This window comes from Brevibacterium sp. 2SA, from assembly GCF_005502845.1.
Classification (GTDB): Bacteria; Actinomycetota; Actinomycetes; order Actinomycetales; family Brevibacteriaceae; genus Brevibacterium.
Genome location: NZ_SCMW01000024.1, coordinates 1 through 49,147 on the forward strand (window position 1 = coordinate 1; position 49,147 = coordinate 49,147).

The following is a 49,147-nucleotide window of genomic DNA, read 5'->3' on the forward strand; positions in this document are numbered from 1 at the left end:
GCGGTGGATGGCGTCACCGGCGGCGCGCATGACCGGCATGACCTCGACGACGCGGTCCGTCCCCTTCTCCCAGTTCGCGAAGACCGCGTAGGCGACCCGGTGCCGAGGTGTCATGACGATGCCGGCGTCCGCGCGGATCGAACTGTCCGTCCCGGTCTTGTTCCACACCCAGACGTCACGCTGATAGTGGTAGTGGGCGAGCGGATCGAGGTCGAACGCCGACGCGACCATCGAAGTGTCCGCGCCGGCACCCAGCCAGCGACGGAAGATCTCATTCGTCGACTCGTCCCAGAACTCGTCCATGGCGTGGCGGGCCATGAAGTCGCTGAGCTCGGCGGCGGTGCCGGTCGACAGGGTGCGCGGAGCCTGCGCGGGCCGCGGCCAGCGGAGGAAGTCGTGGAGACCCGAGTTCCGGTAGCCGAGTGCGGCGACCTGCCGGGCGACGTTGTCGAGTCCGACGCGGCGGATGAGGACGTTCGTCGCGAAGTTGTCGCTGAACGCCCCGATGAGGACCGCGACGTCGTAGATGCTCAGGTCGTTCTGCTCCATGAGGTACCAGATGCCCGACTCGTCGACGCGCTCCGATGGTCTGCGGCTCAGCCGCTCCGCGAGATCGAGCGTCCCGTCGACGGACATCTGCAGGGCTGTGTGGAGGAGGAACACCTTGCCCATGCTCGCCGTGTCGAGCTCGTCGTCGGGATGGTGCGCGAAGACCCGCTCCCCGCTGTCGATGTCGTAGGCGAGCGCGCTGAAGCGCACCCCGGGCAGGCTGTCGAAGCCGATGTCGCTCGTCGTCTCGGTCATCCCGTTCCCTTCCCGCGTCTCTGCTCGTTCATCCGGCTCTGCTCGCTCATCGTTCGACCCACATCCGCGGCCGCTGCCCCTGAGACGCCTCGAGTCGCACGTCGACGCCGAGCGGGGTGCTCGGCGCATCGGGGTCGTGGCCGAACCCCATCTCCGAGACGATCGGGATCCCCGTCTCGCCGAGGAAGTCGAGGACGAGGGCCTCGATCTCGTCGATCGGCGCGCAGTCGATCCACGACCCGAGAACGAGGGCATCCGCCGAGGCGAACCAGCCCCCGCGGACGAGCTGGACGAGGAGGTTGTCGAGGCGGTAGAGCTCTTCGTCGACGTCCTCGAGCATCGCGATCGCCGGTCCTCGCGTCGCACGCCTGGTGCGGACGTCGGCGAGTTCCGGACTGCCCAGTCCCGCCGCGACGAGGCTGAGGTTGCCGCCGACGAGCCGCCCGACCGCCGTGCCCGGCACGAGCGTCCGCGCGCGGCTGACAGGTGTGGTGTCCCCAGACGTGCCGTCGCGCTGCGGCTGCGAAAGCGAGTCCCGCACTCCCCAGGACGAAATGGTCCGAGAATGGGCCGAATTCTCCGACCGTTTCGTCCTCGAGTCGTCGCCGGCAGCGCCGACTCGCGCGGTGGAGGCGTCCGGTGGCGATCCTCCGGCCGCAGAGTGTCGATTTGCGCGCCCCGCATCGACACTCTGCGTCCGCAATTCGGGCGAGGCGGGGGTGCCGGGGGCACTGGGGTGCGCGTGAGTGGCTTCCCCGGAGGTGTGGGGACGCGGGGGCTGCGCGTGCGGCGACCCGGTCGCGTCGGGCGGGAAGCCGAGTTCGCGTCCGCCCCAGGGGGTGAAGAGCCACGAGGCCACCTCGGCGGGGACGACGGCAGATTCCCTGAACGGGTCGTTGCCGGGCATCGGGCAGAAGAGCGTCGCGACGCCGAGGTGGTGGTCCCAGGCCTGGTGAAGCGCGGTGATGTCCGAGGACCCGGTGAGCAGCTTGGGGCGCCCGTCGGGGCGCAGTCCGTGGCGGGCCAGGTGGCCGAAGTCGAGGCCGTCGAGCAGTCGCATCGCCCCGTAGCCCCCGCGCAGTGCGATGACCGCCGCGGCGGTGGGGTCGCACCACGCCTCGACGAGGTCGGCGCGGCGCTGCTCATCGGTGCCGGCGAGGTAGTTGACGCGCGGATGCCGGGCGCGCAGATGAGCTCCCGGAACGACGTTGAGACCCCACGCCTCGAGCTGGGACATCGCCCGCTGCAGCGAGTCCCCGTCGGCGGGCCCTGAGGGCGCGATGAGACGGACGGTGTCCCCGGGGACGAGGGGCGCGGAATCGAGGTAGGGGCTGGTCATGTGTCGTCGGTTCCCGCACGATCCGCGGTCCGCTGTGCCGCGACGCCTCGCGCGGCGGTGCCCGGTGCGGGGGCGTCTGCCGCGGTGCCGTCGGGTGGCACGACGTCCGCTGAGGCGCCGTCCTGCGCCGCACCATCCTGCGCAGCGACGCCCGGTACCGTCGCGCCCGACCGGACGAGACTCTGGCTGCCGAGGCGGGGCACGGCGGCGAGGAGTTCGCGCGTGTAGGCATGCTGGGGGTCGGCGAGGACCGTGTCGACCGGTCCGTATTCGACGATCTCTCCCTGCTTCATCACCGCCACCGTATCAGCGATGTTCCAGGCCAGGCCCAGGTCATGGGTGATGATGAGCGCACTCATCCCGAGGTTCTTCTTCAGCGCGAGGAAGAGGGAGAGGATCTCTCCGCGCACCGAGGCGTCGAGGGAGGCGACGGGTTCGTCGGCGAGGAGGACCTGCGGGTCGAGGGCGAGGGCACCGGCGATGACGACGCGCTGCCGCTGACCGCCGGAGAGCTCCTGCGGAATCGACTCGAGGTAGTCCGCCGCCGGGGTCAGCTCCGCGGCCTCGAGCGCCCCGATGACCTTCGCGTACTCGTCCTCGGTCAGCCCCTGGACCTGGAGTCCTTCGGCGACGGCTTCGTAGACGCTGCGCTTCGGGTTGAGCGACCCCGACGGGTCCTGCAGGACCATCTGCACCTGGCGCCGGAACGCCCGCAGATCCTTGGCCTTCCTCGGCAGCGGCCGGCCGGCGAAGGCGATCTGCGATCCCGGGTCGGTCTCCTGCAGGCCGAGGAGTGAGCGCGCCAGCGTCGTCTTCCCCGATCCCGACTGCCCGACGACGGCGAGGATCTCCGCCCTGCGCAGGGCGAGGTCGACGCCGTGGACGGCTCTCTCCCGGCCCTGCCGGGTGTCGAAGGTGACGCTGAGGTTCTGCGCTTCGAGCACCACCTCGTCGGTCATCGTGAACGGGTCGGTCAGCCGCACCTCGGCGGGTTTGGCGGTGCGCGGACGCAGACGCGACTCCGCGTCGCCGATCTGCGGGAACGCCCCGGCCAGCTGCTGGGTGTATTCCTCCCGGGGGCGCAGGCACACGTCGTCGCTGGGGCCGTATTCGACGATCCGACCGTCCTTCATGATCGCGAGGTTCTCGCACACCGCGGAGAGGACGGCGAGGTCGTGGCTGATCATCAGCAGCGAGATCCCGCGGTCGGCGACGAGGTCGGCGAGCCCGGTGAGGATCTGCTTCTGCACGATGACGTCGAGGGCGGTGGTCGGTTCGTCGGCGATGATGATGTCGGGTTCGCACGCGAGCGCCATCGCGATCATGATCCGCTGCTTCTGCCCGCCCGAGAGCTCGTGCGGGTATGCCTCGGCCTTCGCCGGGTCGAGGTCGACTTCGCGGAGGAGCTCGAGCATCCGCGCCCGACGCCTCTCCGGCGTCGTCCACGTGCCCTTGGCATGGTGCTCGAGGGCCTCGACGATCTGCCGCCCGACCCGGCGGACGGGGTTGAGGGAGTGGAGCGCGCCCTGGAAGACGATCGACGCCTGCGCCCAGCGCACCGCACGGATCTGCCCGAAGCTCAGTTCGGAGATGTCCTGCCCGCCGAGGCGGACGTGCCCGGTCACCGTCGCCGACTTCGGCAGCAGCCGCAGCGCCGACATCACGAGCGTCGACTTCCCCGAGCCGGACTCACCGGCGATGCCGAGGGTCGACCCGCTCGGCAGGTCGAGGCTGACGTCGATGACGGCGGGCACGTCGCCGCGCGAGGACGAGGAGCGGTAGGTGATCGAGACGTCGTCGAAGCTGAGATCGGTCATCGGCTGCTCCTCAGGGTCGGGTTGATGATCGCTTCGAGCGCCCGGCCGACCATCGTGAAGGCGAGGACGACGAGGAGGATCGCGATGCCCGGCGGCAGCACGTACCACCAGTATCCCGAGGTCGCCGCCGAGGCGTCCATCGAGTTCTTGAGGATCGTCCCCCACGATTCCGAGCCCGGATCGCCGAGCCCGAGGAACGCGAGCGTCGATTCGGCGATGATCGCGCTGCCGACCATGAGCGTCGTGTTCGCGAGGACGAGCGGCATGACCGCGGGCAGGAGGTGCTTGATGAGGATGTGCCGATGTCCGGCGCCGAGGATGCGCGCCCGTTCGATGTAGAGCCGGGATTCGACGCTCAAGGTCTGCGAGCGCACGATGCGGGCCGTCGACGCCCACGAGGCGATGCCGATCGCGACGACGATCGTGAAGACCCCGCGGTCGAGGACGGTGGAGAGGACGATGGCGAGCAGCAGGGAGGGCAGGACGAGGAAGAAGTCGATGAGGCGCATGACGACGGCCCCGACGATGCCGGTGAAGTGTCCGCCGGCCAAGCCCATGAGCGTGCCGATGACCATCGACATCAGGGTCGCGGCGACGCCGACGAGGAGGGAGACGCGCGAGCCCCAGACGATGCGGGCCCAGATCTCGCGGCCGAGATCGTCGGTGCCGAGCGGGTGGGCGAGGCTCGGCGGGGCGTAGCGCGGCACGTCGAGCTGCTTCGTCACGTCGAGCATCGAGGCCGGAGCGATGACGGGGGCGAAGATCGCCATGAGGACGAAGAGGAGGAGGACGATCGCCCCGATCATCGCCGGGGTGTCGGTGCGGAAGGCGCGCCAGTTGCGTCGGAGACTGCGCAGGCGGCGTTCGCGGATGAGCTTCGCGCTGTCGAAGCCGGCGGCACCGTTGCGGGTGGCAGCAGACCGTCCGGGCTTGGTGCCCTCAGACGATGCGGGCTGGGTGCCCGGGGGCGATGCCGGCTGGGTGCCCGGGGTCGATGCGGACTCGGGGGCCGCCTCGGCGCGGTGATCGTTGTCCATCACGCTCTCCTCACTCTCGGATCGAGCCAGCGGTAGACGAGGTCGGCGGCGAGATTCATGACGATGATGATCGCGGAGAACACGACGAACGTGCCCTGGAGGAGGGGCAGGTCAGGGCCGCTGATCGCGTCGAAGGTGAGTTTGCCGAGGCCCGGCCAGGAGAAGATCGCCTCGACGGTGACGGCGCCGGCGATGAGTCCGCCGAGGTGGAGGAAGACGACCGTGACCGTGGGCAGGAGCGCGTTGGGCACGGCATGCCGACGGCGGACTTCGTCCTCGGTGAGGCCCTTCGCGCGGGCGGTCGTGAGGTAGTCCTCGGACATCTCCTCGATGAGGGAGGCGCGCATGACCATGAGGAACTGCGCGTAGACGACGGCGACGAGGGTGATGACCGGGAGGATGAGGTGCCGGATGACGTCGATGATCGCCTCCGGTGACCACGGGTCGAGCCCGGGCGTGATCATGCCGCCGGTCGGCAGCCATTGGAGGGTGCCGCCGAAGACCATGAGGAGGATGAGGCCGAGCCAGAACGTCGGGACCGACCAGAAGACGAGGGCTGTGGAGGAGGCGAGCTTGTCGAAGAGCGAGTTGCGGCGCCAGGCCGAGAGCTGTCCGAGCCAGAGGCCGAGGACGATCGCGATGACTGCGGCGGTGGCGGTGAGGAGGAGGGTCGGACCGAGGTACTCGCCGATGAGCGCGGAGACGGGTTTGCGGTAGACGTAGCTTTCGCCGAGGTTGCCCGTGACGATGCCGACGAGGTAGTCCCAGAACTGGACGATGAGCGGTTTGTCGAGGCCGTACTGGCTGCGCAGCTCGGCGATCTGGGCCGGGCTCATCGGTCGTTCCTTGGCGATCTTGAGCACGGGGTCGCCCGGCAGCAGCCGGAAGGCGAAGAAGCCGAGGACGATGACGAGGATCATCGAGATCGCCGAGCCGCCGAGTTTGCGGAGGAAGTACGCGGCGAACGAGGCGCCCTTCGGCGGTTCGTCGGTGTCGATGGGAGTGCCGAGACCGTCGACGGCAGGGCTGGAGGTGTCAGGGCCTGGGGTTCCGGGGCCTGAGGTCGCGGTGCCTGGGTCGCCGGGGTTCGGGGTCGCGGGGTCGCCGGGACCGGAGGGATTGTTCGTCGATGCTGTCACTGGTGCGCTCCTGATGGAGAGGGGGCCGCTCCGGCCACCGCCGAGGTGGTGCTCGAGCAGTGCGATCCGGTGCGGGTTCTGCCGGTCGGCTGCCTGCTGGCGGGGTTCCCGTCGAGGCGGGATCCCCGCCGGCGTGGGCGGAACCGTCGGCGGTGACCGGAGCGGCCGAGGTGGGACGGGTCGACTACTCGCGGTCGTCGGCGCTCCTGCGCCGGCGGGTGGCGAACCAGAGGACTCCGCCGCCGCCGACGATGACGGCGATCGCGATGCCGACCCAGGCGCCCGCGCTCAGCCCGCCTCCCTCGGAGGCACTGGCGGCTTCGCTCGCGGGTTCGACCGAGGTGTAGCCCCAGTAGCCGACCTGGTTGGCGATCGCACCGCCGTCGCTCGGCTGCTTCGTGAAGCCGGTGAACCTGTCCGCACGGTAGGCCTCGAGCTGGTTGGGGTACCAGAGCACGATCGAGGGAGTGTCCTCGTAGTTGATCTCGAGGGCCTGCCGGACGAGGTCGGCGCGCTTGCCCTGGTCGAGTTCGACGTGCTGCGCCTGGTAGAGCTTGTCGAATTCGGGATTGCAGTAGCCGTCCTGGGTGGTGCCGCCGTTGCCTTCGGCGTCGGGGCGGTTGCCGCACGTGTTGATGCTCAGCTGGTAGTCCGGATCGGGGTTGATCGACCAGCCGGAGAAGTACATGTCGTAGTCCCCCTTGGTCGTCAGCTCGGAGACGGTGTCGGAGTCGCTCGATTCGTTCTTCAGCTGGATGCCGATGTCCTTCATCCACGGTTCGAGGAACTTCGCGGTGTTCTGCTCGATCGGCTCGGCGGCGTCGGTGAGGAACCGGAGTTCGAGCTTCTTCCCGTCCTTCTCCCGGATCCCGTCGGCACCGGGCGTCCACCCGGCTTCGTCGAGCAGGGATTTCGCCTTCTCGACGTCGAATCCTGTGATCACGGGGTCATCGGCGGGCAGAGCCCAGGTCGAGTACACCGAGGGGATGAAGCTCGTCGCGGGCTGGGCGTAGTCCTGCATGACCTGCTTGCGCAGCGTCTCGGTGTCGATGCCGGCGCGGATCGCCTGTCGGACCTTGACGTCCTTGAGTGCCTCGTTGCCGGTGCCGAACTCCTTGCCCTCAGCGTCGGCGAGGCCGGAGTTGATGGAGATGCTGTTGAAGCGACGGCCGCGGCCGTCGTTGAGTTCGACACCGTCGGCGCCTTCGAGGGCAGTGAACTGCTCCGGGGAGAGCAGCGTGATCATGTCGACCTCACCCGACCGGACGGCCTGCACCTGGGCGTCGGAGTTCGTGTAGTACCGGTACTGGATGCCGTCGAGTTCGGGCTTGCCGCGCCAGAAGTTCGGGTTGGCCTTGAGCGTGACGGACTTGTTCGCCTCGTAGCTCTCGAGCTGGAAGGGTCCCGATCCGACGGTGTTCGCATCGTTCTTGAACTCGCCCGGGTTGTCGATCTTCGACCAGATGTGCTCGGGGACGACGGGGATCTCCTGGCCGGGGTTGTTCGCCTGCGGATTCTTCAGCGTGATGACGACGGTGCCGTCGTCGGGCGCTTCGACCTTCTCGAAGTTCTCGACGAGGCTGCCGTTGGCGACCGCGAGATCCTCGTTCTCCATCATCTGGGTGTAGGTCCACGCGACGTCGTTGGCCGTCAGCGGTTCACCGTCCGACCATTTCATGTCCGGGCGGATGCTGTACGTCCACACCTTGCCTGCATCGTCGGTCGACCATTCGGTGGCCAGTCCCTCGGTGATCGAGCCGTCCTTCGCGTCATTGGCAACGAGGTTCTCGTACATGTAGCGGAACGTGTTCGTCGGCAGGAGGTAGAAGGAGGTGAATGGGTTGAACGAGTCGATGAAGCCGTCGGTGGCGATGCGCAGCGTCGTCGCATCCGCGGAGCCGCCGTCGGTCGGTTGGGGTTCTGTCGTCTGGGCCTGGACGGGCGCAGTGGCCAGCCCGGCGGCGAGCGCGATCGCGGCGAGTCCCGCGACCGTTCTGCCGAGCCCCCTGCGCAGCGTGCTGTGGGTGAACATCATCGTCCTTCCGGTCGTCATCGAACCATCGGCGCAGGTGAGACCCTGCTCACATTTCATCCTAGGACGCGATGCGGGCTGTGGGGCGCAATTGCGCGCCGTGCCGCGCCCCTTTCCTACTGCACCGTAGGGCTGGACGACCGGCGTCGAGCGACCGGATCAGAGCGGCGAGATCGCCGGCTCACCCGCCTCGGCGAGGATCTCCGCGATCGTCTGCCCGCGCCGGATGAGGGCGAACTCGACCCCGGCGCCGAGGCGGTTCTCCGACTCCGCGGAACCGGAGACTCCGCCTGCCGCCACCATGCGATAGCCGTACACGGGCACCCGCGGCAGGAGGTTGTAGGAGAACGGGTTCGAGAAGTAGTACGCGCCGGTGTCGGGCACGGCGACGAGATCGCCGACGTCGAGGCGCGGAAGGTCGCGGTTCTCGGCCAGCAGGTCACCGGCGAAGCAGGCCGGTCCGGCGACGTCGGTGGGGACCGCCTCGGCGCGCTTGGGGGCACCGTCGGCGTCGAACGGGAGGACCCGCAGCGGCCAGTCCGCAGGAGCGTAGGCGGTGCGGGTGGCGACCTGCACGCCCGCGTGGGTCATAGCGATGCGCCGCCCACCCGTCGTCTTCGCGGTTTCGACGCGTGTGAGGATCGTGCCGGCCTTCGCGAGCAGGGAGCGGCCGAACTCGGTGACGAGGTCGAACTCGGCGAGGCCGGGGACGACGGTGTCGAGGACCTCACGGTAGGCGGCGAAGGTCGGGGTCACCTCGTCGCTCGTGAAGTTGACCGGCAGCCCGCCGCCGATGTCGATGCGGGTGACCTGGCGAGCACCCGCCCTCGTGTTGACGTCGCGGGCGATGTCGACGGCCGCGGCGATCCCCGCTGCCGCCTGGTCGAGGGTGATGCCCTGCGACCCCGAATGGACGTGGACCTGGGTCAGCCACGGGCGTGCGAGGTAGGCCTCGACGAGGGCGTCGCGGGCGCCCGGGTCGGCGATCCCGATGCCGAACTTCGACGTCTGCGTCGCCGTGCTCATCGCGCCGATCGCACCGACCCCGGACTGCGGGTTGATCCTCACCCCGATCACCGAGGTGGTGCGATCGTCGACGAGCTCGTCGAGTCGGGCGAGCTCCTCCCAGCTGTCGGCGTTGACGGAGATGCCGAGCGCGAGCGCACGGCGCAGCTCGCTCATCGTCTTCGCGGGTGAGTCGAAGACGATCGTCTCGGGCGGGAACCCGGCGGACAGGGCGAGTTCGAGTTCGCCGGGGCTCGCGACTTCGCAGCCGGCTCCCGCCTCGGCGAAGAACCGGAGCAGCGGCAGCAGGGGCACGGCTTTGCAGGCGACGGCGTGGAGGACCGTGGTGCCGGACGTCGCGGCGGGTACCGTCGTCGCGGCGGGCTCGAACGCCGCGGTCAGCTGCGCGAACGCGGCGGCCACCTCGTCGAGGTCAATGAGGCCGAGCACGGGACTGTCGTCGGTGAGCGCCGGGACGTCGGGGACGGCAGGCGGCTCGGTCGACGAGTTCGCTGCGATCGCCGCGATGGCACGGGTGCGGCGCTCGGTCAGCGTGGCGGTTTCGCGATGTGGGCTGTCCATGGGGTCCTTCACGGTCACGTCGTCGTCCGGAACCGGCACCGAGGACGGTGCCGGGCTTCCGAGACCATCATGGCATCCGCTCCGGACACGACGGCACGCGCCCCAGCCTCAGGCGTGGACTCAGACGTTGCCTCGGTCAGACGTTGCCTCAAGCGTTGTCTCAGACATTGCGCAGCTGCACGGGCACGGACTCCCACCACCAGCCTGACTCGCGATCCCAGTGCCCGGTCTCATCGAGGACGTCCTCGATCCGCTCGCGCGTCGTCGTGTCGCCATACTGGACTTCGATGATCGCGCCGCCGCACCGATCGACCACGAGGACGTCGGCATCGTCGATGGCCGGGAACTCCGCAGCCGCCCGTTCGGCGACCTGGCGGCTCGGCACCTCGTCGCAGTGGACCTTCGAGGGCACGTTGTCGAAGACGACGTCCTGAACCGTGAAGGAGGAGATCACCCGCCCGCAGACGAAGGCTGCGACGATGAGTGCGGCGAGACCGCTGCCGACCGCGATGGCGATGCCGCGGACGAGTCGCCTACGCGCGATGACCGCCTCCGGTGAGAGGCCGGTCATCAGGCTCAGGAACCGTGTCGCTCACCGTCCCTGCATCGTGCGGCAGCTGCCGACCGAGGCGGCGATCGAGTCGGATGAGCACCCGCAGGCCGACGATCATGAGCGCGATGATGAGAACCGCGGACACCACCGCGACGAGGATCAAGAGGATTCCCAGCAGGTCCGCCGGCAACGACAATTCCACAGATTGCTCCTTCCACCGCACGAGCAGCGGCTGCGCTGACCGCACTTCTGAGCGGCCTCACCCACTGTGCCTGGCTCGGGCAAGCCTGTCATCGCCTAAAAGGATGAAATCGCAGGGTGACCTTGAGTGCCCCGCCTCAGTCCGGTGCCCCGCCTCACTCGGGCGAGGAGAACGCCTCACTCCGGCGAGTAGAACTTGAACTGGATCGCGCGGACGACGACCTGGGCGAGGTTCTTCGCGCCGAGCTTGATCCGCAGATTCCGCGCATGCGACTTCACGGTGTGGAGTGAGACGAACTGCGCCTCGGCGATCTCGTTGTAGTCCATCCCCTCGCACAGCTGCCGGAGGAGGATGAGCTCCTTGTCGGTGAGGACGGGTGCCGCTTCAGGGGCTTCGGGCAGCGGATCGCCGCTGAGCACGATGTCCGCGGCGAGCGAGCGCAGCAGCGCCGGCGAATCCCCGCCGAGCGCGGCCTTGACGACGCCGACGAGCTCCGCGTCCGAAGCCGTCTTATTCACCGCGGCCAGGGCACCGGCCTCGAGGGCGCGCGCGATCCCCGGTCCCGGGGAGACCGTTGTGAGGAGGACGATCCGCGCGCCCGGGTCTGCCTCGATGATCTGCGCGGTTGCGTCGACCCCGCTCATCCCCGGCGGCATGTTGACGTCCATGAGCACGAGGTCGGGACGGAACCGGATGAACGCCTCGACCGCGTCCTCCCCCGAATGCCGGGGCTCGAGCACCGTGAGCGTCCCGTCGTCGGTGAGCGCCGCCGCGATCGCCCGCGTCGTCCACCGGTCGTCATCGACGATGAGCACCGAGGCGGGGCCGGGGTCTGCGGGGACGCGCGGTGCCGTCTCCCCCGCCTCCGGGCCGGTCCCGCTCATGCGCGACGGTCCAGTCCGCTCATGCGCGACGACTCCCGCTGTGCTGCCGCTGCTCATGCGAGGGCTCGGAGCGCAGGCGCAGCTCGTCGCTGCCGGCGGCGCCCGATATCGAGAGCGCGCCGGCCACCGAGTGTCCTGACGAACGGATGCCGGACTCATTTCGGCTGGGGAGTGCACGGCCGTCGGCTGAGGCGCCACCGTCCACCAGCCCGCTGCGACCGGCAGAATCGCCGCCTGCGGAACCGGCGCGCTGCCCGGAACCACCGCGCTGACCAGCACCATCGGCGCGCGAGACCTCAGCGAAATCGTCCCTCACGCATTCGGCGGCACCACGCTCTCCGGCACCACGCTCACCGGCGACCGCCTCGGCGTCGTCACCGCTCAGCTGCAGCGGATGGGCCACCTCGACGACGACCCGACCATCCGGAGCCGTCGCCACCGTGCAGTCCCCGCCGAGGGCCTGCGCACGCACCTGCAGCGAGCGCGGCACGACGGTCAGCTCCGCCTCGGCGCGGTTGACGGTGCGGTAGTGGAGGTCGACGCGGTCGGTCGCACTGCGCAGCGCGGCGACGTCGAGGCGGGACTCCGTGCCGGGCGTCGAATAGCGGATGACGTTCGTCGCGAGTTCGAGGATGAAGGCCGTGAAATGCTCGCCGACCTCGCGGGAGGCGTGGGCGGGCAGGTCGCCGACGGTCGTCGCGAGCCGCACCCCGCCGGCGGCGCTGCCGTCCCTGATCGCCGAGGTGAGGAGGTAGGCCTCGGCCTGCAGTTCGATCTGCGAGGTGTCGGGGGCATCGGTCTGCAGCCGCCCGATGAGCTGGCGCAGGCGCTTCGAGGCTTCCGCGTTGACCATCGCGAGCTCGGCGATCATCCGATCGGTGCCCGGAGCCTGCGGAGCCCGGCCGAGGGATTTGATGATCGCCGCCTCGGTGGACAGGGAATGGGAGATCGTGTCGTGGGTGTCGGAGGTGAAGCGCGTGCGCAGCGCCTCGACGGTGCGTGCGTGCTCGCGCGCCGCCCTCTCGCGGCGGGTGATCTCGCGGCGGAAGCGCAGTTCGATGACCCCGGCGGCAAGGCCGAGCACCGAGGTCATCAGCCATCCGTATCCGAGGTCGATGAGTCCCGGCAGCCCCTCGTCGTAGGCGCCGAGCTGCGTCGCGACCCCGATGTAGGCCAGCAGGCCGACCGTCGCCGCCGCGAACGACCACCAGCGGAAATAGCTGAGCAGCACGCCTGCGGAGAGGATGAGCGCCTCGGGGAACATGTTCTCGAGGTCGGGGTAGAGCCACAGGTAGCCGATGCCGGCAGCCGTCGCGATGAGCGCCACGGTCCGCGGCACGAACGGGGCGATGATGAGCAGCGCGTACGCGACGATGAGCAGGCCCGCGTAGAGCGGTTCGTCGGTCTCGAACGATCCGGGCACGAGGATCGTCAGGCCCATGATGAGGGCGAGGGCGCGAATCGGCAGATCGACGAAGCGCGGACCGCGCAGGAATCCCCACACGCGCCCCCAGCGCCCCTCCGGCCGCTCGTCTGTCGTCGCACCCATGACTATAAGTGTCCTACATTTGCGGCGAATTCGCAGGAAGAGCGCACACGACCCTGCTCACACCGGTGTGGTCTCCCCATGGCGGGCCGGTGAGGCCTCCACGGGGAGTCCGGGTGAGCAGGGTCGTGACAGGGGCAGTCATTCAGCTGCGGACAGCGCTGCGTCGGACAGCGGCCGAAACGACGTTCACCGCCGCCGCCCCGAGCAGCGCCGTGCCGGACAGCGGCGACGCGACGTACACCGCCGCCGCCGTCACCGCCGCAGCCGCCGAACGGGTGTCAGCCGAGGATCTCGGCGAGGCCGGCCTCGAGGACGTCGAACGCATCGTTCAGCAGCTCGTCGGAGATCGTCAGCGGCGGCAGGAACCGCAGGACGTTGCCGAACGTGCCCGTCGTGAGGACGAGGACGCCGTTCTTCGCCGCATAGGCCGCGAGGTCCTTGACGAGTTCCGGGTTCGGGTCGATCGAGTCGCGACCCACGAATTCGGCGGCCACCATCGCCCCGCGGCCGCGGATGTCGCCGATCTCCGGGTACTTGTCCTGGAGCTTGACGAGGCGGTCGGTGATGAGCTCGCCGATCTCGGTCGCCCGCTCGAGGAGACCGTCGTTCTCATACGCCTCGATCGCGCCGAGGGCAGCCGCACACGCGGTGGGGTTGCCACCGTAGGTGCCGCCGAGGCGGCCGGGGCCGACCGAGTCCATGATCTCTGCGCGACCGGTGACCGCCGAGAGCGGCAGACCGCCGGCGATGCCCTTCGCGGTGGTGATGAGATCGGGGACGATCTCCTCCCACTCGCTGGCGAACATCTTGCCGGTGCGGGCGAAGCCGGCCTGGACCTCGTCGGCGACGAAGACGATGCCGTTCTCCCGGGCGTACTCGACGAGGGTGGGGAGGAAGCCCTCGGCCGGGACGATGAAGCCGCCCTCACCCTGGATGGGCTCGATGACGATCGCTGCGACGTTCTCCGCGCCGATCTGCTTGTCGATCATCGTCATCACGCGCTTGGCCGCCTCTTCGCCGCTGACCTTCGTGCCGGCGGCATCGTTGTCGCGGAAGGGGTATGACATGGGCGCGCGGTAGACTTCACCGGCGAACGGGCCGAACCCGGCCTTGTAGGGATGAGCCTTCGCGGTCATCGCCATCGTGAGGTTGGTGCGACCGTGGTACGCGTGGTCGAAGACGACGACCGCGTCACGGTTCGTGTGCGCGCGGGCGATCTTCACGGCGTTCTCGACCGCCTCGGCGCCGGAGTTGAGGAGCACGGTGCGCTTCTCGTGGTCACCGGGGGTGAGCCGGTTGAGCGCCTCGGCGACCTCAACGTAGCTCTCGTAGGGGTTGACCATGAAGCACGTGTGCGTGAACGCCTCGAGCTGTTCGGTCGCGGCCTTGACGACGCGGGGGTTCGCGTTGCCCGCAGTGGTCACGGCGATGCCGGATCCCAGGTCGATGAGCTGATTGCCGTCGACGTCCTTGAGGATTCCTCCGCCTGCGGCGACCACGTAGGCCGGAAGGCTCGATCCGACGCCGGTCGCGACGGCGGTCGATCGCCGGGCCTCGATCTCACGGGACTTCGGTCCCGGGATCTCGGTGACGATCTTGCGTTCCTGCGGCAGAGCTTCGCCGCCAATTTCCAAAGCTGTCATACCGGGAACAATAGAGTGTGGCGACGGTTCTTGTCATTCCGAGTCCGGCAGGTGAGCAGAACCCGCAATCAGGGCCCCGCTCAGGTGCGGAATCCGTCGTCACGCCCCTGCCGCGACCGGCGTCATTCCCAGGTCACCGGCACGTCCTCTGAGCACGGTTGATCCCCGCACCGAGGCGGTCGTCGGGCGCGCTTATTCGCGCCCTCACGCGATCCGCCGGCTCAGCGGTGCTGATTCCGCATGTCGACATCCTTGTTCCGCCCCGGCAGGCTGCGTTCGTGTCCGCGTTCGGGGGCGACGATGATCTCCTGCGCCCCGGTGACGATCCCGCCCTCGCCGAGGTCGACGGTGAGCGGGGCGTCGGCGGCGACGGTGCGCTTGACGACGGCGAGGCCGATCGGCCCGAGCTCGTAGTGCTGGGCCACCGAGGTGAGCTCCCCGACGGGACGCTCATTGCCGCGCACGGTGCTCATCACCTCGGCGCCGGGGTCGGGATGGATGTGCCCCGACCCGTCGAGGTGGACGAAGACGAGGCGCCGAGGCGGCTGTCCGAGGTTGTGGACCCGGGCCACCGCCTCCTGACCGCGGTAGCAGCCCTTCGCGAGGTGGACGGAGGTGCGGAGCAGGTCGAGCTCGCCGACGAGCGACTTGTGGTCGATCTCGCTGCGTCCCGGCCGCCACGCGGCCACGCGCAGGGCCTCCCAGGAGTCGAAACCGGCCATCCGGAACTCGCTCGCCGAGGTGGTCGCGAGCTCCGCGCGGGCAACGATGCCGATGACGAAGGGGGTCTCGAGGCCAGGGTGCTCACTGCCGGCGACATCAAGTCCGAGGTCCACCTCGGCGTAGGAGGCGGATCCGGTGCCGATGTGCGGCCACGGATCGGCCCAGACCTGCGTCACGGGCAGGGCCTCGGGCAGGGCGCGGATCGCGCCGATCGCCTGGAAGTCGGCGCTGACGTCCTCAATCGTCACCCGCATCATGAAGACCATGCGGCGGAGGAAGTCGAGGGTCTCATCGGTGCGCAGATCGCTGAGCGCCCACAGCGCTTCGCCGTCGTCGATGAGCTTGAGCCAGCCCTCGATGCGCCCGTTGGGGTCGAGGACGAGGGTCTCGGTCGCGATCCCCGGGGCCAGGGTGTCGAGCTTCTGCGTGGTGATCGAGTTGAGCCAGGTGAGCCGGTCGGCGCCGGTGAGGCGGAGGACGCGGACGTGGGCGAGGTCGACGATCGCGCCGCGTTCGGCGAGCGCCCGCTGCTCGCGCAGCGGCTCACCGTAGTGCATCGGGGTCTGCGCCAGGTCACCTGTGCCGAGGACCGCGGACGAGCTCAGTCCGCGCGGCAGCGAGGAAGGGCGCGGGGGTGTCGCGGTGTCTGGGTCCGGAGTCGGGTTCCCGGTCATCTCAGCTGAGCTTCTTCAGCCTCGCCGAGGAGTGGGTGGCGAGTTCGTGGCCGAGGGCGGCCATGTCCCACGCCCACATGAGTTCGCCGCCGACGAGTCCGTACATCCGCGTCGAGGCGGTGTACTCCTTCGCGGTCTTCGTCCGGGCGACGACGTCGGTGGAGAGGTCGATGCGCGGGCCCTTGACGTAGCCGGCGTAGAGCTCCATGACACCGTGCGGGTGGACGATCTCGGCTTCGATCTCGAAGGCGTCGTCGTTCGTCCGCAGGGTCTCGACGGCCGCCGCCGAGGTGAAGCTGGGCTCCTCGGTGGGCACGAGCATGCCCGGTCCGACGTCGCCGTTGTCGCGGGGCCGCACGAGCTGCCAGATGCCGGTCTCCAGGGTCAGCGTCGCGTCGAGCTCGCCCTCCTCGGTGAGCAGCCACGCATGCGCGGTGTACTGGAGGTACGGGGTTCCCGGGTGCGCGACGAAGTCGATGCGCTGGCCGAACTGCTTCTCAGGGGTGTCGGCGTATCCGACGACGCCGACGCCTTCCCACGAGCCGATGAGCCACGAGAGGGGAACGAGTTCCGGGTTGACGGAGGCGTCGATCTCGATCATGGGTTTCAGCGATTCACGACGATGAGGGACTTGACGACCTTGTACGCGACGCCGAGGGCGCCGAGGGCGGCAACGCCGACGAGTCCGGAGAAGACGATTTCGAGAAGCACGAGGTTTTCTTCCATGCCGTCGAGTCTACAGTCCCGTCCCTGACCTCAGCCAACCGCTCTCCCCCGCACGGCTGTCGGTGGAGGCGGCACTAGAGGGCGATGCGCTCGAGGGCGTAGACGACGACACCGCCGAGGGCGATGGGGGTGGCGCCGAGGGCGAGCTGGACGGCGAAGCTGCGGGCCTTCTCGACGTTGCGCTTGGCCGCGAGGTTCTGCGCGAGCTCGAGGTTCGTCGCCTGGTACCTCGCGTACGCGATGAGTCCGAGCATCCGGTCGACACCGGCGACGAGGAGGCCCATGACGGCGCCGAGGACGAGGGCGATCGGCAGCCCGATCGTCGAATCGAGGACGAGCACGGACACGATCCCCGCGCTCGCCGTCGCCATCGCCACCGCGAGCGGCGAGGTGTAGATCGCCGGCCACGGCAGCGCGGTCATGCATTCGGCGATGATGAGGGCGGCGAGGCCGACGACGATGACCTGCTTGTCGCCGGGCACCGTCGCCGCCGCCACCCATGTGCTCGCGGAGAGGACGATGACGACGCCGGCGACCTGCGCGGACACGTTCGCCACGGCGTCCGAGGCGCCCATGCCGCGGGTGAGGTTCTGGACGAAGGTCCACAGCAGTCCGAGGCCGGCGAGCACCGGCAGCCAGTCGAGGTAGGGGGCGGAGTCGTCACGCCATGCGGCGAAGAGGCCCGCGAAGCCGAAGAGCGCGAGCATGATCGAGGTCGCACGCGGCTGCGGGGAGTCCGTCAGCCGCGGCCAGCCGTAGGAGACGCCGAGGACGATGAGCCCCGTCGCGAGCAGGAAGAGCGTGTAGCCCCAGTACACCGACCCGCTCAGGGCGACGGCGAGGGCAAGCGCGACTGCTACTCGTATCCATCTGATCACTCATCTATCGTGCCCTATCGGCCCGGCGTGCGACGATTCCCGCACCGCTCGGCCGCCGTCTGTCCGCCGTCGGCACCCACCGCGAATAATGCCGCCGACCGCCGAATGACGGGACGCCTCGCACCCGGCTGAGCACGCTCGATATACTCTCCCTCAAGCCGAACACGGAAGACCACAGGGGGCAGGCAGAGCATGAGGATCCTGCACATCTGCCCCGCCCTCGACCCGGCGACGCCACTCGTTCCGCAGTCCCTCGAATACCTCGGCCATCACGTCGAGCGCATCGGCCTCGACATGCTGGCTGCGACGACGACCGACGCCGAGGTCGCCCTCGTCGACGCGTGCCTCGACCTCTCCCTCGCCCCACGGATCGCCGCAGCGCTCGAAACCGCGGGCCTGCGCCTGCCGATCATCGTCGTCCTCAGCGAAGGCGGGCTGGCCACGGCATCGGCGCGGTGGGCCGTCACCGACATCCTCCTCTCCACGGCCGGCCCCGCCGAGGTGGAGGCCCGGCTGCGGCTGGCCCGTGACCGCACCGGCACCGCGGGCTTGCCGGGCGCGATCCGCGCGGGGGCCGAGCTCGGCACCGGCGGTCCCGGGGCGAACGGGTCGGGGGCGGCGAGCGGCTGGAACGAGAACGGTGAGCCGATGGTCGTCGTCAGCGGCGCGCTGCGCATCGACGAGACTTCGTTCACCGCCGACCTCGGCGGCCGCGCGCTCGACCTCACCTACCGGGAGTTCTCCCTGCTCAAGTTCTTCGCGATGCACCCCGAGCGCGTATTCACCCGCGACGAGATCCTCCTCGGCGTTTGGGGCGACGACTACTACGGGGGCACCCGCACCGTCGACGTCCACGTTCGCCGGCTGCGGGCGAAGCTCGGCAAGGACCTCGAGAACGCGATCCACACCGTCCGCAACGTCGGCTACCGCTTCAGCCCCGACGCCGGCGCCGAGGAGGACGAGACCGAGGACGCCGAACCCGCAGCCGCAGAGACCCCGACCAGAGACACGGAGATGAGTGCATGAGAATCGTCGCGAGCGGAGCCGTCACCGGCACCCCGATCGACACCGTCGCCGAGGCGGAGCTGGCCTTCCTCGATCGCGTCACCGCCCACGACGGGGCGGCGGAGATCTCCGGCGGTCTGCTCGCGATCGCCACCGGTGAGGACACCGCCCACGATGCCCAGACCGCCTCGAGCGTGTGGCGCGTCTACGCCGACCCGGCCGCCGCCGACGGCGACCCAGCGTCGACCGCCGACGGCGACCCAGCCGCCCCGCTCATCGGCTTCGGCATCCGGGCCCGGCAGGGGGAGAGGCACGCCGCGGAGTTCCTCATCGACCCCGACCACCGCGGGCGCGGCTACGGTGAGGCCCTGCTCACCGCGATCTTCGCCGAGGAGCCGAGCGCCTGGTGCTGGTCGCACGGCGACGACCCGGCCGCCCGGCATCTCGCCGCCCGGCACGGCCTCAGCCGCGACCGGGTGCTCTATCAGATGCGCACCGACCCCGACCTCACGCTCGACGACCTTCCGACGGCCGCACCGCCCGACGGCGTGACGATCCGCTCGTTCGCCCCGGGCGATGAAGCCGGGTGGCTGCGGGTCAACAACGCCGCCTTCGACTGGCACCCCGAGCAGGGCCACCAGACGCTCGACGACATCGAGACCATCGTCGGCGCCGCCGGCTTCGATCCCGCAACCGTGGTCATCGCCTCCCGCAGCGTCGACGGCACCGACACCGTCATCGGCTTCCATGAGACGAAGCTCACGGACACGGACTCGGGCGACCGCCTCGGCGAGGTCTACGTCGTCGGAGTCGACCCCGGCGTCCATGCCAAGGGGGTCGGCCGGGCGCTCACGGTCGAGGGCATGCGGCGGATGGTCGCAGCCGGGGCGACCGCGATCGAGCTCTACGTCGAATCGGACAACGCCCCGGCGCTAGGCTTGTACGAGCGGCTGGGATTCCACGTCGCGGTGGCGCATGTGTCGTATGCGCCGGCCACACCGGCTCAGAGCACCCAGGAGCAGTTGGATGTATGACGTCATCGCCGCCGGGCAGGACCTCGACCTGCCCTCCCCCGAAGACCGCTTCCTCGACCGGGAGCTGAGCTGGCTCGCCTTCAACGAACGCGTCCTCGACCTCGCCTCCGACCCCGAGGTGCCGCTGCTCGAACGCGTGCGCTTCCTCTCGATCTTCGCGACGAACCTCGACGAGTTCTTCATGGTCCGCGTCGCCGGGCTCAAGCGCCGCATCAACACCGGCCTCGCCGTGCCCACGGTCACCGGACGCATGCCCCAGCAGGTCATGCACGCGATCAACATCCGGGCGCATGAGCTCATGACCCGGCACGCGGAGCTGCTGAAGAACGAGATCGGCCCGCTCCTCGACGCCGAGGCGATCACGAAGGTCTCGATGGACGAGCTCACCGAGTCCGAGCGCGCCCGCGTCGACGAGTTCTTCGCCGGGCACGTCTACCCCGTCCTCACCCCGCTCGCCGTCGATCCCGCGCACCCGTTCCCCTACATCTCCGGGCTCTCGCTCAACCTCGGCGTGCTGCTGCGCTACCCGGACTCCGGCAAGGAGCTCTTCGCCCGGGTCAAGGTGCCCCCGCGTCTGCCCCGGTTCTTCAATGTCGCCGAGGCGACCGACCGACCCGCCGGACGCGACGTCCCCGCCCGCTTCGTCGCGCTCGAGGACATCATCGCCGCCCACCTCGACGCCCTGTTCGAGGGCATGGAGGTCATCCACCACTCGACGTTCCGCGTCACTCGCAACGAGGACCTCGAGGTCGAGGAGGACGACGCGGAGAACCTCCTCAAGGCCCTCGAGAAGGAGCTGCTGCGCCGTCGCTTCGGTCCGGCGGTGCGCGTCGAGATCACCGAGGACATCCACCCCCGGGTGCGGGAGATGCTCAAGGACGAACTCGGCATCGACGAGTCCGAGATCTACCAGCTGCCCACCCCGCTCGACCTCTCCGGGATGGCCGACATCGCCGATGTCCCGCGCGACGACCTCCACTTCCCGAAGATGGTCCCGCAGATGAACAAGGACCTCTCGCTGCGCGAATCGAGCGACCAGGTCGACGTGTTCGCCGCCGTGTCGAGCCGGGACATCCTCCTACACCACCCCTACGACTCGTTCTCCACGAGCGTCCAGGCGTTCCTCGAGCAGGCGGCGGCAGACAAGAACGTGCTCGCGATCAAGCAGACGCTCTACCGCACCTCCGGGGACTCGCCGATCATCGACGCCCTCGTCGACGCCGCCCAGTCGGGCATCCAGGTCCTCGCCGTCGTCGAGATCAAGGCCCGGTTCGACGAGGAGGCCAACATCACGTGGGCCCGCAAGCTCGAACGCGCCGGCGTCCACGTCGTCTACGGCATCGTCGGGCTCAAGACCCACGCGAAGCTCTCCCTCGTCGTCCGGCAGGAGGCCGAGGGGCTGGCCCGCTACTGCCACGTCGGGACCGGCAACTACCATCCGAAGACCGCGCGCCTCTACGAGGACTTCGGCCTGCTGACGAAGGACAAGGCTGTCGCCGACGACCTCACGAAGCTGTTCAACCAGCTCTCCGGCTACGCCCCGCGGGCCGAGTACTCCCGTCTCCTCGTCGCCCCCACGCGCGTCCGGGCCGGCCTCATCGAGCTCATCGAATCCGAGATCGGGATCGCGGAGTCCGGCGGTGAGGGCTGTGTGCGGATCAAGGTGAACTCGATCGTCGACGAGGCGATCATCGACGCCCTCTACCGGGCCTCGCGGGCCGGGGTGAAGGTCGAGGTCTTCGTCCGCGGGATCTGCGCTCTGCGCCCGGGTATCCCGGGACTGAGTGAGAACATCACCGTCCGCTCCGTTCTCGGCCGGTTCCTCGAGCATTCGCGGGCGTTCGTCTTCGGCAACGGCGGCGACCCGATCGTCTACATCGGCTCGGCGGACATGATGCACCGCAACCTCGACCGGCGCGTCGAGACGCTCATCGAACTCGTCGCCCCGAATCACAAGGCGGAGATCATCGAACTCTTCGACCTCGCGTTCGCCCCGACCACCTCGGCGTTCGAACTCGCCGGGGACGGCGTGTGGACGCGGTCGACGCAGGCTCCCGACGGTGCGGAGCTCACCGACTACCAGACGGAGCTCATCCGCCGACACCGCAAGCGCCGTCTGATCGGAGAGGACGCGTGAGCCCTTCGACGGTCGATTCCGCGCAGGCATCATCGCGGGTCACCGCCGACATCCTCGCCGCCGGCGCGGTGTGCTGGCGCAACGGCGCCGAGGGCATCGAGGTCGCCCTCATCCACCGGCCCCGCTACAACGACTGGTCGTGGCCCAAGGGCAAGGTCGAACCCGGGGAGACGCTGCCGGAGGCCGCGATCCGCGAGGTCAGGGAGGAGACGGGCTTCGAGATCCAGCTCGGGGTCCCGCTGCCGACGGCCGAATACATGGTCGGCGGGCGCAACCTCAAGAAGGTCTTCTACTGGTCGGCTCAGGTCAAGGGGGAGGCGACGTTCGCGCCGCTCAACCGCCGGGAGGTCGATGAGGCCGTGTGGCTGCCGATCGCGCAGGCGCGCACGAAGCTGACCTCGTATGCCGACCGCGATCAGCTCGACGCCCTCGAGAAGTACGACGAGACGGATGCGCTGCGGGCGTGGCCGCTCATCCTCGTCCGCCACGGCAAGGCGTTCCCGCGAGCGAAGTGGTATGAGACCGAGCACGTCCGCCCCCTGCTCGCCCTCGGCACCAGGCAGGCGATGGCGCTGACCGGCCTGCTCTCGGCGTGGGAGGTCAAGAAGCTCGTCTCGAGTCCGTGGAAGCGGTGTGTGGCGACCCTCGCCCCGTTCTCCGCGGCCACCGGCAAGTCGATCAAGAAGGTCGCGACACTGAGCGAGAAGGCGACCGCGGCGAACCCGGAGAAGACGGCGCGCTACATCGAGAAGCTGCTCGAGAAGGGCCGACCGACGGCGTTCTGCACGCATCGACCCGTGCTGCCGACGATCCTCGAGGTCTTCGCCCGGCACTCCCCCAAGCGCATCGCCCAGACCCTGCCGACCGACGACCCCTACCTCAAACCCGGGGAGATCCTCGTCGCCTACGTCCGGCCCGGCACGGTGCCGCGCATCGTCGACGTCGAGCGCTTCCGGCCCATCGACGCGTGAACGGTATGCCGGGTGCACTCGCGGGCACTGCGACCGCAACAGCACCGGCAACGGCACGCTCACTGCGTGGGCACAGCGGACTCGGCAACGAGTCTTTCACGAATCCCCGCCCTCATGTGATGGAGCACTCAGCACGGCTCCAATGCTTCAGCTCCCATTCACCTTCCATTCACTGAGCCACTCCCCTCGCTTTACACATCATCCTTAGCGTTGTCGGTGAACGTTCGGGATCGCTCGAAAACGTGTGCTCAATCAGAAAGGCAACTCGTGAAGCTGAAGCATCTTGCCCCCTCCGCTGCATTCCTCGCAGTCGGCGCTCTCACCCTCTCGGCGTGTGGCGGAACCTCTGCCACCGGCGAATCCGCCAGCGGCGGCGGCGAAAGCGACCTGCAGGGCACCCTCACCGGCATCGGCGCCTCCTCGCAGAAGGCGGCGATGGACGCGTGGACCGCCGACTTCACCTCCCAGAACTCCGGTGTCACGGTCAACTACTCGCCCGACGGCTCGGGTGCCGGCCGTGAGCAGTTCCTCGCCGGCAACGCTCAGTTCGCCGGTTCCGACGCCTACCTCGACGACGAAGAGGCCGCCCAGGCGCAGGAAGTCTGCGGACCCGACGGAGCCTTCGAGTTCCCCGTCTACATCTCCCCGATCGCCGTGGCGTTCAACGTCGAGGGCGTCGACTCGCTCAACCTCTCGCCCGCCACGATCGCCGGCATCTTCAAGGGCGACATCACGAACTGGAACGATCCGGCCATCGCCGCCGACAACCCGGATGCGAACCTGCCCGACCTCAACATCACCGCTGTGCACCGCGCCGACGACTCGGGCACGACGGAGAACTTCACCGAGTACCTCAAGGCGACCGCCGGTGACGTCTGGGATCAGGATCCCGACGGCAACTGGCCCGGCGCGTACGGCGGCGAAGCCGCCCAGGGCACCGACGGCGTCGTCCAGACCGTGACCGACACCAACGGTGCGATCGGCTACGCCGACGCCTCGGCCGTCGGTTCGCTCACCTCGGCGAAGGTCAAGGTCGGCGAGGAATTCGTCGAGCTCTCCCCGGAAGCCGCCTCGAAGGTCCTCGACGCCTCGGAGAAGGTCGCCGGCCGCGGCGAAGGCGACCTCGCCTTCGACCTCGCTCGCGACACCACCGAGTCGGGCGCCTACCCGATCGTCCTCGTCTCCTACCACATCGTGTGCTCGTCCTACTCGGACCAGAACACCGTCGACATGGTCAAGGCGTGGGAGAAGTACGTCGTCTCGGAAGAGGGACAGGCCTCGGCTGCCGAGTCGGCCGGTTCGGCTCCGCTCTCGAGCGACCTCCGCGACCAGATCAACACCGTCCTCGACACCATCCAGGTCTCCGGCTGAAACTGACGCTTTGACCTGCCATTCTGTACAGTCGAAGAGCGGCGTAGCTCCCGCTACGCCGCTCTTCGGTGCCCACGATCCGCTGCGGATCCCCACCTGCGACACGAGGAGCAGCTGTGCCGACCAGCACACAGACCACTGAGGCAGACCCGGCCGGCGCGCCTCAGCCGAGCGCCCAGGCAGCCCCGGCCAAGGCGCCCAAGGCCGTTGTCCGGCCCGGCGACCGCATCTTCTCCGGCGCGACGCTCGCCGCCGGCATCCTCATCCTTCTCACCCTGGCCGGCGTCGCCCTCTTCCTCCTCGCCCAGTCGAGTGAGACGATCGAGGCCCAGCTCACCGATCCGAGCGCGATCACCGGCGGCAACGGCTTCTTCGCCTACGTGTGGCCGCTCGTCATCGGCACGCTCGTGTCCTCGGCCATCGCTCTGGTCGTCGCGACCCCGTTCGCGCTCGGCATCGCGCTCTTCACGACGCACATGGCCCCGCGTCGGCTCGCCCCGGCCCTCGGCTACGTCATCGACCTGCTCGCCGCCATCCCCTCGGTCGTCTACGGCCTCTGGGGGCTGACGCTCGCCGGGAACCTCACCGGCTTCTACCAGTGGCTGGCGACGTGGTTCGGGTGGATTCCGATCTTCGCCCCCGACGCCGACGGGGCGATCTCGAGCACGGGACGCACGCTGCTCACCGCCTCGCTCGTCCTCTCGATCATGATCCTGCCGATCATCACCTCCCTGACCCGGGAGATCTTCCTCCAGACCCCGCGCCTGCAGGAGGAGGCGGCCCTCGCGCTCGGCGCGACCCGCTGGGAGATGATCCGCATGGCCGTGCTGCCGTTCGGCAAGTCGGGCATCGCCTCGGCGACGATGCTCGGACTCGGCCGCGCCCTCGGCGAGACCATGGCCGTGGCGATGATCCTCTCCCCCGGCCTGCTCACCGCGTCGCTGCTCGTCAGCGGCAACCAGACCATCGCCTCGGAGATCGCGCAGAACTTCCCTGAGGCCGCAGGACTGCGCCTGTCCGAGCTCATCTCGATCGGCCTCGTCCTCTTCGTCATCACCCTGCTGGTGAACATGGCGGCTCGCGCAATCGTTGCCAAGACTTCCGTGAAGGGCAGTTGATGATGTTGACGACCTCGGACAATGCGACAACCAAGACCCGTACGCTGACCTCGAAGCAGCTGCCCAAGGCGACCCCCTGGATCATCGCGGTGGCCTCGATCATCGTCGGCATCGGCATCACCGTCGTGGCGACCGGCGGCTTCTCCGTCGCCATCGCCGCGATCATCGCCGGCGTCATCAACCTCGCCGCAGTGCTCATCATCTCCGGCGCCTACGAAGGCCGGCGCAAAGCCGTCGACCGCGTCGCCACGACGATCGTCACCTCGACCTTCGTCCTCGCGTGCGTGCCCCTCGTGTCGCTGCTGTGGCTGACCGTGTCGAAGGGCGGAGCGGCGATCAACTTCGATCTGCTCACCCGCACGATGCTCGGCATGAAGGGCGTGCTCGACCAGCAGTACGTCGCCGGTGAGGCCTCCCTGGCCGGCGGCTTCTACCACGCGATCGTCGGCACCGTGCTCATCACGTTCGCCGCCTGCGTGATCTCCATCCCGATCGGCGTGCTCACCGCGATCTACCTCGTCGAGTACGCGGGCAAGAACCGCCTCGGCAAGGCCATCACCTTCCTCGTCGACGTCATGACGGGCATCCCGTCGATCGTCGCCGGTCTCTTCGCCTTCGCGCTCTTCTCGACGATCCTCGGATTCGTCATGCCGGATGCGACAGGCAGCGCGAAGACGGGCTTCACCGCCTCGGTGGCGCTGTCGGTTCTGATGATCCCGATCGTCGTGCGCAACACCGAGGAGATCCTCCGCCTGGTGCCGATGGACCTCCGTGAGGCGTCGTACGCCCTCGGTGTGCCGAAGTGGAAGACGATCGTCAAGGTCGTCCTCCCGACCTCGGTCTCCGGCATCCTCTCCGGTGTGACGATCGCGATCGCCCGCGTCATCGGCGAGACCGCCCCGATCATGGTCACCGCCGGATTCGCGAAGACGCTCAACTGGAACCTCTTCTCCGGCTGGATGTCGACGCTGCCGACCTACATCTACGATTCGCAGCTGCGGCCGGTGTCTCCGGGTGATGCGGCGCTGGCGAGCTCCGAGCGCGCATGGGCCGCGGCCCTCGTCCTCGTCATCCTCGTCATGCTCCTCAACCTGCTGGCCCGCTTCATCGCCAAGGTCCTCGCCCCCAAGGCCGGCCGATGAACTGACCGACACGCAGCCCCGGCGGGCGATGCCAGGCGCCGACCGCCTCGGCGCGGATCCCCGCACCACACGCTTCACGCTTCACACGTCTCCAGAGAGGTGACACCACATGTCCAAGCAGATCGACATCAAGGATCTCGACATCTACTACGGCGACTTCCAGGCCGTCGACGATGTCTCCATGCACATCAAGCCGCGGTCGGTGACCGCGTTCATCGGCCCCTCCGGCTGCGGCAAGTCGACCGTGCTGCGCACGCTCAACCGCATGCACGAGGTCATCCCCGGCGCCAGCGTCAAGGGCGAGGTCCTCATGGACGGCAACAACATCTACGGCGCCGGCGTCGACCCGGTCAACGTCCGCCGTGAAGTCGGCATGGTCTTCCAGCGGGCCAACCCGTTCCCGACGATGAGCATCAAGGAGAACGTGCTCGCCGGGGTGCGCCTGAACAACAAGCGCATGTCGAAGACCGACGCCGACGACCTCACCGAGCGCGCGCTCAAGGGCGCGAACCTGTGGAACGAGGTCAAGGACCGTCTCAACCTGCCCGGTTCGGGACTCTCCGGCGGACAGCAGCAGCGTTTGTGCATCGCCCGCGCGATCGCCGTCGAGCCCGAGGTTCTCCTCATGGACGAGCCCTGCTCGGCCCTCGACCCGATCTCGACGCTGGCGATCGAGGACCTCATCAACGACCTCAAGGACAAGTACACGGTCGTCATCGTCACCCACAACATGCAGCAGGCCGCTCGCGTGTCGGACAAGACGGCGTTCTTCAACATCGCCGGCACCGGCAAGCCGGGCAAGCTCATCGAGTTCAACGAGACCTCGACGATCTTCTCCAACCCGGACAAGGAGGAGACCGAGAACTACATCTCCGGTCGCTTCGGATGATCCCACACCGCTGGCGGTGGCGTCGGTGACGCATTCGTCGGTGGCGGTGTCGGTGACGCATTCGTCGGTGGCGGTGTCGGTGACGCATTCGTCGGTGGCGGTGTCGGTGACGCACTCGTCGGTGGCGGTGTCGGTGACGCACTCGTCAGTGGCGGTGTCGGTGACGCACTCGTCAGTGGCGGTGGCGTCGCTGACGCACCGCTGAGTGAGAGAGCCGGATCGGGCATTGTGCCCGGTCCGGCTCTTCGCATCTGCCCTGCGGCCGTGGGACCCGGGCGGCTTCCTCGACAGTGGACTGAGCCGCTCCCCTCCGCCGAGACCGCCACTTGTCACTGAGACCGCCACTTGTCACTGAGACTGCCAGCCAGAACCGTCGGTCTCGGCGACAAGTGGCGGTCTCGGCGCCGGCGTCGCCGGGGTGGGGTGAGGTCCGCGGGCGGCGCCGAGGCAGAGGCGGGCTGACGACGCAGCGACGTTCCCGAGGTGGATCCCGCTCGATTTCGCGCGCAGAATCGAACGGGATCCACCTCGGAGAGGCCCGGACGTCGGACCTGACGTCGGATCTGACGTCGCCTCTAGGCGTCCGGCACGGCATCTCTCGGGACGCCCAGACGACGATCGAGTGCGTCCAACGAGGCATCCAAGTCGGCGTCCGACAGGTTTTCCTCCCAAGTCGGCCCATCCGGATCGGCGGGGGCTCCGAACCCCTGACACCATCGCACCGCCACCGGAGGGAACACCATGACCGCGGCTCCTGGACTCAACCGCCCGACTCGGATCCTCGTCGAGCTCGTCGGCGGCGTTCTCGGTGCCGCAGCCGTCGTCGGGGCGACGGTGGCCGTCTCCGTGTTCGTCCTCGGGCGGAGGACCGCGACACCCCACTGATTCCGGCAGTGTCGCTGTCGACGGGTGGATCGGCAGTGGCGCTGTCGGTACGACTTCCCCTCGACTTCCCCATGCCGGCCTGACCGCCTCAGCTCCTGAGTCGAAGTGGCTGCGTCTCAGCTCCTGAGTCTCAGCCGCTGCGTCTCAGCTGACGAGGCGAGCGGGGCTCCGGCAGTCCATCCCCAACAGTGCGGCTGACGGAGCTCCGTCAGCCGCTCGTTGCGGACACGCCGCTCGTTGCGGGCACACCGCGGGTTGCGAGCGTCAGGGCACGCCGCTCGTTGCGGGCACGCCGCTGATCGCGGGTAGGCCGCTCGTTGCGGGCGTCAGGGCACCGCGCTCATTGCGGGCACGCCGCTGGGTACGGGGATTCGCTGCGGCGTCAGCCGCACGCCGCCGTCCGTCAGCCGCACGCCGCCGCCCGGTCACGTGCCGACGGAGACCCTGACGATGAGCCCGATGACGATCGCGAGCAGCGCCGCGGCGGGGATCGTCAGCAGCCACACCCCGAACATCGGGACGAAGTAGCGGGCGCGCGGATGCCCTTTCCGACCCGCGTACTGCGTGCCGAGGATCGCCGAGCCGAGCACGAAGGTGAGCGACACCGGCACCCGCATGATGAGGGCTGCAATGTACATGAGCACGGCGGCGGCACCGTCGGCGGCGACGGACTTGACCGGATCGAGCTTCGCCATCCGCACCGAGAGCGTGCGCACGACCCGCCAGCCGCTCAGTCCCGTGCCGAGCGCCAGCGCGAGCGCGATGATGATGCGCACCGGCCACGAGATGTCGATGACGTCGACCCTCTCCCCCGGTGCGGTCTGGACGGCGACGATGGCGACCATGACGAGGGCCGCCGTCTTCTGTGCGTCCTGCACGCCGTGGACGAGCGAGAGCGAGCAGGTGAGCACCGAGTCGACCATCCGGGCGCTGCGGAAGAGCGGCTTCGACGGGGTCGAGGCGAAGATCTTCGACAGCAGCAGGGTGAGCGCCCACGCGAGGAGGAAGCCGAGGATCGGTGAGAGAAGCAGCGGGAGCACGACGGAGTCGAAGGCCTCGCGCATGTCGAGGGCGAACCCCAAGACGATGCCGGCGCCGAGCAGACCGCCGATGAGGCAGTGCGTCGAGGACACCGGCAGGGCGAGCCAGTAGGTGAAGAGACTCCAGGCCGTCGCGGAGACGAAGGCGATGAGGATGCACAGGAGGATGGCGTCGGCGGCACCGGCGAACTGGACGATCTGGTTGGCGACGACGATGGCGATTCCCTCACCGAGGAGGGCGCCGATGAAGTTGAAGACGACCGCGAGCCCGAGTGCCCATTTCGGGCTGAGCGCGCGTCCGACGACGGCGTTGCCGATCGTCAGCGCCGCATCATGGAACCCGTTGGACCCGGCGAAGATCACCGCGGCGACGATGACTCCCGCCAAGAGCAGCTCCACGGATCAGGACTCCTTGATCGCGATCGAGGCGACGACCTTGCCGAGTTCGGTGAAGCCGTGGGCGGCGCGGACGAACGCCTGCCCGAGCTGGGACACCGCGGCCATGTAGGTGAGTCCGCGCTTCGAGTTCGGCACGGCGTCGGACATCCGCCACTGGAGGGTCTCGACCTGGTGTGTGAGCCGGTTGATCGCGTCGACGTAGTCCCACTGGTCGAGTTTGCCCGGCAGCTTCGACACCATCCGCGAGGTGTGGTCGGTCTGGTTCGACAGGACGGCCAGGGTCTCGAGCACCCCCGAGGGCAGTGTGTCGAAGGCTTCGGAGGCGAGGACGAATCCGGCCCCGTGGAGGAGGTGGCAGATCTCGCGCATGTGGTGGCACAGGAGGTAGAGATCGTAGCGGTCGAACGGGGTGATGTAGTTCTCGCGCAGCGCCCGCAGCACCGCACCCATGTCCTCATCGGCCCGATCGCCGATCTCCCGGAGCTGGTCGGCGACTTCACGGCGCTGCCCGACGTCGGAGCCGGAGAGTTCGGCGAGGACGAGATTGCACTGTCGCATCTGTCCGACGAGATCGGCCATCCGCTCGTAGAACACAGTGTCCTGCGGTACCCGTCGCAGCCGCATGCGATTCCTCCTGCCCCGCCGCCGGACGGTGTGCATGTCGCGCCAATGCTCTGTGGTGAAGTTATGACCCGGACGCTGAACCGAGAGCGCCTCTCGGCGATAGGCCGCTCGAAGCGGCTGAGGTTGGAGCCCGGGGCTTCAACGATCCAACGTCCGGATGGCCCGAGGGCCGCTTCCCACGATACCGCTTCCTCGCCGTGCGTCTACCCCGCGAACGCTCGGACGACGTTGAAAAATCTCACAGTCCCCAACGGCTGATCTCGGGGCTGAGCATCGTCATTCGGAGCAGGTACCAGAACTCCCCCGCCGAGGCGGCCCCTCAGTCCCGCGCGCCCGTGACCTCGGGCGTCACTCGAGTCCGCCGTGACGGCGGGCCATGCCCGCGTCGCCGAGGTCCTTCGACAGCTGCTGCAGGCGGGTGCGGGTGTCCGGGTCGTTCGCACCGGCCGCGCAGATGCCGACGAAGGCGCCCGCCCGCAGAAGGGCGATGACGACGTCGCCGCGGAAGGCGCCGGCGAGGATCTCGTCGATCGCGCGCGCCACCTCGTCGGGTCCGGCGGGCACCTCGACTCCGGCGAGGATCTCTGTGAGGCCGATGCCCTCGGTGGTGCGGCGCAGGCCGAGGTCGAAGAGGTCGGCGACCTCGCGGGGTGCGGTGACGATCCACTCCCGGAGGGCGTAGAGGCGCCACAGCGCCCCGGGGGCCGAGACCGCGGGGGCCGCGGACCACATCTCGGCGATGACTTCGAGACCGATGTCGTCGGCGAGGTCGATGAACCGCCGCGTCGCGGCTTCGTCGCGGTTACCGCGGCAGTCGCCGAGCAGCAGCGCGGCGGTGGCATGCGAGGTCTCCGAGCGGGTGACCGGATCGCTCGGGTCGCTCACGGCGTCGAGATCGGCGAGGGGCACGGGGCGGTGGTACGGGCGTTCATTCATCGTGCGTGCAGTCTAGTCGCCGAGGCTGGGCACGGGTAGAGGCGTCACTGCGGTCGCGTGAGGCCGAGCCGGTCGGCGAGGGCGGTGAGCGCCTCGGCAGTGGAGTCGTCGAGGTCGAGGCTCTCGGCATGGGCAGCCTCGGTCTCGTGTTCGATCTCGCCGGGCAGGCGCACGCCGGCGCCGGAGCCACGGATGGCGGCGGCGAGGGCGCTCACCTTCGCCTCGGCGGTGTCGCGGCCGTTGAACGCCGCGGGGTCGATCGCGATGAGGAGGTGTCCGTTGTTCATCGCCGAGGCGGGGTTGTCCCAGATGTCCTGCGTCTCGTGGGCGAACGTCGCGGCGGTCAGCGATGCGCTCAGCGCCTCGAGCAGCACCGCGAGTCCCGACCCCTTGTGGCCGCCGAAGGGCACGAGCGCCCCCTCGGCGGCCGCGGCCGGGTCCGTCGTCGGGCGTCCTTCGGCGTCGACGGCCCAGCCGGCGGGGAGGTCGCGTCCGGCATTGCGGGCGGCGATGACCTTGCCGAAGGCTCCCGCCGAGGTGGCCATGTCGACGGTGAGCGGCTCGCCCTCGGCGGTCGGGGCGGCCAGGGTGAGCGGGTTCGTTCCGATGACCTTCGCGCTTCCGCCGTGGACGGCCACGGTGGGGCCGGTCGTCGAGGTGAGGAGACTGACAATGCCCCGTGCGGCCAGCTGGTCGGTCCAGAACGCGCCGGCCCCGTAGTGGCTCGAGTTCTCCACGGCCACGCAGCTCACCCCGTACTCCGGGGCCCGTTGAACGGTCCAGTCGACGGCGGTCTGCATGACGACCTGGCCGAGGCCGCTGCCGCCGTTGAGGACGGCGGAGGCGCCGTTGTCCCGCACGAAGGCGACCTGGGGCTGTGCTGCGATGCCTCCGGCGGTGAGCGCGCTGACGTAGAGCGGGAGGCGCAGCAGCCCGTGGGAGTGGATGCCGCGCTGATCGGCCTGGACGAGCGAGCGGGCGGTCAGGGCGGCGTCGGCGCCAGGCACCCCGCAGGCGGTCAGGGCGGAGGCGGCGAAGCCGGTGAGGGAGTCGACTCGGAATCTCATGAGCCGCCGTCCGGTTCGCAGGCTCCGGCCCCCAGGACGTGGGAGCGCGCGGCTGCGGGTTCCCGTCCCGAGGCGCCGTCTGCGGGCTCCTGCCCGGGAGCCGCGTCCGCGGTGCTCGCGGAGAACCTCTCGAGCGCACGGAGGATGTGGGTGCGCATCGCCGCCTCCGCCGCCTGCGGGTCGCAGTCGGCGATGGCCTGGGCGATCTCGGCATGTTCGGACACGGTGTCGGTGCCGTGCGGGTCGCCGGGGAAGAGACGGAAGAGGTGGAGGTGCGGGTGCATCTGCCGATACGCGTCGAGGAGGAAGCTGTTGCCGGTCGCTTCGAGGATGCGGGTGTGGAAGCGCGTGTCGTGCTGCGAGAGCTCCTGCTTCCAGTCGGAGGCACCCTTCCCGTCGGAGGCACCCTTCCCGTCGGAGGCACCCTTCCCGTCGGAGGCACCGAGACCGTCGCGGAAGGCATTGATCTCCTCGCACAGGGCGCGCCCCGGATTCGATCCCCGGTCCGCGGCGACGACCTTCGCGGCCCACGGTTCGAGGAGCAGCCGCATCTCGATCATCATCTCGAGGTCGCGGCGGCTGAGCAGCGGGGTCGTCGCGTAGCCGCGCGGGTGCCGGGTGCGCACGAGCCGGTCGCCTTCGAGGCGCTGCATCGCCTCGCGCACCGGCGTCTGGGACACCCCGAGCTCACGGGCCATGCGGTCGATCGTGATCCGCTCACCGGGCGGCACGGTGCCGTCGAGGATCATCGACCTGATCCTCGCGTAGACGGTGGATTCCGCGGCCGTGTCCCGTCCGGTCATCTCGACATCCTTCCCCGACGCACTGGCGACATCCGCCCCCACTCCTGTCAACACCGACACTATCGCTGTCCTGAGGTGAGGTCACGAAGGAGGGAGCGAATGCCGTAGTCCCAGGTGGGAAGGTCCTCGCACCGTCCGACGACGTTCGTCAGCGTGCCCAGGCGATCGCCGGTGATCGTCACGACATCGCCGAGGCGGTGGGTGAATCCCAGCCCCTCCTCCTCACGGTCCGCGGTCGGGGCGAAGAGGGTGCCGGTGTAGAGGACGAACCCGTCGGGGTACTGGTGGTGGGGTCCGTGGGCGGCGGCGAGGAGCTCCTCGAACGATCGGCTGAGCGCGCTCACGGAGTTGATGCCCGACAGTGTGTATCCGTCGTCGCCGGTGACGGTGAGAGTGAGGTCGAGGCCGCGGGAGTCATCGAGGTCGAAGGTCGCATCGAAGAGGCGGATGAGCGGGCCGAGCGCGGTCGAACGGTTGTTGTCCTTGGCCATGCCGAGCAGCAGGGAGCTGCGGCCCTCGACGTCGCGGAGGTTGACGTCGTTGCCCATCGTCACCCCGTGGACCCGGCCGTGGGAGTCGGCGACGAGGACGAGTTCGGGTTCGGGGTTCGACCACGCGGAGAAGGCGGGGATCCCGACGGTGTCGCCGGAGCCGACGGCCGAGAGCACGGGGCCTTTGGTGAACACCTCGGGGTCAGGGCCGAGACCGACCTCGAGGTACTGCGACCACCAGCCCTTCGCGACGAGCGCGGCCTTCAGCCGGGCGGCCTCGGCCGAACCGGGGCGGATCGCTGCGAGGTCGGCGGTGACGGCCGCGGCGAGTTCGGTCCGCACCGCCTCGGCGCGGTTCGGGTCACCGTCGCAGCGCTCCTCGATGAGGCGTTCGATCATCGAACCGGCGAACGTCACCCCGCAGGCCTTGATGACTTGGAGATCGATCGGGGCGAGGAGGACGGGGCGGTCAGCGGCCCCGGCGACCGCCTCGGCGGGGGTGACGATGTCATCGATCGACCAGGCGGGCGGATGCGAGGTCAGCGCGGTCAGCCGGTCGATCGCCTCCGGATGGTCGAGGATCCCGGCGACCGTGACGTCGACGCGTGAGGCGTCACGGACCTCGTCGCCGGTGACGAGGACGGGAACGGGAGCGGGCCGGGACGGGACGGCCAGGCGACCGAGGAACGTGCCGGTCGCCTCGGCGGGAAGGAGGTCGCGGAGACTCACGACGGATGACCTCCTCGGCGAGCGGAGGCGGCGATGGGAAGTGACACGGGAAGGGAACCTCTCTGGTGGGGTGGACGGTCAGACGGCGTAGCCGAGGAGGCTCGGCAGCCACAGGCTGAGGAACGGGACGACGGAGATGAGGATGAGGGTGATGAGCATCGGGATGAAGAACGGCATCGTTCCCCTGATCACCGTTGTCACCGGGTACTTCGTCACCGAGGACAGGACGAAGAGGACGAGGCCGACCGGTGGGGTGAGCAGGCCGATGAGGAGGTTGAAGATGATCATGATGCCGAAGTGGACGGGGCTGAGCCCGAACACCTCGGCGACGGGGAGGAGGACCGGGACGAGGATGAGGATCGCCGAGGTGGGTTCGAGGACGCAGCCGATGAGGAGGAGCAGGAGGTTGACGAGGATGAGGAAGACGATCGGGCGGTCGGTGATCGACAGGAGCACCTCGGCGGCGAGCTGGGGTGCCTGTTCGCGGGCGAGGACCCAGCCGAAGAGGGCGGCGCCGGCGACGATGATGAGGATGCCGCCGGTCGTCTCGACGGCGGTGACGAGGGCGTGGCGGACCTTCTCCCACGTGAAGTTGCCGTAGACGATCGCGAGGATGCCGATGTAGGCCACGCCCACGGCACTCGCCTCGGTGGGGGTGAAGATGCCGGAGAGGATGCCGCCGAGGATGACGACGGCGGCACCGACCGGCGGCAGGGCGCGCAGGCCGGACTTCACACGTTCGGCGCGGGAAGCCTTGGGCAGGCGGAGGTCGTCGCGCTTGCGGGTGAGGACCCAGACCATGGCGCTGAGCGTGAGGACGAGGAGGACGGCGGGGACGATGCCGGCCATGAAGAGCGCGCCGACGGACACCCCGGCGGTGACGGCGTAGATGATCGCCGGGATCGACGGCGGCATCATCGGGGCGATGAGGGAGGAGGCGCCGGTGACGCCGAGGGAGAAGCCGACGGGGTAGCCGCGGCGGATCATCGCCGGCACCTGGATGCGGCCCATCGCGGCGGCGTCGGAGATCGCGGCACCGGAGACCCAGGAGAAGCCGAAGCTCGTGAGGATGTTGACGTAGCCGAGCGACCCGCGGACGTGGCCGATCGCGGCGACGGCGGCGTCGTAGAGGCGGTCGGTGGCCCCGGAGATGTTCGCGAGGTTGCCGAGCAGGATGAACATCGGCACGGCGAGGATGGCGAAGTCGAAGACCCCGGAGGTCGCCTGTTGGACGGCGAGAGCCGGACTCGAGGAGGGGTCGGTGACGATGTAGACGAGCGAGGGCACGAGGAGGGCGATGCCGACGGGCACGCGCAGGGCGAGGAGCAGGAGGAGGGCGGCGAGCATGAGGATGAGGGTCATGTCACAGGCCTTCCAGCTGGGCGGTGGAGTCGACGGTGTCGGGGTTCTCCTCGGGGAACCTCGCGACCATGATGATCTCGATGACCGTGTGGATGAAGATGAGGATGAAGCCGATGGTCGCGGCGAGGTAGAGCAGCGCGGTGGGCAGCCCCGAGGCGGGCATCGCGATCGCTGCCACGATGTCGACCATCATGATCCCGGAGACCGCCATGAACGCGGACACGGCGAGGACGACGAGGCGGGCGAAGGTGCCGATCACCCGGCCGACGGCGGCGGGGACGACAGTGGCGATGAGATCGACGGTGATGTGGGAGCGCCGGGAGGAGACGAAGGCGGCGGCGATGAAGGTCAGCCACACGAGGGTGAGGCGGGCGACCTCCTCGGTCCACGACAGCGGCGAATCGAAGACGTAGCGGGTGATGACCTGGAGCATGACGAGGACGAAGACGCCGACCATGAGGAGGATGCCGATCGTGCGCTCGAGCGTGATCGCCGCTCGGTAGAGGCCGCTGCGGCGTTCGAAGGAGTCCTGCTCGAAGGCCTGGGTCGCCTCGGCGTCGGCGATGTTGTCGGTGCCGGGAGACTGGAGGCCGGGGTCGTTTGGGCCGGTCGGGTCAGGGGTCTGCGGGTTCGGGTCGGGAGTCTTGGAATTGGGGTCGGGGTTCGGGGTCGTCGGGTTCATCAGTTCTCCTCTCCCGCCGCTGTGCGCGCGTCCTCGAGGGACTTCTTCACCGCGAGGTAGGTGTCGCCCCAGCTCACCCGGGTCGGCAGCTCGGCGGCGACGAGGTCGCGGAAGGCTTGGATGTCGACGTCCTCGACGACCTCGATCTCCCCGGTCTCCTTCCACTCGGCGAGGATCTCCCGCTCCTGAGTGACCGTGCACTCCTCGACGCGGACGCGGGCGGCGTCGATCGCCTCGGTGAGGGTCCGCCGCTTCTCCGGCTCCATGCTGTCGAGGAGGCGCTGGTTGCCGACGAGGTAGACGCCTTGGACGATGTGCTCGGTGATGCTGATGTAGTCCTGGACCTCGTAGAACTTCGCCGAGGCGATCGTCGGGATCGGGTTCTCCTGCGCGTCGATCGTGTTCTGCTGGAGGCCGAGGTAGACCTCGCTGAGCGCCATCGGGGTCGCTGTCGCGCCCATGATGTCGAGCGTCGTGAGGTAGAGCGGGGCGTCGGGGGTGCGGATCTTCAGACCGTTGAGGTCCTCAGGCGTGCGCACCGGGGTGTTCGCCGTGACCTGGCGGGCGCCGTAGTAGAAGTTGCTGACGACCCGCAGGTCGGTCTCGGCGGCCATGTCGTCGAAGACGTCGGTCATGATCGGTCCCGTCGTCGCGGCTTGGAGCTCAGCGGCATCCTCGGCGAGAAACGCGCCGTCGAGGACGGCGGCCTCCGGGTGCCACGCGCCGAGGAACGAGGGCCCGCTGTTGACGAAGTCGAGGGCGCCCGTGGCGACCTGCTCGACCATCTCCGCTTCGCTGCCGATCTGGGCGGCGGGGTAGATGAGGACGTTGAAGCCCTGGTCGGCGAGTTCCTCCTTCATCGGCTCGAGGCCGCAGGAGTTGACCGGGTGGGTGGCTTCGTAGACGTTGCCGAAGCGCAGGGTGATCGCGTTCGGGTCGACGGCGTCGGTCGCGGCCCGGTCGAAGTCGACGGGTTGGAACATGGCGCAGCCGGAGAGGGCGAGCACGGCGGCTGCGGCCGTGATCGCGGTGGCGAGGCGCTTCTTCATGTGTTCTCCTCAGACGAATCCCGCCGTTGGGATCCTCACGACACTGTGATGGCTGATGGTTGAGACACTGCCGGGTCACTGCTGGGTCTGACCTTGGGAGCTGCCGGAGGTGCTGGTGCCGGCACGCGGTGGAACGTATAGCTTTTCTCCGAATCGTATACATAGGATGTGTCGTGGACAACAGTTCCGAGAAGAACCGCCCATGAATCTCCGGGCGAATCTCCTACGAAAATCACAGTGTCCCCTACTAAAATGAATCCGGGTCTGACACCGCAGCAGGCGGTCTCATCAGACATCTTGTGAAGACGACTTGTATCGACAGTGAACGAGGAGGAACTCCCGTGGCGAAGTCATCAATGGTTCAGAAGGGCCTCGACAGAGCGGCCAAACTCGCGGTCAACGAGGACGGAACCATCAATCCGCGCACGCAGTCGGTGCTCTCGAAGCTGCTCTCCGTGCAGCGTCCGGTGGCCCTGGCCTACGTGCGGTCGCTGCGCCGGCGGAACCCGGATGCCACTCCCGAGGAGCTCGTCGAGATCATTCGCAAGCACTACCTCGCGCTGACGACGACCGGCGGCGCTGCCGTCGGTGCGACGGCGGCGGTGCCCGGCATCGGCACGATGGCCGCGGTCGGCTTCGCGACGGCGGAGACCGCGGGCTTCCTCGAGCTGACGGCGCTCTTCGCGCAGTCGATCGCGGAGATCCACGGCCTGCCGGTCAATGACCCGGCGCGGGCGAACGCCCTCGTCCTCGGCCTCATGCTCGGCAAGGACGGGAAGAACCTCGTTCAGCGGTTCGGGAAGAAGTCCGTGGGACCTGAGGCCCTCCTCGGCGACTGGGGTGCGACGGTGACGAAGCAGCTGCCGGCGCCCGTCGTCGACATGCTGCTGCGGAAGCTGCGCAAGACCTTCATCCAGAAGTTCGCCGCGCGGGCGGGTGGGTCGTTCTTCGGACGCCTCCTGCCCTTCGGCATCGGCGCGGTCATCGGCGGCGTTGTCAACGCGCAGATGGCGCGGAAGGTCGCGAACGAGTCGAAGACGGCCTTCGGCGCTGCCCCGACGGTGTTCCCGCTGGAGACCGATCCGCAGTTCGTCGACCAGAAGAAGGACAACAAGCTGCTCGGGACGATCAAGGCCCTGACGTCGATGGGCCGGAAGAAGGACAAGGACGTCGACGGAGAGGTCGTCGACGACGGCAGCGGTGTCGGCGTCGACGCGTCGAAGTACGACGCGGATTCGGCCAACTCGGCAGGGTCGTCGAGCGGAGACGGATCATCGAAGCAGATCGGACGCTGACCTGCGTCACCGGCGCTTGAGTCCGCCCGCGGACTCGGGGATGGCCGGATGAATGCAACGGGTGCCTCGCGGACCTCGCGGGGCACCCGTTCGCGTTTGAGGAAACGCGTGCGCTGGCCCTAGTATTGGGGAGTCTCCGATCGTCGCTGTGGGTGCACACCCATGCCGATCCGACGGAGGCCGGGCCTCTAGCTCAGTTGGTAGAGCAGCGGACTTTTAATCCGCGGGTCGTGGGTTCGATCCCCACGGGGCCCACCGCGCATTTCCTCACCGGCATGGCTTCCCCGCACACTGTTGCACGATGAGCAGCACTCTCTCGTGGCATCTCACGGACTCTGCGCCTCGACGCCGTCGGCGATGCCGAGCTGGCGGATGAGCGCCAGGCCCTCCCGGGCCCACCGGATCTCGCCGCGAGCACGCGCAGCCAGACCCTCGTACGAGTAGCGCTTGAAGGCGATGGTCGCCTCCCGGTCCCCCTCCTCAGTGACCTCGAGACGACGATTGAGCATCGGCGAGGTGAGGGTGTCGATCTTGCAGATCTCCTCCTCAACGGTCTCCAGCTCGACCTGCCAATGGCGGATATGACCGTTGAGGAACTCCTCGATCGCCTCGGGGTCGGCGGCCTCGAGGTACGCCGCCCGCAGATGCGCGGCATCGCGCGTGCGCTGGTACTTCAGCGGGGCATTCATCCACTCGAGGAACTCCCGCTCCCCCGCCTCGGTGACGTGATAGACCTTCCGCATTCCCGACGCTCCCCGGGCCTGCTCTTCGGCGGTGAGGAGACCCTGGTCGGTCATTTTGCGCAGCTCCGGGTAGATCTGGGAATCCGGAGCATGCCAGACGTGCCCGACGGACTGGGAGAACTGCTTCTGCAGGTCGTAGCCCGACATCGGACCGATGCGGAGGAGCGCGAGGATCGCGTTCCGCAGACTCATGGCGTGCTCCTAGGATTCGACTCTGACCACTCGACAACGACGGAAGGGCCCGGGCTGTGTGCCCGAGCCCTTCCAGACTATAGCGGTCAGGAGTTCTGACCCGTGCGCCATCCCCCGCGGTAGGTCTGGCGGGCCACAGTCGAGTACGGCACCGGGCTGACGACGGCCTTGACCTGGGTCTGCTCGTGCGGTTCGACCGAGGCCTTGTTCGTGCCGCCGTCCGGTTCACCCCAGACGACCGAGAGCTCCGCGCCCTCAGGGACGTCGGGATCGACGGTGGCCAGCGACAGACCGCGACGCTCGTTCGCCGAGTAGCCGGTGAACATCGAGAACCCGACGACGTTGCCGTCGGCATCGACGACCGAGTCGTAGTTCGCCGACCCGTAGTTCGCCAGCGGCAGGTCGAAGAACTTGTAGTTCGGTCCGTCGACGTCGAGCAGCGAGGTCCACACCCTGCCGAGGTCCTCGGCGTCCCACGCGAGCGTGACCTTCCGCCGCTGAGCGGCAGGGTCCATCGTCTCCAGCGCGTCGCGACCGATGAAGTCGTGGTCGAACTTCACGAACGAGCCGTAGCCGAGTTCCCACGGGGTGAGGTAGTAGTCCTCGATGTTGTCGGAGACGAACGACCCGGCCAGGGTGCCGGTGGCCTCGTAGCTGTCGGCGCCGAGCCATTCGCGGAACGGCCGCTCGGCCTCCCCGGTGTAGATCGCCGGCAGCGGGGAGGGGATCCACCCGGATTCCAGGGTGTTCGACGGGTAGGCGCGCGATCCGACGGGCAGCAGACCGAACTCGGCCCCCGCCTCGACGATGGCGTCACGGATGACATCGTGGTCCTCATACGGCCCCCAGATCTCGAGACCGGGCGCCCCGGCCATGCCGTGGCGCAGCGTCCGCACCTCCTTGCCCGCGATCGTCATCGTCGACATGTTGAAGAAGCCGAGCTTCTCCAGCGGGCCGCCGTTGAGCTTCTCGATGACCGACCAGGCGTTGGGTCCCTGGATCTGGAAGCGGTAGTACTGCCGCGAGACCGCGTGACCGTAGGGACGCGACGGCGAGCGGCGGTCGACCTGGATGTCGAGGTTGGGGTAGTCACCGGTCTCGGCGTGGAAGAGCAGCCAGTTCGAGGCGGGCGCCCGACCGACGTAGACGTACTCCTCGTCGGCCTCGCGGAAGAGGATGCCGTCGCCGATGACGTGACCGGAGGCCGTCGTCGGCACGTACTGCTTGGCCTTGTTCACCGCGAAGTTCGCCACCGAGTTGATCGCGGTGTCGGAGATGAGCTTGATCGCATCGGAGCCCTTGAGGAACACGTTGTCCATGTGGTGGGACTGGTCGTAGAGCACAGCGGTGTCACGCCATGCCTTCTGCTCCTTGATCCAGTTCGTGAAGTCCGCGGGGACCACGGGGTAGATGTAGGAGCCGATCTGGGAGTTGCGCAGAAGGTCGACGGGGTTGGTCGTATCGAGGATCTGCTGCAGGTTGTCGGACATGGTGTCAAACCTCTCTGTTCTTGTCTCTCTTGCGTGGGAGTTCTCTGGGGGTGGGGATGGCTCTAAATGGAACAGAACCGGCGGTGGCAGGGGGTGCCGGGAGGACGGGTCAGGTGAAGACGATCGTCTGGTTGCCGTGCCGGATGACGCGATCCTCGGCATGGAGGCGCACGGCCCGTGAGAGCACGGCGCGTTCGACGTTGGCGCCGCGCATCTGCATGTCAGCGGCCGTCATCGTGTGGTCGACGCGGGTGACGTCCTGTTCGATGATCGGCCCCTCGTCGAGGTCCTTCGTCACGTAGTGGGCGGTCGCACCGATGAGTTTGACTCCTCTCTCCTTGGCTTTGCGGTACGGCGCGGCACCGATGAAGGCCGGCAGGAACGAATGGTGGATGTTGATGATCGGCACCTCGGCGTCGTCGATGAACGACTCCGAGAGGATCTGCATATACCGGGCGAGGACGACGAAGTCGACGTTGCCGTCGAGGAGCTCGAGGATCCGCGCTTCGGCCTCCGACTTGTCCTCCCCCTGGGAGGGGACGTGGAAGAACGGAATCCCGAAACGGCGCACCTCCTCGGCGAGGTCGGAATGGTTGGAGATGACGAGGGGGATCGTCACCGGCAGCTCTCCGCGCTGATGCCGCCAGAGGAGGTCGAGGAGGCAGTGGTCACTCTTCGACGCGAGGACCGCCATGCGCTTGAGGGCACTGCCCTCGACGAGGCGGTAGTCGATCTCGTGGGGCCCGAGGGTCGCGGCGAGGTCGGTTTCGATCTCCGGCAGCGCCGCACTGAGACCCTCACGGTGGAAGACGACGCGCTGGAAGAAGTCGCCGCCGCGCGGATCGGTCGTGTACTGGTCGAGGGAGATGATGTTGCCCTTGTTGCGCGCGATGAGGGCGGTGATGAGGGAGACGAGCCCCGGTTGGTCGGGGCAGGTGACGATGAGCGTCGCGAGATCGCGTCGGCTCTCAGCGAGCTGGTTCACGGTCTACGCCTCCTTGACGAAGTCGCGGACCCATTCGGCCGTCGCGGCCAGACCGCCGAAGGTGTAGAAGTGCGCCTTCACCGCCGCGGCCTCACCGGCGCCGGCGAGATCGGCGGCAAGATCGGTGATCAGCCGATCCGGCCCGGCGGTGCCGACGAGGTTGGTCAGGGAGAACCCGTACTTCCGCACGATCCCCGCACTCGCCCCGACCCCGAAGCGCCGGGCGTAGCCCATGAGCCGCTTGACCCCGGCCGGCCCGGGCGCACCCACGCGGATCTCGGCGTCGATGCCGGCGGCCCGCACCTGTGCGATCCAGGCCGTCACCCGGTCGGCGTCGAAGGCGAACTGGCTGAGCACGACCTGTCCGAGGTCTTGGTCGGACAGCGCTGCGGTCTTCGCCGACAGGTGCTCCCACAGCGTCGCCTCCTCGATGTCGGGGTGCCCTTCGGGGTAGCCGGCGATGCTCACCTCGCGCACTCCGTAGTCCTGGAGGATCCCGGAGCGGATGATCGTCAGCGAATCGGGGTAGGGCCCTTCGGGAACGGCCGGGTCTCCGCCGACGACGAAGACGTGCTGGCTGGCTCCGGCATCCCGGAGTGCGGCGAGGAACTCCCGCAGACTCTGTTCGGAGGCGATACGGCGGGCCGAGATGTGGGGAACCGGGGTGAATCCGAGCTCGCGCACCGCCTGTGCAGCGGCCACGCGCATCGGAAGATCCTCATTGCCGAGGTAGGTGACGTTGATCCTCGTCCCGGCGGGGATGGCAGGGGCGGCCTCCCGGAGTGCGTCGACATCCTTGCCGGTCATCTCGAGCGAGAAATCCTCGAGAAGTCGGACCGCCGTTGACTCAACCATGGGATCAGTTCCTTTCGTGAACACTGCCGTGGGTTCCCTCGAACTATAGGCACAACCATTTGCCTATGTCCATAGGTATCCAGAAGACGGGCACTTCACCTCTGAGTTGCTGACAAAGTTCTGAGACGGTCATGCAGATCACAATATTTTTCCCTATGCTTATAGCCATCTCGCACCGTCGCGAGATGAACCGCTCGCAGAATCGGAGACCAACGTGGATCTACGCGAACGCATCGACACCTCTCGGATGTCGCCCTACCAATGGCTCATCGTCGGCATCTGCACCTTCCTCAATGCCCTCGACGGCTATGACGTCCTGGCGATCTCCTTCTCATCGAATCAGGTGACCGAGGAGTTCTCACTCTCGGGCACCGCCCTGGGACTGGTTATGAGCGCGGCCCTGCTCGGCATGGCCGTCGGAGCGCTTGTTCTCGGCCCGGTGGCCGACCGCATCGGCCGCCGGCGGATGACGATCATCGCCCTCATCGTCAACGGCGCCGGTCTGTTCCTCTCGGCCACGGCCACCTCGGCGACGGAGCTCGGCATCTGGCGGGTCGTCACCGGACTCGGCATCGGAGGAATCCTCGTCGGCACCAACGTCATCTGCGCCGAGTATGCGTCGAGGAAACGACGCGGACTCGTCATCAGCATCTACACCGCCGGCTACGGAGTCGGCGCGGCAGTGGGCGGAACCATCATGGTCTCGCTCATCAGCAGCTTCGGCTGGCGTTCGGTGTTCGTCTTCGGCGGCGCGCTGACGATCATCGCCCTCATCCTCGTCATCGTGCTCGTCCCCGAGTCACCGTCCTTCCTCTACAATCGACAGCCGGCGAGCGCGCAGCGACGGTTGGACACGATCGCCCGCCGTCTCGGACAGACGGGCCCGGTCGAGCTCACACCGATTCCCGAATCGGTCCATACCGACAGCGGCATTCCCGCGCTGTTCAACGCCCGCAACCGCCGGGTCACGATCGTCGTGTGGGCAGCGTTCTTCATCATCATGTTCGGCTTCTACTTCGTGAACTCGTGGACGCCGCGACTGATGAATGAAACCGGCCTGAGCCCCACCTTGTCACTCGTCGTCACCGTGGCCCTCACCCTGGGTGGCGCGATCGGGTCGGTCATCTTCGGACTCTTCACGTCCCGGTGGTCGACTCGCGAAGTGCTCACGACATTCTCGGTGATCGCCGCCATCCTAATGGCGATCTTCATCTTCACCGCGCAGTGGATTGCCCTCGTCATCGTCGTCGGCGTTCTTGTCGGCATGTTCATCAACGGCTGCATCGCCGGCCTCTACGTCCTCACTCCGCAGTCGTACTCCTCAAGCCTGCGCTCGACAGGCTCGGGTTGGGGCATCGGAGTCGGTCGGATCGGCGCGATCATCGCACCGATTGCGACTGGGGCACTGCTCGACGGCGGGTGGAGCCCTCAGGCGATCTACGTCTTCGTGGGCGCCGTGATCCTTCTCGCCGCCGTCGTCCTGCTGGGAATGCGCGGGGTCGATGTCGAAGCCAACCGCCGGCCGACACAGGCCGCCGAGGCGGTCACTGCGGATTAGACGCGGTCGCAACCGACCAGCCGACGCAGCGCGCCGAGGCGGCCGCAGCCGACCAGGCGAAAGCCAGCGGGCCCCGAGACCAGCGGTGGTCTCGGGGCCCGCGGTGTCACGCGGTCTCAGTCGGTGCGCGGTTCCCCGAGACCGAAGTTCATGAGGTCCTCACCGACGACGAGGTTGCCGGAGAAGCCCTCCTGCGCCTGCTGGAACTTCTCGACCGGACCGTCGGCGGGGACGATGTGGGTGAGCACCACGGTATCCACCCCGGCCGCCTCGGCCTGCGGCCCGACCTGCTCGATCGACGTGTGCGCGGCGAGCATGTGCTGCATGAGGTTGTGATCGGGGTTCGGCGAGGCCGACCCGATGAGGCCGTCGATCCACTCCATGTCGATGACCTCGTGGATGAGGATGTCGGCACCCTTGGCGATCGTCACGAGGTTGTCGCAGACTCCCGTGTCCCCGGAGATGACGATCGACCCATCCGGGGTGTCGAACCGGAAGGCGAAGGCCGGGAAGATCGGCCGGTGGTCGACGAGGATCGCAGTGACCCGCACGTTCTCGTCCGTGTAGACCTCGAACGGCTCCATCGCCGGCGTCGGGTCGCCGTTGGGGTCGGAGCCGGTCGTGCCCGGCAGCTCGATGTCGTGGAACTCGAAGATCTCCCGCAGGTCCTGTTTCGCGTTGTCGCGCATCCGGTCGTTGATGTCGAGAGCGTACCCCTGCAGCAGCCGCTGCGAGGACTCGACGAGACCCGGCGTCGGCGACTCCGGATTGAACACCTCGGGGATGGGGTCCCTGTTGTCCTCGTCGAAGATCGGCGGCAGCACCCCGCGGTCGCCCGGACCGTAGATCTGCACCGGCTGCTTGAGCCCGTCGGAGCCGTTGTGCCATGCGAGGATGAGGAGGTTCGGGTAGTCGACCATGTGGTCGGAGTGGTGGTGGGTGATGAAGACGCTGCGGAGATTGTCGATGCCCTTCTGGAACCCCGTCGGCCCCAGTCCCGCCTTCCGGAACTGCGGCCCCCATCCCTCACCGCAGTCGATGAGGTAGACCGCGTCACCGACCGTGATCGCCGTGGAGATCCCGTTCCGATCCGAATCATCCCACCACGGCGGGCCGCCGGCGGTCCCGAGAAGAGTGACTTTGGTGCGGTAGGCGGAGGCTTCGTCAGCGGTGAGTGGACGATGAGTGGGCATGGTTCCTGCTTTCTGTGCGGGCCCGCCGAGGCGGACGGTGGGAATTCGTGGGCTTCGGACTCATCCGATGCTCGCGTGCGACTGCGCGGCTTGGATGAGTTCGAAGACTTCGGTGCGGTATTCCGCGTAGGCGGGTAGCATCTTCGTCTCGACCTGGCTCCGCGGCTGCGGCAGGTCGATGTCGATGGTGCGGGTCACGGTCGTCGGGGCGCCGGAGAGCACGGTGACGGTGTCGCCGAGGTAGACCGCCTCGTCGATGTCATGGGTGACGAAGACGATCGTCGTGTCGAAGTCGGTGCGCACCTGGAGGACGAGATCCTCGAGCTCGATCCGGGTCTGCGCATCGACGGCGGCGAACGGCTCGTCCATGAGCAGGACGTCGGGCTGGAAGGCGAGGCCCCGCGCGATCGCAGCTCTCTGCTGCATGCCGCCCGACATCTGCCACGGATAGAGGTTCCCCTTGCCCGTGAGCCCCACAGCATCGAGCACCGAGGTGACCCGTTCCTTCCGCTGTGCTGCGGGGACAGTCTTGAGCAGAGGCAGTGCGATGTTGTCCGCGGTGCTCAGCCACGGCAGCAACGATCGCGAGTAGTCCTGGAAGACGACGGCGAGTGCGGCGGGCGGTCCGGTCACCTCGGTGCCTTCGAAGACGGTCTGCCCTCCCGAGGGGTTGAGCAGTCCGGCCATGCACCGCAGGAGGGTCGTCTTCCCCGACCCGGAGGGGCCGACGATGCAGACGAACTCGCCGCGGCGGATGGCGACGTCGATGCCGGCGAGGATCTCGACGTCGCCGTACGATTTGCGCAGACCGCGCAGTTCGAGGAGGACCTCGCCGTCGATGGCGGCTGCGGTCGGTTCGGGCTGAAGTGTCATGATCATCCTTTGCTGGTCAGTGCCCGCATGCCGTACTGCCAGCGCAGGACATAGCGTTCGAGGCGGAGGAAGGCGAGGTTGGCGAGGTAGCCGAGGATGCCGAGCAGGAGGGTGCCCGCCCAGGTCTCGGCCACGGCGAAGGTCTGCTGGGAATTGAGGAGATAGAAGCCGATGCCGCTCGTCGAGGCCACCATCTCGGAGACCACGATGAGGATGATGGAGATCTGCAGAGTGGTCCGCAGACCGGCGAAGATCTGCGGTCCGGCGTTGGGCAGCAGAACGAACCGGATGTACTGCGGCATCGTCAGCCGGTAGGACCGCGACATGTCCTTGACGAGCGGGTCGAGGGAGCGCACACCGTCGACGGTGTTGAGCAGGGTCGGCCAGATCGCGCCGATGACGATGATCGCCACGCTCATCGACGGCCCGATTCCGAAGAGGAGCAGCCCGATGGGCAGGAGGACCGGCGGGGGCAGGGAGCGGAGGAACTGGACGATCGGCTCCGTGGCCGCCCGCAGCGCGGAGGACATGCCGATGCAGATGCCGAGCACGATGCCGAGGACAGCGGCGATGGCGAAGCCGATGAGGAACTTCACCACACTCGGCAGGACATCGGTGACGAGACCGTCGACGAGGAGGCCGGACCACAGCGTTGTCAGGATCGTCTGCAGCGGCGGGAAGTAGAGCGAGATGCTGTTCGCCGAGGCGAACCACCAGATGACGACCGCACCGACGGGCAGCCAGGCGCGGGTGAGGAAGAGGGTGAGATGGTTCTGCGCACTCATGCCGCCTCCTTCCGGTAGGACGGATGCCAGAACAGCAGCGGCGCCTCGGCGATTCGGAAGATGCCGTTGATGGCGAGGCCGAGGAGACCGGTGGCGACGATGAGCGCGTACATCTGCGGCAGGGCACCGGCGGTCTGAGCGACGACGATCTCCTGGCCGAGGCCGTCGGCCCCGCCGATCATCTCCGTGACCACGGCGACGATCACCGCGATCGCCGCGGAGATCCGCAGGCCGGTCATCGCGAACGGCAGCATCGAGGGAACGACGAGGCGGCTCGTCGTGAGCCACCACCCCAGCCGGTAGCTGCGGGCCATGTCCGCGCTGGTGCCGCCCACCTCGCGGACCCCGTAGATGAGCTGGGTGAGCAGGGGCCAGATGGCGCCGAGGATGATGAGGAAGAGCTTCATCCCCGGGCTCGGCCCCCAGAGCAGCAGGCCGAGCGGGATGAGGGCGACCGGCGGGATCGGTTTGAGGAATTCGATGACGAACCATGCCGATTCCTCGGCGAACCGCACCAGACCGAGGAGGATCGCCAGTGGGGTGGCGATGACGACGATGAGGACGAGGCCGAGGAGGACCACGGAGACGGTGGCCCACAGGGCTGACCAGAACGCAGGGGATGCGAGCAGGGCGGCGAAGGCCGCCAGCGTCTGGAGCGCCGAGGGGATGGCGGCCGAGGGGAGGATGCCGCTGACGGAGAGGATCTGCCAGACGACGAACACTGCGAGGACCGCGCCGAAGCCGAAGAGAAATCTGCCGGCCGGGGTCTCGGCGGCGAGATTGATCCTGCGGGTCAGGCGATCGGTCGCCCGTCTGCCGGTCGGGGTGGTCCGCGGTCGGAGGGTGGTCGTGCTCATGGGCGCATCAGCCCCTTCGTGTCGACCGGGCCGGGGAGGAACCCGAGGTCGGTCATGAGGTCTGCGGTCGTCTGCACGGCGTCGGCGTCGACCTGGGTCGAATAGCTCGGCAAAAGCATCGTCTCGGCGACCGAGGGGGCGAGTTTGCCGTACTTCGTGAGGACCTTCCGCACCGTTTCCGGGTCCGTGGCTGCCTTCTCGTTGGCTCTGTTCACGGCGCGGACGAAGGCGTCGACGACCTCGGGGTTGGCCTCGGCGAAGGGCTTCGCGGTGAAGGCGACGGCGAACGTGGCCTTGGGCGGGAAGGTCTCGAAGAGCGGATGGGAGATGATCCGGCCGCCGGCGGCCACGACCTGTCCCTGGAAGGGCTCGGCCGTCGAGGCGGCATCGACCCGGCCGCTCTCGACGGCGGCGATGCCGTCGGGAAGCGACATGACGACGTAGTCGACCTTCGTCGGGTCCCCGCCGTCGGCGCGCACCGCGGCGGCGGAGCCGATCTGTGTGATCGCGCCGAGCGCGTTGATCGCCACCGTCTTCCCCTCGAGGTCGCGGGGGCGCTGGATGGGACTGCCGGATCCGACGACGATCGCCGTCGGATCGGCTTCGGCCGTCGGGGCGTTCGACGCGGCGTTGGCGACGATCTCCAGCGGCAGACCCTTCTCGTAGGCGATGGCGAGCGGTGGGGTGGCGGAGGTGCCGAACTGGAGCTGACCGTTGATGACCGAGGGAGCGATGGCGGAGGCCGACTGCATCACCTTGGTCTCGACGTTGAGCCCCTCCTCGGCGAAGTAGCCTTCGTCGGCGGCGATGTAGATCGACGCGTAGTCGCCGACGGGAATGACGCCGACGGTGATCGTGTCGTCCTTGCCGATGGTCTTGGCGCTGCCCATCCCGACTCCGCAGCCGGAGGCGGTGAGCGCGAGGAGAACGGTGAGGACGGCGGCACCGAGGCGGCGGGCAGCAGTCGTGCGGTGCAAGGCGGTCAGCGGGGCGGACGGGG

General features: G+C 68.4%; 45 protein-coding genes and 1 tRNA gene. 13 read left to right on the forward strand and 33 right to left on the reverse strand.

Annotated features, from left to right (window positions below; genetic code table 11):
* From FFS20_RS10025 to FFS20_RS10095, 15 genes are all read right to left on the reverse strand, one after another.
* The coding region (locus FFS20_RS10025) for a serine hydrolase (RefSeq protein WP_171007050.1) at positions 1 to 804 on the reverse strand (804 nt) is incomplete at its 3' end.
* Positions 805 to 850: 46 nt separating this feature from the next.
* Entirely contained in the window at positions 851 to 2,143 is a 1,293-nt protein-coding gene (locus FFS20_RS18345; protein ID WP_137825710.1) for an LD-carboxypeptidase, read from the reverse strand.
* Complete coding sequence (locus FFS20_RS10035; RefSeq protein WP_137825711.1) at positions 2,140 to 3,960, reverse strand: ABC transporter ATP-binding protein; 1,821 nt, start codon at positions 3,958 to 3,960, stop codon at positions 2,140 to 2,142. The genes FFS20_RS18345 and FFS20_RS10035 overlap by 4 nt, the downstream gene beginning before the upstream one ends.
* On the reverse strand, positions 3,957 to 4,997 hold the full coding sequence (locus FFS20_RS10040) for an ABC transporter permease (RefSeq protein WP_137825712.1): 1,041 nt from the start codon (positions 4,995 to 4,997) through the stop codon (positions 3,957 to 3,959). Before FFS20_RS10040 ends, FFS20_RS10035 begins: the two co-directional genes overlap by 4 nt.
* Entirely contained in the window at positions 4,997 to 6,136 is a 1,140-nt protein-coding gene (locus tag FFS20_RS10045) for an ABC transporter permease subunit (protein WP_249356784.1), read from the reverse strand. The genes FFS20_RS10040 and FFS20_RS10045 overlap by 1 nt, the downstream gene beginning before the upstream one ends.
* A 184-nt stretch (positions 6,137 to 6,320) precedes the next feature.
* Complete coding sequence (locus tag FFS20_RS10050) at positions 6,321 to 8,168, reverse strand: ABC transporter substrate-binding protein (protein WP_137825713.1); 1,848 nt, start codon at positions 8,166 to 8,168, stop codon at positions 6,321 to 6,323.
* A gap of 159 nt (positions 8,169 to 8,327) precedes the next feature.
* Complete coding sequence (locus tag FFS20_RS10055; RefSeq protein WP_137825714.1) at positions 8,328 to 9,755, reverse strand: diaminopimelate decarboxylase; 1,428 nt, start codon at positions 9,753 to 9,755, stop codon at positions 8,328 to 8,330.
* A gap of 160 nt (positions 9,756 to 9,915) precedes the next feature.
* Positions 9,916 to 10,326, reverse strand: a complete 411-nt coding sequence (locus tag FFS20_RS10060) for a hypothetical protein (protein WP_137825715.1) — start codon at positions 10,324 to 10,326, stop codon at positions 9,916 to 9,918.
* Positions 10,289 to 10,510, reverse strand: a complete 222-nt coding sequence (locus FFS20_RS10065; RefSeq protein ID WP_137825716.1) for a hypothetical protein — start codon at positions 10,508 to 10,510, stop codon at positions 10,289 to 10,291. The genes FFS20_RS10060 and FFS20_RS10065 overlap by 38 nt, the downstream gene beginning before the upstream one ends.
* 176 nt (positions 10,511 to 10,686) lie before the next feature.
* Positions 10,687 to 11,394 (reverse strand): response regulator transcription factor, encoded by a 708-nt coding sequence (locus tag FFS20_RS10070; protein ID WP_137825717.1) that lies wholly within the window; start codon positions 11,392 to 11,394, stop codon positions 10,687 to 10,689.
* Positions 11,395 to 11,413: 19 nt separating this feature from the next.
* Entirely contained in the window at positions 11,414 to 12,943 is a 1,530-nt protein-coding gene (locus tag FFS20_RS10075) for a hypothetical protein (protein ID WP_137825718.1), read from the reverse strand.
* A 278-nt stretch (positions 12,944 to 13,221) separates the two neighbouring features.
* Positions 13,222 to 14,586 carry a 4-aminobutyrate--2-oxoglutarate transaminase gene (gene gabT / locus FFS20_RS10080; RefSeq protein ID WP_137825719.1) on the reverse strand — a complete coding sequence of 455 codons (1,365 nt, stop codon included), beginning with the start codon at positions 14,584 to 14,586 and terminating at the stop codon, positions 13,222 to 13,224.
* 221 nt (positions 14,587 to 14,807) lie between these two features.
* Positions 14,808 to 15,983 (reverse strand): folate-binding protein YgfZ, encoded by a 1,176-nt coding sequence (locus FFS20_RS10085; RefSeq protein ID WP_137825720.1) that lies wholly within the window; start codon positions 15,981 to 15,983, stop codon positions 14,808 to 14,810.
* A 1-nt stretch (position 15,984) separates the two neighbouring features.
* Positions 15,985 to 16,584: an FABP family protein gene (locus FFS20_RS10090; RefSeq protein WP_137825721.1), complete on the reverse strand. Its 600-nt coding sequence runs from the start codon at positions 16,582 to 16,584 to the stop codon at positions 15,985 to 15,987.
* Positions 16,585 to 16,783: 199 nt separating this feature from the next.
* Positions 16,784 to 17,587, reverse strand: a complete 804-nt coding sequence (locus tag FFS20_RS10095) for an ammonia permease (RefSeq protein WP_232623703.1) — start codon at positions 17,585 to 17,587, stop codon at positions 16,784 to 16,786.
* A gap of 192 nt (positions 17,588 to 17,779) precedes the next feature.
* On the opposite strand from FFS20_RS10095, the gene FFS20_RS10100 reads away from it, so the two are divergent.
* The 10 genes from FFS20_RS10100 (at position 17,780) to FFS20_RS17945 (ending at position 28,139) form a co-directional block, all read left to right on the forward strand.
* Positions 17,780 to 18,613, forward strand: coding sequence for a response regulator transcription factor (locus tag FFS20_RS10100; protein WP_137825722.1), 834 nt, complete (start codon positions 17,780 to 17,782; stop codon positions 18,611 to 18,613).
* Entirely contained in the window at positions 18,610 to 19,626 is a 1,017-nt protein-coding gene (gene mshD / locus FFS20_RS10105; RefSeq protein WP_137825723.1) for a mycothiol synthase, read from the forward strand. Before FFS20_RS10100 ends, mshD begins: the two co-directional genes overlap by 4 nt.
* A complete protein-coding gene (locus FFS20_RS10110) occupies positions 19,619 to 21,763 on the forward strand; it encodes an RNA degradosome polyphosphate kinase (RefSeq protein ID WP_137825724.1) in 2,145 nt (714 codons plus the stop codon). Before mshD ends, FFS20_RS10110 begins: the two co-directional genes overlap by 8 nt.
* Positions 21,760 to 22,734, forward strand: coding sequence for an NUDIX hydrolase (locus tag FFS20_RS10115; RefSeq protein WP_137825725.1), 975 nt, complete (start codon positions 21,760 to 21,762; stop codon positions 22,732 to 22,734). Before FFS20_RS10110 ends, FFS20_RS10115 begins: the two co-directional genes overlap by 4 nt.
* A 267-nt stretch (positions 22,735 to 23,001) precedes the next feature.
* Positions 23,002 to 24,105 carry a phosphate ABC transporter substrate-binding protein PstS gene (gene pstS, locus FFS20_RS10120; protein ID WP_137825726.1) on the forward strand — a complete coding sequence of 368 codons (1,104 nt, stop codon included), beginning with the start codon at positions 23,002 to 23,004 and terminating at the stop codon, positions 24,103 to 24,105.
* A gap of 227 nt (positions 24,106 to 24,332) precedes the next feature.
* Complete coding sequence (gene pstC, locus FFS20_RS10125) at positions 24,333 to 25,223, forward strand: phosphate ABC transporter permease subunit PstC (RefSeq protein ID WP_137825749.1); 891 nt, start codon at positions 24,333 to 24,335, stop codon at positions 25,221 to 25,223.
* On the forward strand, positions 25,223 to 26,365 hold the full coding sequence (gene pstA, locus FFS20_RS10130; protein ID WP_137825727.1) for a phosphate ABC transporter permease PstA: 1,143 nt from the start codon (positions 25,223 to 25,225) through the stop codon (positions 26,363 to 26,365). Before pstC ends, pstA begins: the two co-directional genes overlap by 1 nt.
* A 109-nt stretch (positions 26,366 to 26,474) precedes the next feature.
* Complete coding sequence (pstB, locus tag FFS20_RS10135) at positions 26,475 to 27,254, forward strand: phosphate ABC transporter ATP-binding protein PstB (RefSeq protein WP_137825728.1); 780 nt, start codon at positions 26,475 to 26,477, stop codon at positions 27,252 to 27,254.
* A 16-nt stretch (positions 27,255 to 27,270) separates the two neighbouring features.
* Positions 27,271 to 27,459, forward strand: coding sequence for a hypothetical protein (locus FFS20_RS17940; RefSeq protein WP_171007051.1), 189 nt, complete (start codon positions 27,271 to 27,273; stop codon positions 27,457 to 27,459).
* A gap of 536 nt (positions 27,460 to 27,995) precedes the next feature.
* Positions 27,996 to 28,139, forward strand: a complete 144-nt coding sequence (locus FFS20_RS17945) for a hypothetical protein (RefSeq protein ID WP_171007052.1) — start codon at positions 27,996 to 27,998, stop codon at positions 28,137 to 28,139.
* 425 nt (positions 28,140 to 28,564) lie between these two features.
* Here FFS20_RS17945 and FFS20_RS10145 read toward each other — a convergent pair whose 3' ends face one another.
* From FFS20_RS10145 to FFS20_RS10185, 9 genes are all read right to left on the reverse strand, one after another.
* A complete protein-coding gene (locus tag FFS20_RS10145) occupies positions 28,565 to 29,578 on the reverse strand; it encodes an inorganic phosphate transporter (RefSeq protein WP_137825729.1) in 1,014 nt (337 codons plus the stop codon).
* A 3-nt stretch (positions 29,579 to 29,581) separates the two neighbouring features.
* Complete coding sequence (locus tag FFS20_RS10150) at positions 29,582 to 30,202, reverse strand: DUF47 family protein (RefSeq protein ID WP_137825730.1); 621 nt, start codon at positions 30,200 to 30,202, stop codon at positions 29,582 to 29,584.
* 348 nt (positions 30,203 to 30,550) lie between these two features.
* A complete protein-coding gene (locus FFS20_RS10155; protein WP_232623704.1) occupies positions 30,551 to 31,138 on the reverse strand; it encodes a hypothetical protein in 588 nt (195 codons plus the stop codon).
* A 44-nt stretch (positions 31,139 to 31,182) separates the two neighbouring features.
* Positions 31,183 to 32,205 carry an Ldh family oxidoreductase gene (locus FFS20_RS10160; RefSeq protein ID WP_137825731.1) on the reverse strand — a complete coding sequence of 341 codons (1,023 nt, stop codon included), beginning with the start codon at positions 32,203 to 32,205 and terminating at the stop codon, positions 31,183 to 31,185.
* Positions 32,202 to 33,008, reverse strand: coding sequence for a GntR family transcriptional regulator (locus FFS20_RS10165; protein ID WP_137825732.1), 807 nt, complete (start codon positions 33,006 to 33,008; stop codon positions 32,202 to 32,204). The genes FFS20_RS10160 and FFS20_RS10165 overlap by 4 nt, the downstream gene beginning before the upstream one ends.
* 59 nt (positions 33,009 to 33,067) lie before the next feature.
* Positions 33,068 to 34,228 carry a fumarylacetoacetate hydrolase family protein gene (locus FFS20_RS10170; protein WP_137825733.1) on the reverse strand — a complete coding sequence of 387 codons (1,161 nt, stop codon included), beginning with the start codon at positions 34,226 to 34,228 and terminating at the stop codon, positions 33,068 to 33,070.
* A gap of 78 nt (positions 34,229 to 34,306) precedes the next feature.
* Positions 34,307 to 35,590, reverse strand: coding sequence for a TRAP transporter large permease (locus tag FFS20_RS10175; RefSeq protein ID WP_137825734.1), 1,284 nt, complete (start codon positions 35,588 to 35,590; stop codon positions 34,307 to 34,309).
* A 1-nt stretch (position 35,591) separates the two neighbouring features.
* Complete coding sequence (locus FFS20_RS10180; protein ID WP_137825735.1) at positions 35,592 to 36,272, reverse strand: TRAP transporter small permease; 681 nt, start codon at positions 36,270 to 36,272, stop codon at positions 35,592 to 35,594.
* Positions 36,272 to 37,321, reverse strand: a complete 1,050-nt coding sequence (locus FFS20_RS10185) for a DctP family TRAP transporter solute-binding subunit (protein WP_137825736.1) — start codon at positions 37,319 to 37,321, stop codon at positions 36,272 to 36,274. The genes FFS20_RS10180 and FFS20_RS10185 overlap by 1 nt, the downstream gene beginning before the upstream one ends.
* Positions 37,322 to 37,662: 341 nt before the next feature.
* Here FFS20_RS10185 and FFS20_RS10190 point away from each other — a divergent pair, with 341 nt between their 5' ends.
* Together FFS20_RS10190 and FFS20_RS10195 are read left to right on the forward strand one after the other, a co-directional pair.
* The gene (locus tag FFS20_RS10190) at positions 37,663 to 38,616 is read left to right on the forward strand and encodes a hypothetical protein (RefSeq protein WP_137825737.1); all 954 of its coding nucleotides are present in this window, start codon (positions 37,663 to 37,665) and stop codon (positions 38,614 to 38,616) included.
* A 182-nt stretch (positions 38,617 to 38,798) separates the two neighbouring features.
* Positions 38,799 to 38,871 (forward strand) — tRNA-Lys (locus FFS20_RS10195).
* Positions 38,872 to 38,942: 71 nt separating this feature from the next.
* Here the strand turns inward: FFS20_RS10195 and FFS20_RS10200 are convergent.
* The 4 genes from FFS20_RS10200 to FFS20_RS10215 form a co-directional block, all read right to left on the reverse strand.
* A complete protein-coding gene (locus tag FFS20_RS10200; RefSeq protein WP_137825738.1) occupies positions 38,943 to 39,551 on the reverse strand; it encodes a PadR family transcriptional regulator in 609 nt (202 codons plus the stop codon).
* Positions 39,552 to 39,637: 86 nt separating this feature from the next.
* Positions 39,638 to 41,041 (reverse strand): aminomethyltransferase family protein, encoded by a 1,404-nt coding sequence (locus tag FFS20_RS10205; RefSeq protein WP_137825739.1) that lies wholly within the window; start codon positions 41,039 to 41,041, stop codon positions 39,638 to 39,640.
* Positions 41,042 to 41,150: 109 nt separating this feature from the next.
* Positions 41,151 to 42,026, reverse strand: a complete 876-nt coding sequence (gene purU, locus FFS20_RS10210) for a formyltetrahydrofolate deformylase (RefSeq protein ID WP_137825740.1) — start codon at positions 42,024 to 42,026, stop codon at positions 41,151 to 41,153.
* Between the two features lie 3 nt (positions 42,027 to 42,029).
* Positions 42,030 to 42,881 (reverse strand): methylenetetrahydrofolate reductase, encoded by an 852-nt coding sequence (locus tag FFS20_RS10215; protein WP_137825741.1) that lies wholly within the window; start codon positions 42,879 to 42,881, stop codon positions 42,030 to 42,032.
* A gap of 214 nt (positions 42,882 to 43,095) precedes the next feature.
* On the opposite strand from FFS20_RS10215, the gene FFS20_RS10220 reads away from it, so the two are divergent.
* Complete coding sequence (locus FFS20_RS10220; RefSeq protein ID WP_137825742.1) at positions 43,096 to 44,439, forward strand: MFS transporter; 1,344 nt, start codon at positions 43,096 to 43,098, stop codon at positions 44,437 to 44,439.
* A gap of 116 nt (positions 44,440 to 44,555) precedes the next feature.
* Here the strand turns inward: FFS20_RS10220 and FFS20_RS10225 are convergent, their stop codons facing one another.
* The 5 genes from FFS20_RS10225 to FFS20_RS10245 form a co-directional block, all read right to left on the reverse strand.
* Positions 44,556 to 45,632, reverse strand: a complete 1,077-nt coding sequence (locus tag FFS20_RS10225; protein ID WP_137825743.1) for an MBL fold metallo-hydrolase — start codon at positions 45,630 to 45,632, stop codon at positions 44,556 to 44,558.
* A gap of 60 nt (positions 45,633 to 45,692) precedes the next feature.
* The gene (locus tag FFS20_RS10230; RefSeq protein WP_137825744.1) at positions 45,693 to 46,505 is read right to left on the reverse strand and encodes an ABC transporter ATP-binding protein; all 813 of its coding nucleotides are present in this window, start codon (positions 46,503 to 46,505) and stop codon (positions 45,693 to 45,695) included.
* Between the two features lie 2 nt (positions 46,506 to 46,507).
* Entirely contained in the window at positions 46,508 to 47,290 is a 783-nt protein-coding gene (locus FFS20_RS10235) for an ABC transporter permease (protein ID WP_137825745.1), read from the reverse strand.
* On the reverse strand, positions 47,287 to 48,147 hold the full coding sequence (locus tag FFS20_RS10240) for an ABC transporter permease subunit (protein WP_140954827.1): 861 nt from the start codon (positions 48,145 to 48,147) through the stop codon (positions 47,287 to 47,289). The genes FFS20_RS10235 and FFS20_RS10240 overlap by 4 nt, the downstream gene beginning before the upstream one ends.
* Positions 48,144 to 49,147 (reverse strand): ABC transporter substrate-binding protein (locus tag FFS20_RS10245; RefSeq protein ID WP_212743324.1); only part of this gene is annotated, 1,004 nt, incomplete at its 5' end. The genes FFS20_RS10240 and FFS20_RS10245, both read right to left, overlap by 4 nt.

Coding starts and splice junctions, on each gene's coding strand:
- FFS20_RS18345 (WP_137825710.1), bottom strand. CDS start 2,143: ATGACCAGCCCCTACCTCGATTCCGCGCCCCTCGTCCCCGGGGACACC.
- FFS20_RS10035 (WP_137825711.1), bottom strand. CDS start 3,960: ATGACCGATCTCAGCTTCGACGACGTCTCGATCACCTACCGCTCCTCG.
- FFS20_RS10040 (WP_137825712.1), bottom strand. CDS start 4,997: ATGGACAACGATCACCGCGCCGAGGCGGCCCCCGAGTCCGCATCGACC.
- FFS20_RS10050 (WP_137825713.1), bottom strand. CDS start 8,168: ATGTTCACCCACAGCACGCTGCGCAGGGGGCTCGGCAGAACGGTCGCG.
- FFS20_RS10055 (WP_137825714.1), bottom strand. CDS start 9,755: ATGGACAGCCCACATCGCGAAACCGCCACGCTGACCGAGCGCCGCACC.
- FFS20_RS10060 (WP_137825715.1), bottom strand. CDS start 10,326: ATGACCGGCCTCTCACCGGAGGCGGTCATCGCGCGTAGGCGACTCGTC.
- FFS20_RS10070 (WP_137825717.1), bottom strand. CDS start 11,394: ATGAGCGGGACCGGCCCGGAGGCGGGGGAGACGGCACCGCGCGTCCCC.
- FFS20_RS10075 (WP_137825718.1), bottom strand. CDS start 12,943: ATGGGTGCGACGACAGACGAGCGGCCGGAGGGGCGCTGGGGGCGCGTG.
- gabT (WP_137825719.1), bottom strand. CDS start 14,586: ATGACAGCTTTGGAAATTGGCGGCGAAGCTCTGCCGCAGGAACGCAAG.
- FFS20_RS10085 (WP_137825720.1), bottom strand. CDS start 15,983: ATGACCGGGAACCCGACTCCGGACCCAGACACCGCGACACCCCCGCGC.
- FFS20_RS10090 (WP_137825721.1), bottom strand. CDS start 16,584: ATGATCGAGATCGACGCCTCCGTCAACCCGGAACTCGTTCCCCTCTCG.
- FFS20_RS10100 (WP_137825722.1), top strand. CDS start 17,780: ATGAGGATCCTGCACATCTGCCCCGCCCTCGACCCGGCGACGCCACTC.
- mshD (WP_137825723.1), top strand. CDS start 18,610: ATGAGAATCGTCGCGAGCGGAGCCGTCACCGGCACCCCGATCGACACC.
- FFS20_RS10110 (WP_137825724.1), top strand. CDS start 19,619: ATGTATGACGTCATCGCCGCCGGGCAGGACCTCGACCTGCCCTCCCCC.
- pstA (WP_137825727.1), top strand. CDS start 25,223: ATGATGTTGACGACCTCGGACAATGCGACAACCAAGACCCGTACGCTG.
- pstB (WP_137825728.1), top strand. CDS start 26,475: ATGTCCAAGCAGATCGACATCAAGGATCTCGACATCTACTACGGCGAC.
- FFS20_RS17945 (WP_171007052.1), top strand. CDS start 27,996: ATGACCGCGGCTCCTGGACTCAACCGCCCGACTCGGATCCTCGTCGAG.
- FFS20_RS10150 (WP_137825730.1), bottom strand. CDS start 30,202: ATGCGGCTGCGACGGGTACCGCAGGACACTGTGTTCTACGAGCGGATG.
- FFS20_RS10155 (WP_232623704.1), bottom strand. CDS start 31,138: ATGAATGAACGCCCGTACCACCGCCCCGTGCCCCTCGCCGATCTCGAC.
- FFS20_RS10160 (WP_137825731.1), bottom strand. CDS start 32,205: ATGAGATTCCGAGTCGACTCCCTCACCGGCTTCGCCGCCTCCGCCCTG.
- FFS20_RS10165 (WP_137825732.1), bottom strand. CDS start 33,008: ATGACCGGACGGGACACGGCCGCGGAATCCACCGTCTACGCGAGGATC.
- FFS20_RS10175 (WP_137825734.1), bottom strand. CDS start 35,590: ATGACCCTCATCCTCATGCTCGCCGCCCTCCTCCTGCTCCTCGCCCTG.
- FFS20_RS10180 (WP_137825735.1), bottom strand. CDS start 36,272: ATGAACCCGACGACCCCGAACCCCGACCCCAATTCCAAGACTCCCGAC.
- FFS20_RS10185 (WP_137825736.1), bottom strand. CDS start 37,321: ATGAAGAAGCGCCTCGCCACCGCGATCACGGCCGCAGCCGCCGTGCTC.
- FFS20_RS10200 (WP_137825738.1), bottom strand. CDS start 39,551: ATGAGTCTGCGGAACGCGATCCTCGCGCTCCTCCGCATCGGTCCGATG.
- FFS20_RS10205 (WP_137825739.1), bottom strand. CDS start 41,041: ATGTCCGACAACCTGCAGCAGATCCTCGATACGACCAACCCCGTCGAC.
- FFS20_RS10215 (WP_137825741.1), bottom strand. CDS start 42,881: ATGGTTGAGTCAACGGCGGTCCGACTTCTCGAGGATTTCTCGCTCGAG.
- FFS20_RS10225 (WP_137825743.1), bottom strand. CDS start 45,632: ATGCCCACTCATCGTCCACTCACCGCTGACGAAGCCTCCGCCTACCGC.
- FFS20_RS10230 (WP_137825744.1), bottom strand. CDS start 46,505: ATGACACTTCAGCCCGAACCGACCGCAGCCGCCATCGACGGCGAGGTC.
- FFS20_RS10235 (WP_137825745.1), bottom strand. CDS start 47,290: ATGAGTGCGCAGAACCATCTCACCCTCTTCCTCACCCGCGCCTGGCTG.
- FFS20_RS10240 (WP_140954827.1), bottom strand. CDS start 48,147: ATGAGCACGACCACCCTCCGACCGCGGACCACCCCGACCGGCAGACGG.